Raw genomic sequence first — 55,501 nt, forward strand, 5'->3', positions numbered from 1 at the left:
CGCAGATTAAGTTCGTCACATCCTGTGACAACATCTGCATGACCTGCATCGTGCAGGCCCCTGACTACGCACATCACTGTGCGATTTTTTTAAAACTGAATTAACAGGTACGTTTTGTCTTGTTTAGTTTTCAAAGATCATTATTGCCGCTTAACGAAGCAGCTTTATTAATATAACATTTAGCTCCTTTTAAGTCAACAACTTTTTCCAAAGTGTTTAATGAAGCTTTTATTTGATGTCAGCTGTTTATCAGCGACGTATAATAATGTATCACAGATATTATAAAATGGTCAACACTTAATTTAATCTTTATATTAAAAGCATTTTATCAGTTATATTCAATTGTCCATACTCATAAGATGTAACACAGGAATGATGGACAAGATAAGGAGGCATCATCAGTGAATCACTTCTATGTGTGGCACATTAAAAGAGTGAAACAATTTATTATTATACTTATCGCCGCATTTGCAGCAGCAAGCTTTTTTTATATTCAAAGAGCTGTTCCGCTTCCCGTGTTTTCAACTGACACCGGACCTAAAGCCATTTATAAAGGGGAAGCGGATTCAAAAGACATTGCACTTACATTTGACATCAGCTGGGGGGATGAGAAAGCAGAACCCATTCTTGATACCTTGAAAGCGAACGGGATAAAAAACGCGACATTTTTCCTTTCCGCTTCTTGGGCTGAGCGCCACCCTGACACAGTAGCACGTATTGTGAGTGATGGCCATCAAATTGGGAGCATGGGCTACGCCTATAAAAACTATGCCAATTTAGAGAGCAGCGAAATAAAAAAGGACATTAACCGTGCAAAAACTGCTTTCAACAAGTTAGGGATCAAAGACATACAGCTATTAAGACCCCCTACCGGACAATTTAATAAGAATGTTCTAACGGTCGCAAAGCAATACAATTATACAGTCGTTCATTACAGTGTTAACTCTCAGGATTGGACAAATCCCGGGGTTGAAAAAATCATCGATAATGTGACCAAGCAGGTTTCCGGAGGAGATATTGTTCTTTTACACGCCTCCGACTCGGCAAAACAAACAGATGAAGCATTGCCTGATATCATCCGCCAGCTGCAAGAAAAAGGATTTAAAAATGTAACCGTAGGTGATCTCATCGCAAACTCAGATGCCAAATCCGAAGAGGTAAAGTAATCACTTCGCTGCAAATTTCGGCAGCATCAGCAATTGGAAAGCATTACACGCCATTAAAGGAAAAAGCATCAAATAAAGCCAGTCCTCATTATTTACTCTTAATGCTGGAAACCATTCTAATGCTGTCATCACAACCATTAAAAACAACGATGATACAAAGGTTTTCTTAGAGGACTGCTTTTGCTTTATATAAGCTGTAATCACCCCAAAAATCAATAAAAGTACCGGTAACCACGCATAGCCTGCCAGCGACTCTCCGCTCTCGCCAAAAAACAGAAAGCGGACGTACATTAAATCGAAAGCAACAAACAGGACGAAAAACAACTGAAGCAAATTCCACAAAGACGAGGACCTTAATATTTCAAGCGCAAATCGGTGAACTGTTAAAAACACGAAAAAGCCCATTTGGCTGATCACACTGAAAATCATCCCTACGCCGATAAACCAAAATAAAACAGAAAAAATCTGTCCCGCTTCAAAAGCAAGAAACAACCCTCTATACTCTCCCCATTTTAAAGCAAAACCCACAATACTCGTGATAACCGCTCCGACAGCTAAAATAGAAAAGAAAAAACGAACTAAACCACGGCTTTTCATTTCTTTATTCATCCCCTCAAAAATCGCAAACCGCGATATTTTGTTATGTATAATTCCAAACAGATGAATCATATTAAAAGTAAGACAAGTATGTGAAAGGAGCTTAAGCATGTCAAAAGCCAAAACGCTATTGATGAGCTGTTTTTTGTTTTTATCTGTAACAGCTTGCGCTCCAAAAGACCAAGCAGCGGATATGGACTATGATCAGACCAAAAAAATGGTTGTTGATATATTAAAAACTGATGATGGAAAGAAAGCCATTAAGGAATTATTAAACGATGATGCGATGAATGAGGCGCTGGTGATTGACCAAGATGCAATTAAAGGAACAATAGAAAAAACACTTACCTCTAAAAAAGGTGAAGAATTTTGGAAAAACATCTTTGAAGACACTAATTTCGCTGAAGGCTTTGCCAAAACTCTTCAGACAGAGCATGAAAAAGTGATTAAAAAACTGATGAAGGATCCGGATTACCAAAAGATGCTGATGGGCGTTATGCAGGATCCGGGCATGAATAAAAAGTACAGCGAACTCGCAAAAAGCCAAGAATTCCGCAGTTACTTAGAGGAGGTCATTAACGAAACACTTTCAAGCCCGCTTTACAAAAAACAGTTTGAAGATGAGCTGAAAAAAGCAGCAAAAGAAAGTGAATAAAGGGAAAGCCGGGATCTAAAATCCCGGTTCACCTTTTTATAATTGTTCTGACACCTTTGCAGCTATTTCTTTTGCAATGTCCTGATATATTTCTCCGACAGGGTGATTTTCGTCATAAACAGACGGAGCAAATTGATCCTTATCCCAATCAGGCTGTTTCAACGGGATTCTGCCGAGTAAAGGCACGTGCAGCTCCTCAGCCAGCTTATCTCCCCCGCCTTTACCAAAGACATATTCTTTTTCCCCTGTCTTTATGCTTTCATAATAAGCCATGTTCTCTATGACACCAACAACTTCATGATCAGTTTTAATTGCCATAGAGCCCGCTCTGGCCGCGACAAAAGCAGCTGTTGGATGCGGCGTTGATACGATGATTTCTTTGCAGCTCGGCAGCATTGTATGTACATCAAGAGCAACGTCCCCTGTTCCAGGCGGAAGATCGAGAACGATATAATCTACCTCTCCCCACTCTACTTCGTGAAAAAAGTTATTCAGCATTTTACCAAGCATAGGCCCTCTCCATACGACCGGAGCATTTTCTTCCACGAAGAAGCCCATTGACATCACTTTTACCCCAAAGCGTTCAACAGGAAGCAGTTTCTCTCCTTCAACAGTAGGTCGCACAGTGATACCCATCATATCCGGCACACTGAAGCCATAAATATCCGCATCAATTAAACCGACCTTTTTCCCGAGACGAGCCAGAGAAATAGCAAGGTTTACTGATACAGTTGATTTGCCTACGCCGCCTTTTCCGCTAGCTACAGCAAGAAAAACTGGAGGGTTGTCCATGTTTAATAATGTTTTTTTCTCAGCTGACGGCGCTCGGAATTTAGCAACCGTTTCTGCAGGCAGCTCTTCAAATCGGAGACCGACCGTCTCAGCGCCTGCCTCTTTTAAGGTGTTTACGATCTCTTGCTGAATCTTCATTTGTTCAGCAGTCCCAGTTTTGGCAAGAGCGATTTTTACGCTGACATGCCGTTTTTCAGGCTTTATTTTTATTTCCTTAACAGCATCCAATTCTCCCAAAGGTCTTTGAAGAAAAGGTTCGCGCATTTCACTGACTCGTTTTCTTACCTCATCTTCTCTTATCATCGAACCTCTCCCTTTTGTGTATTCGTTTACAATCAGTATTATATCATACATAAATCGCAGGTGTCTTACGCGTAGAACATACGAAAACCCTCCTTTACTCCGGAGGGTCTCCATTTTCTGTGAAATATCGCAAAATACCTTTATATATGGAAGATGCCACCTTGTCCTGATATTTCGGTTTCCCTAGCAGCACCGCTTCGCTTGGATTGGATAAAAAGCCGACTTCTACAAGTGCCCCCGGTTTGGTAACGTTTTGCATTAAGTAGATCCCATGAATCCGTTTTGCCTTCCGAGTTGTGTTTTCCAAATTTCTTCTCAATTCATCCTGAATGTATTTCGCTACTTTTTCATTTTCTGCATATTTTCCATAATAAAAGCTTTGGGCTCCGCTCCACTTTTGTGATGGAATTGCATTGAGATGAATGCTGATATAGAGTTCAGCCTCTGAATGGTTTATTAATTTGACTCGCTGCCTTAGGTCTTCCGCTTTTCGTCTGCTATAGCCTTTCGTTCCTTCTGGTGCGAGATCCGTATCACGTTCTCTGGTCATAATGACAAGCGCCCCTTGCTCCTGAAGGTAATCCCTGACTCTAAAGGCCACTTCTAACGTTACATCTTTCTCTAACATTTTTCCGCCAACTGCTCCGCCGTCAGGTCCGCCATGACCTGGATCTAAATAGATAATTTTCCCGCTCAAGGGCAGGCTCCACGGCTTCCAAGAATCATTATTGCTGAACTGATACTTAAATAGAAATAGCAGTACAATGAAGCCTAACAAAAAACCGAGCCATTTCAGCTTTTTCCTCATCCCTTCCCCTCCCGCTTGTCCGTTATTACATAACTATGGGACAGGGCTGGGAAATATGATCACCGCATGCGAAGCTTACACTGTTTTTCTCTTTGGACAACCCCGGCTGTCCACCAGTCTTTAATAAATTTGCATGCAGCTTCATACACCGTTTTTTTATCAAATGTCGCGTATTGCTCGTGTATCCAATTATAAAGGTAATCAAAAAACTCCAGACGAAGCTCTTCTTCTTCTCTTGCAGAGCGGGCACTGATGCTCTGCATGGATTCTCCGTAATAGACGAATACTCCAAAACGCCCACCTAACAAATAAGCTTCTATAGCAAAATCAATACAGCCTTCGCTAATGATATCTCGTTCATCATGTAAAAACGGAAATAACGGTTCCAAACAGTTCTTAACAGACTGGATAATTTGTCTGAGAGAGAGTTCTTTGAGCAAGTTCTTTTCTAATTCAAAATCCTTTTGACGTTTCACGTCCATAAAAGACAGCACCTCAGCCATACATATTCACTCTCCTTTTACCGGTTATTTTGAGGTTCGGATGGTAAAACAATGCCCGATTTCGATTGGAAATTCGCCCAAATGAAGGTGATATAAGAAGAGGATTTAGCAGCTTTCCGCGAGTGTAGAACGAATGTTCTGTAAGAGGTTATTAAAAAAGCAGCCCTATGAACAGGTGCTGCTTTTCATACTTTCAAGCTTCTTGTTGCAGAATATGTATGAATATATTGGTCCAATACAAACCCACCTTTATCTTCATAAAAACCAGTGACGACAAAGCCGGCATCAATTTGGCCTTTAATTTGGTCTTCTAGAGAATGGCCGAATTCAAGAGCCTCATGATTCTCAATCATTTTTTTCACTTTATGTTTTGGAAGATCTTCTGAGTCGGCATATGGAATGGAGTGTTTTACTTTTAAAATCCCTTGCTGTTCTAATTCTACATCAAACAGAAATACGACTGGATTGACAAAACCTGAAATGAGAACGCCGTTTCTTTTCAGCACACGGTGCGCTTCCTCCCAAACCGGGAGGACATTCTCAACAAAAACATTGGCAACAGGATGTACAATGACATCAAATGATTCATCCTGAACCTGACTAAGATCATCCATACTCCCTTTGATGGTATGTATGGTGAGACCGTCACGCTCAGCAATCATTCTATCCTGGTTCAGCTGTTTTTCTGAGTTGTCTAATACAGTGACATCCGCTCCTGCCGCTGCCAAAACGGGGCCCTGCTGGCCGCCACCTGATGCTAAGCAGAGTACTTTCAGCCCCTTAATAGGCGGAAACCAGTCTCTTGGTACATCTTTCATCGGTGTGACCCTTATATCCCAACTGCCTGTTTTCGCTTGTTCGATGACATGCTGCTCTACAGCAACAGTCCATTCATTGCCTGTGTCTACTTTTTGATCCCAAGCTTTGCTATTATGGTCTACTAACGCATTCATGAATCGTTCTCCTTACTTTAGTGTATAGAGTATAACAAATATTTCTAGATTGGTATCGCTTTCCCTTTGTATATTTAGAAAAAGTTCATGAAAACGCAAAAAAATCACAAAGGAGATATGTGATTTACATGATCTGATTTACACTTATTTCGTCAAATGTTGTCATTAGCAAAGAGTGAATGTTCCCCCGGCTATGAAACAGATGAAGAATCAGCTGGGGTTAAACAAAGGGGAGATTAGTGGTTAAAATGAGCTGGCCAGATTTAAAGTAATTATGGCTAATGAAAGCTATCATGATTATTACAGCTAGAGCGTTTATTAGCAAGCATTTCGCTTAGCTCTTTCAATGGTTAATGGTTATTAGCTGGATGCGGAGGTGCCAAAAAACAAAAAAAGCTCCCAACACAAGGTTGAGAGCTTTGAAACGTAAAATTAACGTTTTGAGAACTGAGGTGCACGACGAGCGCCTTTAAGACCGTATTTTTTACGTTCTTTCATACGAGCGTCACGAGTCAGAAGACCTGCACGTTTAAGTGTTGCACGGTATTCTGGATCTGCTTCAAGCAAAGCACGAGCGATACCATGACGGATTGCTCCAGCTTGACCAGATAAGCCGCCTCCATGTACGTTTACTAAAACATCATAAGTACCAGCTGTTTCAGTTAAAGTTAATGGTTGTTTGATATCTTCGATTAGAGCTGGAGATGGAATGTGCTCGCTGATTTCACGATTATTAACGACGATACGACCTTCTCCTGGAACTAAGCGCACACGCGCTACAGAACTTTTACGACGGCCAGTACCGTAATATTGAACCTGTGCCAAATTGGTAACCTCCTTTTTAATTAACCGCGAAGTTCGTAAACTTCAGGTTTTTGTGCTTCGTGTGGATGCTCAGAACCACGGTATACGTTCAATTTTTTGAACATTTGACGACCTAGAGAACCTTTTGGAAGCATGCCTTTGATAGCAAGCTCAAGCATTTTCTCAGGGTAGTTTGTACGCATTTCAAGAGCAGTTCTTGATTTTAATCCACCTGGATGTTGAGTGTGACGGTAGTAGATTTTGTCAGTTAACTTCTTACCAGTTAACTCGATTTTTTCAGCGTTGATGATGATCACATGATCTCCAGTATCAACGTGTGGTGTGTAAGTCGGTTTGTGTTTTCCGCGAAGGATAGATGCAACTTCTGTAGAAAGACGTCCTAAAGTCTTGCCAGCCGCATCAACAACTAACCACTTGCGTTCAATAGTACTTGCGTTAGCCATAGGTGTTGTACGCATTGAATTTCCCTCCTAAATGATCTGTCATTTTCAATAAACTTCGATTACGTTCTATTTCACAACACAATAAGTTCCGGGGCTTATCGTGGGGTTGAAATACATACCATATGATATCTTATAACTTTATGCAGACTCTGTCAAGAAAATATTACACACCTGGTTTAGTTGTCATAGAAAACGTTCCATAAATACAGCCCGTGCCCTGGCGCTGTGCGCCCTGCCGCTTCGCGATCCTTCGCATCCAGCATGGATTTCACATCATCAGGAAAAATTTTACCAATACCTGCATCAAGCAAAGTACCCGCAATAATTCTGACCATATTATATAAGAAGCCGCTGCCTATGATCCGCATCTGCAGGCCATCATCTGTCTCAGTCCAATCAAGTTCGTAAATCGTTCTTACCTTGTCCTGCACGTCTGTTTTAACCGCGCAAAAGCTCGTAAAATCATGTGTCCCTATAAGGTGCTTTGCCGCTTCTCTCATGTCCTGCACATTAAGGTGATATGAAAAATGGTAAGCGTAATGCCGTTTAAATACGTCCGGGTATTTCTCCGTGTATACAAAATAGCGATATTCTTTTTTGACTGCGCTAAATCGTGCATGGAACCCATCATCCGCAATTTCTGCTTGTTTGACTGCGATATCGTCCGGAAGCAGTGAGTTTAAAGCATAAGGCCATCTCTCCGCTGGAATTGACAGCGAAGTATCAAAATGAATGACCTGTCCGGCTGCGTGAACCCCGCTGTCTGTTCTTCCTGACGAAACGACCGGGATTCTCTCTTTCGACTTATGCAGGACAGCCAAAGCCTTCTCCAGTTCATCCTGAACCGTTCTTTTGTTCGGCTGTACCTGATATCCATTAAATAAATGTCCGTCATAAGAAATCGTGCATTTCAGTCTCATACTGCACCTCTAAGTCCTTAAGAAAAATAACAAAACAGCCAAAATCATCAAGCTGACAATGACAGAAGTGTCTTTGCCTGTCCATACAAGCTTTCTGTATTTCGTGCGTCCTTCTCCGCCTTGATAGCCCCTTGCTTCCATTGCTACCGCAAGCTCTTCAGCGCGTTTAAATGCACTGACGAAAAGAGGGACAAGGAGCGGGACAATAGCCTTCACTCTGTCTTTAACTGGTCCGCTTGTAAAATCAGCGCCTCTCGCCATCTGAGCCTTCATGATCTTATCAGTCTCCTCCATCAAGGTCGGAATAAACCGCAAAGATATTGACATCATAAGTGCGAGCTCGTGAACGGGAAGCTTTAGTTTTTTCAATGGATTCAGCAGCTTCTCCATCCCATCGGTAATCTCAATCGGTGTTGTCGTCAGCGTTAATAAAGTGGTGATTAAAATTAAATAGACGAATCTGAGAGAGATGAATATCCCTTGAACCAAACCGCCCTCATAAACTTTGAAGACGCCTAGTTGAAAGATAACCGGGCCTTCATGTGTCATAAAAATGTGAAGAAGAAACGTAAAAAGAACGATCCAAATGATAGGCTTTAATCCTTTTATTAAAAAAGAGAAAGGAACTTTTGTTAAAGCAATAACGCCTGCGGTAAATAACCCCAGTAGTGCATATGTCTGCACATTATTAGCTAGGAATACAATGCAGACAAATAAAAAGATGGTGATTAGTTTTGTTCTGGGATCAAGCCGGTGGACAAGTGAAGAGCCCGGTACATACTTGCCGATAATCATGCTGTCCATCATAAGGTTTTCTCCCCTTGAAAAAGAGCACGGATTTCAGCAGCTGCATCTTCTATTGTGAGCATAGGCTCTTTAAACCTGACACCAAGTGCAGCTTCCAGCTGTCTTTGGAATTTTATTGTTTCCGGAAGATCCAGCCCCCAGCCAGCCATCTCTTCACCTTTTAAGAACAAATCACGCGGACTGCCTGATGCTTGGATCGTACCTTTATGCATGACAATCATTTCATCAGCGTAGGCAGCCGCATCTTCCATACTGTGTGTCACAAGAATCGTCGTCAGGTTTCCCCGTTGATGAAGCCCATAAAACATATCCATAATCTCTTTTCGCCCTCTTGGATCCAACCCTGCAGTCGGTTCATCAAGAACAAGCACTTCAGGATTCATTGCAAGCACTCCGGCAATTGCCACTCTGCGCATTTGCCCCCCGCTTAATTCGAAAGGCGATCTGTCCAGAAGCTCTTCTGATAATCCTACAAGCTTTAGCATCTCTCTCGCTTTTTGTTCAGCATCTACTTTTTTTATACCAAAGTTCATCGGTCCGAAAGAAATATCTTTAAGTACTGTTTCTTCAAATAATTGATGCTCAGGAAATTGGAAAACGATTCCGACTTTTTTACGAAGAGATTTCAGATCTTTATTCTTTTTCCCTGCCTGAATGACAGTGCTGCCTAATGATATTTGTCCCTTCGTTGGCTTCAGAAGACCATTTAGGTGCTGTAAAAGAGTGGACTTACCAGAGCCTGTATGCCCGATAACTGCTACGTAGCTGCCTTCTTTAATCGATGCATTGATATCATAGAGTGCAAGGCGCTCAAACGGCGTCTTCATCTGATAGCGATGCTCTACATCTTTGATTGTAATGTCCACAGCTCTTTCACCAGTCCTTCCTGAGTCAAATGATTTTCTTCCAAAGCCAGTCCATTTTCTTTTAAAAGCTGGCTTAGCTGGAATGAGAAAGGCAAATCAAGCCCGATTTGGACAAGTTCTTTATTCAATTTAAAAATATCTTCAGGCAGCCCTTCGGCATACTTTTTGCCGCCATTCATCACGATGATCCTGTCTGCTTTTGCTGCCTCATCCAGATCATGTGTAATAGAAATGACAGTCGCCATGCCCTGTTCCTTTAAATGCCTTACCGTTTCAAGCACTTCTTCTCGCCCGATCGGATCAAGCATGGATGTTGCTTCATCTAAGATAATGATATCAGGACGTGCGGCAATAACCCCCGCAATCGCAACCCTCTGCTTTTGGCCTCCGGAGAGATGGTGCGGCTCTTGATCGAGAAAATCTTGCATATTCACCTGTTTTACTGCCCAGTCTACTCTCTCAATCATTTCTTCCCGCGGTACACCATTGTTTTCTAAACCAAAAGCCACATCATCGCGAACAGTCGTTCCGACAAATTGGTTATCCGGATTTTGAAAGACCATACCTATCTTTTTACGCACTTCCCAAACCGATTCCTCTGTCAATTGAATTCCGGCAACTTTAATGCCGCCTGATTCAGGAAGAATTAAACCATTCAATGCCCGCGCCAGTGTTGATTTCCCTGAACCGTTATGACCTACAATTGCAAGCCACTCACCCTCATACACCTGCAGGGAGACGCTGTCTAGTGCCCGTCTTTCTGCGTCTTTCCGATATCGAAAAACGATATCCTCTACCGATATCAACTGATTTTGATTCATGGAAAACCGGCCTCCTCTCAGCTAATGCTCTGCTTTTCTCTCTATATATAAAAAGTTGCAGTATCTAAAAAAAGGGCATAGATCCAGTTAGAAACTGTCCCGCCCTTCTTTAGATACACAAAAATATGTGATTAAACCAATTCGATAATTGCCATTGGTGCTCCGTCACCACGGCGAGGACCAAGCTTCATAATACGTGTGTATCCACCTTGGCGCTCCTCATAACGAGTTGCAATGTCAGAGAATAATTTTTGAAGTGCATCTTGGTTATTTTCTTCGTTTGCAACCTCGTTGCGGATGTATGCAGCAGCTTGACGGCGAGCATGAAGATCACCGCGTTTGCCAAGCGTGATCATTTTTTCAACTACAGAGCGAAGTTCTTTCGCACGTGTTTCAGTTGTTTCGATTCTTTCGTTGATGATCAAATCAGTTGTAAGATCACGAAGCATAGCTTTACGCTGTGCACTCGTACGTCCTAGTTTTCTGTATGACATATGATGTCCCCTCCTTTATTGGAATGCTGTTTCTGAATTATAAACACACGAAAATCCTAGTTCACAAGGGAAACTAGTCAATCGTCTTTGCGAAGTCCGAGTCCAAGTTCCTCCAGTTTCGCTTTCACTTCTTCAAGTGATTTGCGTCCTAGATTACGAACTTTCATCATATCTTCTTCCGTCTTGTTCGCAAGCTCTTGAACTGTGTTAATACCCGCGCGCTTTAAACAGTTGTAAGAACGAACAGAAAGATCCAATTCTTCTATAGTCATTTCAAGAACTTTCTCTTTTTGATCTTCTTCTTTTTCAACCATGATTTCAGCATGCTGAGCTTCGTCAGTTAAACCAACGAATATATTAAGGTGTTCAGTTAAAATCTTTGAACCAAGCGCAATCGCTTCTTTCGGTCCAGTGCTTCCATCGGTCCAAACATCAAGTGTAAGTTTATCATAGTTTGCAACTTGGCCTACACGAGTGTTCTCCACCTGATAAGATACACGAGAAACTGGCGTATAGATAGAATCGATTGGAATCACGCCGATTGGCTGATCATCACTCTTGTTTGCGTCAGCAGGCGTATACCCACGTCCTCTTTGAGCAGTAAGGCGAACTCGGAAACTCGCATTCTCACCAAGAGTTGCGATATGAAGATCAGGATTTAAGATCTCTACATCACTATCGTGTGTAATATCAGCTGCCGTTACAGTTCCTTCACCCTGTACATCAATTTCTAACGTCTTCTCTTCATCAGAGTAGATTTTCAATGCAAGCTTTTTAATGTGTAAGATAATCGTTGTAACATCTTCCACAACGCCTTCAATTGTCGAGAATTCGTGCAGTACACCATCTATCTGGATTGATGTTACAGCGGCACCAGGAAGTGAGGATAAGAGGATACGACGTAAGGAGTTACCCAGAGTTGTACCATATCCACGCTCAAGTGGCTCTACGACAAACTTACCAAATTTGGCATCGTCGCTGATTTCAACCGTTTCGATTTTTGGTTTTTCAATCTCGATCATTACTTAAAACCCTCCTTCAAAACGTCGAAACCTCGAATAGAATCATATGAGATTCCATCCGAAATTCCCCATTGTTTAGTCCCGTATGTGCTCAGGCAACGAGTCGGTGCATTCGTTTCATAAATAACTGTATCATAACCCATTATTGACAGGGACACAAAATCTATACAAACAAATTACACGCGGCGACGTTTTGGTGGACGGCATCCATTATGAGGAACAGGAGTTACGTCTCTGATAGCAGTGACTTCTAGTCCAGCAGCTTGAAGTGCACGGATTGCAGCTTCACGGCCTGAACCAGGTCCTTTAACAGTAACCTCTAGAGTTTTAAGACCATGTTCGATTGAACCTTTAGCAGCTGTTTCTGCAGCCATTTGCGCAGCAAAAGGAGTAGATTTACGAGAACCTCTGAATCCTAAAGCTCCGGCACTAGACCAAGAAATAGCATTACCATGAGTGTCAGTGATCGTAACGATCGTGTTATTGAAAGTTGAACGAATATGAGCAATTCCAGACTCAATATTCTTTTTCACGCGACGTTTACGCGTGTTAGATTTACGAGCAGCAGCCATTGTTTAAGAACCTCCCTTACTTATTTTTTCTTGTTAGCTACAGTACGACGCGGACCTTTACGAGTACGCGCATTGTTTTTAGAGTTTTGTCCGCGAACAGGTAATCCTCTGCGATGACGGATTCCGCGGTAGCTTCCGATTTCGATCAGACGCTTGATATTAAGAGAAACTTCACGGCGAAGGTCACCTTCTACTTTCAGTTTGTCAATAATATCACGAATTTTACCAAGTTCTTCTTCAGTAAGATCGCGCACACGAGTATCTTCTGAAACTCCAGCTTCTTTTAAAACTTGCTGAGCCGTTGTGCGGCCGATTCCGAAGATGTAAGTTAAAGAAATAACAACACGTTTGTCACGTGGGATATCTATACCAGCAATACGAGCCATTCTCTGGGCACCTCCTTATAAATTATCCTTGTTTTTGTTTATGCTTTGGATTTTCACAGATCACCATTACTTTTCCTTTTCTGCGAATAACTTTACATTTTTCGCAGATTGGTTTAACTGATGGTCTCACTTTCATGTGTTTCCAACCTCCTTCAGTTTCCGGAGTGCTTTATTTGTAACGGTACGTAATCCTGCCACGAGTTAAATCATATGGAGATAATTCTACCGTAACTTTGTCTCCAGGTAAAATGCGAATGAAGTGCATGCGGATTTTACCAGATACGTGAGCCAAAACAGTGTGGCCATTTTCAAGTTCAACTTTGAACATCGCGTTTGGCAGTGTTTCGACTATCGTACCTTCCACTTCAATTACATCGTCTTTCGCCATTCAAGTGTTCTCCCTTCTTCAAATCAGTAACTTGCTTTCTGACAAAATTCAAAAGAAGTTTGTCACACGCCCTGTTTCGTTTATACTGTTCTGAACTTCCGGAGATACGCAATCATAAAGGGTTAAATGATTGATATTCATTTTCTTAGGAGAATGTAATGTACGCTTTCTCCGTCTGCTGTTAGTACATTGATGATATCCAACAATCCAATGACAACGGCAAGATGAATTCAGTCTTGCCAATGTTCATCCAAACTTTCTGCCCTATCAAGCCGGAAAAACATCTGTCTTCGGAATCATTTTCATCATCTAGACTCTCGTCAGTATATCAAAACCCGTTTCCGTAATCGCAATCGTATGTTCAAAATGAGCACACTTTTTCCCATCTACCGTTACAACCGTCCAGTTATCAGCCAATGTTTTCACATAGCGGCTGCCAGCGTTCACCATAGGTTCAATAGCGAGAACCATGCCAGGTTTTAGCCGTGGTCCTTTGTTGGGCGGACCGTAATGAGGAATTTGCGGGTCCTCATGCAAGTCTTGACCAACACCATGTCCGACATACTCCCTAACAACTGAAAACTGCTCATTTTCGACATACGTTTGTATTGCGTGGGAAATATTCGACAAACGTTCACCTGGTTTTGCTTCCTGCAAGCCTTTATATAAAGACTCCTCTGTCACTTCCAGAAGTTTTTTGTCATCATCGCTGATGTTTCCTACCGGATATGTCCATGCAGAGTCACCATGATAACCATTTAATTTAGCACCGATATCAATGCTGATGATGTCACCGTCCTTCAGCACCCTGCTGCCAGGAATACCATGAACGAGTTCTTCATTTACTGATACGCAAATGCTCCCGCGAAACCCATTATACCCCTTAAAAGATGGGATTGCACCCTGCTTCTTAATAAAACGTTCGGCAATTTGATCCAATTCTTTTGTCGAGATACCTGGTTTAATGTGCTTTTTTAACTCTTCGTGAGTTAAAGCCACGATTCGCCCTGCTTCCCTCATGATATTAAGTTCACGTGGGGTTTTACAGATAATCATTTTTTCAATCCTCCAAGAAGATCCTTCACATCTGCATAAACGTCTTGAATGTCCTGTTGGCCATTTACGTTTGCAAGATAACCTTTCTCAGAATAGAAATCGAGTAAAGGCTGAGTTTGCTTCATGTTTACCTCAAGCCGTTTAGAGACGGTTTCCTCATTATCATCTGCCCGTTGATAGAGTTCGCCTCCGTCTTTATCACAAACACCCGGCGTTTTCGGCGGATTAAAGACTAAATGATAGGTTGTGCCGCAAACACTGCAAATTCTGCGTCCAGTCAGACGTTCCATTAGAGCGTCTTTATCGACTTCAATGTTAATGACATAATCAATCGGCTTGCCGTATTCCTCAAGAATTTGTTCAAGAGCTTCGGCTTGAGCGACTGTTCGCGGAAATCCGTCCAGAAGAAAACCTCTTTCACAATCATCTTTGCCAAGTCTTTCTTTTACAATTCCGATTGTGACTTCGTCAGGTACGAGCTCTCCCTTATCAATATAAGATTTTGCTTCGAGACCGAGTGGTGTTTCTTCTTTCATAGCAGCACGGAACATATCTCCTGTTGAGATATGAGGAATCCCATAATCCTCAACAATTCGTTCGCCCTGTGTGCCTTTACCGGCACCAGGAAGCCCCATTAAGACTAAGTTCATTCGGATTTCCCCCGTCCTCTCTTTATTAAGAGGGAATGGATAAATCCATTTCCTCTAGTTTTTCATAAATCCACGGTAGTTTCGTTTCACCAACTGGCTTTCTAGTTGTTTCATTGTCTCCAAGGCTACCCCGACAACAATTAACAAAGATGTTCCACCAATTTGTGCACTTTGAGGCAATCCAGCGAATTGAATGAAAAAGATAGGAAGAATGGAAATCACGGCTAAGAATATAGAACCCACAAACGTAAGTCGATACAAAATGCTCGTAATTCTATCTTGAGTCATTTTCCCTGGACGAACCCCCGGGATATAGCCACCCTGTTTTTTAAGGTTATCAGCCATTTGTTCAGGATTAACCTGTACAAAAGCATAAAAGTACGTAAAGGCAATAATCAACGCAACATATATTGCCATACCCACCGGATGTGTATTATCAAAGTAGTTTTGAATCCACTTTGTCACATCATTTGTTCCAAAGAATGACGCGATTGTCCGCGGCGTTATCAAAAACGCAACCGCAAAAATTACCGGAATAACCCCTGCAGGATTCACTTTCAATGGAAGGTGTGTAGACTGACCACCGCCAGCAGGTGAACGACCTGTGCCTTTAGCATATTGAATCGCAATTTTCCGTACAGCTTGCTGAATAAAAATAACTCCAACAATAACTGCTAAAATCGCAATCACAAGAAGTGCGACTTTCACAATATGAATAAACAGCTGATCGTTGCTGCCAACAAATTGAGTCTCATATATTTGCCCAACCGTTTTTGGAATACTAGCCACAATCCCCGCGAAGATAATGATCGATATTCCGTTGCCTACTCCATGGGACGTAATTTGTTCTCCAAGCCACATTAAAAAGGCAGTTCCGCCAGTAAGTACTAGAGCGATGATAAGATATGTTGATATGCCCGATTTTTCGATCAGCATACCGTTGGCCAGATTGTTGAATCCGTACGACATACCTAACGCTTGGATGAAACCAAGCACAATCGTAAAGTACCTTGTGAACTGAGCTAATTTACGGCGGCCAACTTCACCTTGCTTAGACCACTCGGTAAACTTCGGTACAACATCCATCTGAAGCAGCTGAATGATGATCGAAGCCGTGATATAAGGAGTAATTCCCATTGCGAAAATGGAGAATTGGTAAAGCGCACCGCCGCCAAATGTATTAAGGAGATCAAAAACACCCATTTGAGACTGTGCCTGTAACGCTTTGGCGTTAACATAAGGCACAGGAATAAACGCACCTATGCGAAAGACGATAAGCATGAGTAAAGTGAATATGATTTTATTCCTGATATCACTCACACGCATAAAGTTGGAGATTGTTTTAAACAAGTTAGATCACCTCAGCTGTACCGCCAGCAGCTTCAACAGCTTCTTTCGCAGAAGCAGAGAATTTATTGGCTTTTACAGTTAATTTTTTCTCTAATTTACCGTTGCCAAGAATCTTTACTCCTGCATTAAGTTTGCTAATAACACCAGTCTCAAGAAGAAGTTCAGGAGTGACTTCCGTTCCTTCTGCAAAACCGTTCAATTTGTCTAGGTTGACTACAGCGTAATCCTTACGGTTGATGTTAGTAAAACCGCGTTTAGGAAGACGTTGGAATAAAGGCATTTGTCCCCCCTCGAAACCTGGGCGTACACCGCCGCCAGAACGAGCGTTTTGACCTTTGTGACCTTTACCAGCTGTTTTACCGTTACCAGAACCAATACCACGACCTACGCGATTGCGCGTTTTGCGTGAACCTTCTGAAGGTTTTAATTCATGAAGTTTCATTAGGACACCTCCTTATCCGATCAATTATTTTTATTGTTCTTTAACAGAAACTAAATGAGATACTTTATTAATCATGCCACGAATCGCAGCGTTGTCTTCATGAACAACAGTTTGGTTTGTTTTCTTTAAACCAAGTGTTCTAACAGTAACGCGTTGATCTTCCGGGCGACCGATTACACTTCGTTTGAGGGTAATTTCTAATTTAGCCATTAATGTTCCCTCCTTATCCTAACAGTTCTTCTACAGATTTTCCACGAAGCTTCGCAACGTCTTCCGCACGTTTAAGTTCACTTAAACCTTGAAGTGTTGCACGAATCATGTTGATCGGTGTGTTAGAACCTAAAGACTTAGAAAGGATATCAGCTACACCAGCAAGCTCAAGTACCGCACGTACAGGGCCTCCAGCGATAACTCCAGTACCTTCAGAAGCAGGTTTTAACAAGATGTTACCTGCACCGAAACGTCCGATGATTTCGTGTGGAATTGTAGTTCCAACCATTGGTACTTCAATCAAATTCTTTTTCGCATCTTCAACAGCTTTGCGGATCGCTTCTGGCACTTCTTGTGCTTTACCAGTACCAAATCCTACGTGTCCGTTTTTGTCACCGACAACGACTAGAGCTGCGAAGCGGAAACGACGACCACCTTTAACAACTTTCGCTACGCGGTTAACCGTAACTAAGCGTTCTTCTAACTCTAATTTGCTTGGGTCAATACGACGCATAATCATGTGTCCCTCCTTCTTTTATTAAAATTTAAGTCCAGCTTCACGAGCGGCATCAGCCAAAGCTTTTACACGTCCATGGTATAAGTATCCGCCACGGTCAAACACTACGTCAGAAATGCCTTTTTCAGCAGCACGTTTAGCAACTAATTCTCCAACTTTAGTAGCAGCAGAAGAATCTCCAGTGCTTTCAACGTTCAAGTCTTTATCGAGAGTAGATGCACTAGCAAGTGTAACACCATTTACATCATCGATGATTTGAGCGTAAATGTGCTTGTTAGAACGGAAAACGTTCAGGCGCGGTCTTTCAGCAGTACCGGAAAGTTTAGCGCGAACACGAGCGTGTCTTTTAAGACGAGCAGCATTTTTGCTAGTTTTCGTAATCATCTAGGTCACTCCTTTCTTCACTTTAAGCGATCTTACTTAGCAGATTTACCTTCTTTGCGGCGAACAGCTTCACCTTCGTAGCGGATTCCTTTACCTTTATAAGGCTCTGGAGAACGGACAGCGCGGATGTTAGCAGCGATAGCTCCTACACGTTCTTTGTCTGTACCTTTTACAACTACTTTAGTTTGAGAAGGAACTTCGATTTCGATGCCTTCTTCAGGAACGATCTCAACAGGATGAGAGTATCCAACGTTTAAAACAAGTTTATTTCCAGATTTAGACGCACGGTAACCGACACCGACTAATTCCAAACCTCTTTCAAATCCTTTAGATACGCCTTCAACCATGTTGCCAAGCAGACTGCGAGTCGTACCATGCAGGGCACGGTGCTCTTTTTGATCAGAAGGACGAACGACTGTAAGCACATTGTCCTCTATTTTAATCTCCATATCAGGGTGAAACGTACGAGTTAATTCTCCTTTTGGTCCTTTCACAGCTACAGTGTTGTTATCATTTAACGTTACTGTAACATCAGAAGGAATCTCAAGTAGCTTCTTACCTACACGAGACATACCAAACACCTCCATTCATGTTAAACTTCTTACCAAACGTATGCTAGAACTTCTCCACCAGCTTGTTTTGCACGGGCTTCTTTGTCCGTTAAAACACCTTGTGATGTAGAAATAATCGCGATTCCAAGACCGTTAAGTACGCGAGGTACTTCGTTAGATTTTGCATAAACACGCAAACCAGGCTTGCTGATTCTTTTAAGACCAGTGATAACGCGCTCGTTGTTCTGTCCGTATTTCAAGAAAACGCGGATGATACCTTGTTTACTGTCTTCTACGAACTCAACGTCACGAATGAAACCTTCACGCTTTAAAATTTCAGCAATTTCTCTTTTCAATTTAGAAGCAGGAATTTCAAGCTTCTCATGACGTACCATGTTTGCATTGCGAATACGAGTTAGCATATCTGCAATTGGATCTGTCATAACCATTATATAATTACCTCCTTCCCTTTCTTGGGGATTACCAGCTGGCTTTTTTAACGCCAGGAATTTGTCCTTTATATGCAAGCTCACGGAAACAAATACGGCAAAGTTTAAATTTACGAATGACTGAATGCGGACGTCCGCAGCGTTCACAGCGTGTGTACTCTTGTACTTTAAACTTTGGTGTACGTTGTTGTTTCGCAATCATAGACTTTTTAGCCACGATTTCGCCTCCCTTTCATTGATTATTTCTGGAACGGCATACCTACTTGAGTTAATAGCTCACGAGCTTCTTCGTCAGTATTAGCAGTTGTTACGATAACGATGTCCATTCCGCGAACCTTTGTTACTTTATCGTAGTCAATTTCAGGGAAGATTAACTGTTCTTTGATACCAAGCGTGTAGTTACCGCGACCGTCGAAAGATTTCTTAGAAACTCCGCGGAAGTCACGTACACGTGGCAGTGATACAGAGATAAGTTTATCAAGGAAATCATACATGCGCTCTCCGCGAAGAGTTACTTTCGCACCGATAGGCATTCCTTCACGAAGACGGAATCCAGCAATTGATTTCTTCGCACGAGTAACGACAGGTTTTTGACCTGCGATAAACGTTAATTCTTCAACAGCACTGTCGATTGCTTTCGCGTTTTGAACAGCATCACCAACACCCATGTTGATTACGATTTTTTCGATTTTAGGCACTTGCATGACTGAATCATAGTTGAATTTAGTCATTAAAGCAGGTGAAATTTCTTTATTGTACTTTTCTTTAAGGCGGTTCATGAGATAGACCTCCCTTCCTTTTAATACTATTTATCTAGAACTTGCCCAGATTTTTTTGCAACACGAACTTTTTTGCCATCTTCCACTTTGTATCCTACGCGAGTCACTTCACCTGTTTTAGGATCGAGCGGCATAACGTTTGATACATGAATTGGCGCCTCTTGATTAGAAATACCGCCTTGAGGGTTAGCTTGAGTTGGTTTAGAGTGTTTCTTCACCATGTTCACACCTTCAACTAAAACGCGGTCCTTTTTAGGGAAAGCAGCAAGGATTGTTCCTTGTTTGCCTTTATCTTTACCAGAGATAACCATAACTTTATCGCCTTTTTTTACATGCATCCTGATCGCACCTCCTTGATAAGGCATTTATTTCATTAGATAACTTCTGGAGCTAGAGAAACAATTTTCATAAAGTTGTTTTCACGCAATTCACGAGCAACTGGTCCGAAGATACGAGTTCCGCGTGGGCTCTTGTCGTCACGGATGATAACACATGCATTCTCATCGAAGCTGATGTATGAACCATCACTTCTGCGCGCTCCACTTTTCGTGCGAACGATAACAGCTTTTACGACTTCACCTTTTTTGACAACGCCTCCTGGTGTTGCTTGTTTAACCGTGCAAACAATTACATCACCAATGTTAGCTGTTTTACGTCCAGAACCACCAAGAACTTTAATAGTCAGTACTTCACGCGCGCCAGAGTTGTCAGCTACTTTTAAACGAGTCTCTTGTTGAATCATTATTTGTTACCTCCCTTCGGAAAAAGAATTCCGAACTTTATTAGATAATAACAGCTTCTTCGACAACTTCAACTAGACGGAAACGCTTAGTTGCAGACAATGGACGAGTTTCCATGATCTTTACGATGTCGCCAATTTTAGCTTGGTTATTTTCATCATGTGTCTTGAATTTTTTAGAGTATTTTACGCGTTTACCGTAAAGTGAATGTTTTTTGTAAGTTTCAACAACAACAGTGATCGTTTTATCCATTTTGTCAGAAACAACACGACCTTGGTAAACTTTGCGTTGGTTACGTTCGCTCATGCTCACGACCTCCCCTCAGTGATTATTTATTAGCAGCAATTTCTCTTTCACGAATCACAGTTTTCATGCGCGCGATAGCTTTGCGCACTTCACGAATGCGAGCAGTATTTTCAAGTTGTCCTGTCGCTAATTGAAAGCGAAGATTGAAAAGTTCTTCTTTAAGAGACTTTACTTTTTGTTCAATTTCAGCAGTGGTAAGGTCACGAATTTCATTAGCTTTCATTTGATTCACCACCAATTTCTTCACGTTTTACGAACTTCGTTTTAATTGGCAATTTGTGAGCTGCAAGACGAAGTGCTTCACGAGCAACCTCTTCTGACACACCAGAAATTTCAAATAAAACTTTGCCCGGTTTTACAACAGCTACCCAACCTTCTGGAGCCCCTTTACCGGATCCCATACGTACCTCAAGTGGTTTAGCAGTGTAAGGTTTAGAAGGGAAAATTTTAATCCAAACTTTACCGCCACGTTTCATGTAACGAGTCATCGCAATACGTGCTGCTTCGATCTGACGGTTAGTGATCCATGAAGCTTCAAGAGCTTGGATACCGAACTCACCGAAATGTACTTCAGTACCGCCTTTCGCACGACCACGCATTTTTCCGCGATGCTCTCTGCGATATTTAACGCGTTTAGGTAATAACATATTATTTTCCTCCTTCCTCAGTTTTCTTCTTAGTAGGAAGAACCTCTCCACGATAGATCCAGACTTTCACACCAAGCTTACCGTAAGTAGTATCAGCTTCAGATGTTGCATAGTCAATGTCCGCACGTAATGTGTGCAATGGAACAGTTCCTTCACTGTAGTATTCAGAACGAGCGATATCTGCACCGCCAAGACGACCAGAAACCATTGTTTTCACACCTTGTGCTCCAGCGCGCATAGTACGTTGGATTTGTTGTTTCTGTGCACGGCGGAAAGATACACGGTTTTCTAATTGACGAGCGATGTTGTCAGCAACTAGCTGTGCATCAAGATCTGCTCTTTTGATTTCAAGAATGTTAATGTGTACACGCTTGCCAGTAAGGCTGTTAAGGGCTTTACGAAGTGCTTCAACTTCAGAACCGCCTTTACCGATAACCATACCAGGCTTAGCTGTGTGGATCGTAATGTTAACGCGATTTGCAGCACGCTCAATTTCAACTTTAGAAACAGAAGCGTCAGAAAGGCGTTTGCTAATGTATTCACGAATTTTTAAATCTTCGTGCAGGAAGTCAGCGTAATCTTTACCAGCGTACCACTTAGATTCCCAATCACGAATGACTCCGATACGAAGACCGACTGGATTTACCTTTTGACCCACTACTTATCCCTCCTTCTTTTCTGATACAACGATTGTAATGTGGCTCGTACGTTTGTTGATTTGGCTCGCACGTCCCATAGCACGTGGGCGGAATCTTTTTAACGTAGGGCCTTCGTCAACGAATGCTTGAGAAATAACCAGATTGTTAGCGTCCATTTCATAGTTATGCTCAGCATTTGCAATAGCGGATTTTAATACTTTCTCGATAATTGGAGAAGCAGCTCTTGGTGTAAGGTTCAAGATAGATACTGCCTCACCTACTTGCTTGCCTCGAATCAGGTCCATTACTAGACGTGCTTTACGAGGAGCAATACGGACTGTTCTTGCAACAGCTTTAGCTTGCATTTAAAAGCCTCCTCTCTTAGCGTCTTGTTTTTTTGTCATCACTAGCATGACCTTTGTACGTACGAGTTGGAGCGAATTCACCCAACTTGTGCCCTACCATATCTTCAGAGATGAATACAGGCACGTGTTTACGTCCGTCATAGACTGCGATTGTGTGACCAATAAACTGTGGGAAAATAGTAGAACGACGAGACCAAGTTTTTACCACTTGTTTCTTGTCTGATTCGTTTAATTTCTCGATTTTTGTCATCAAGTGTCCATCGACAAATGGTCCTTTTTTCAAGCTGCGAGCCATTTTGGAACCTCCCTTCGTGATTGCACTACGGTCCGAACTGAACCGTAGACAACCCCGTTATTTATTTTTACGACGACGTACGATAAATTTATCGGATTTGTTCTTTTTCTTACGAGTCTTGAATCCAAGAGTTGGTTTGCCCCATGGAGACATTGGTGATTTACGTCCGATTGGCGCACGTCCTTCACCACCACCGTGTGGGTGATCGTTAGGGTTCATTACAGAACCACGAACTGTAGGACGGATGCCTTTCCAGCGAGAACGTCCGGCTTTACCAACGTTGATAAGTTCGTGCTGTTCGTTACCTACTTGACCGATAGAAGCGCGGCAAGCAGAAAGAATCATGCGAACTTCTCCAGAGTTAAGACGTACAAGAACGTATTTACCTTCTTTACCAAGAACCTGAGCAGATGTACCAGCTGAACGTACAAGCTGTCCGCCTTTACCAGGTTTCAATTCAATGTTATGCACAACTGTACCAACAGGGATGTTGATAAGTGGAAGTGCATTACCTACTTTAATGTCAGCTTCAGGACCTGACATGATTTCAGTACCCACTTGAATTCCTTTAGGAGCAAGGATATAACGTTTTTCTCCGTCTGCATAGTTGATTAGAGCGATGTTAGCTGAACGGTTTGGATCGTATTCAACTGTAGCAACGCGTCCAGGTATACCATCTTTATCGCGTTTGAAGTCGATAACACGGTATTGGCGTTTATGTCCGCCACCTTGGTGACGTACAGTCAATTTACCTTGGTTGTTACGTCCGCCTTTTTTGTGAAGGGGAGCAAGCAAGGATTTTTCCGGCTTGTCAGTCGTGATTTCAGCAAAATCTGAAGTTGTCATGCCACGACGTCCATTAGAGGTCGGTTTATACTTTTTAATCGCCATTTTGAATTTCCCTCCTTCTTTTTACAGATAATTAAGCTTCAAAAATTTCGATTTCTTTGCTGTCTGTAGTAAGTTTCACGATCGCTTTTCTGCGACGGCTAGTCATACCAGTGTAGCGTCCAACACGTTTTGATTTACCTTTGTAGTTCATGATGTTGACTTTGTCAACTTTCACTCCAAAGATGCTTTCAACCGCGTCTTTCACTTCTGTTTTGTTAGCTCTTACATCAACTTCAAAAGTATATTTCTTTTCAGCCATTAAATCAGCAGAACGTTCAGTAATGACGGGGCGCTTTAGAACATCACGAGGATCTTTCATTATGCAAGCACCTCCTCTACTTTTTCAACCGCTGCTTTTGTAATCAGAAGCTTCTCATGGTTGACAACGTCTAAAACGTTGATTCCGTTAGCTTCAACTACAGTAACTTCAGGAATGTTGCGAGCAGATAAAGCTACTGCTTCGTTAGCATCCGCAGTTACGATTAAAGCTTTTTTCTCAACAGATAATCCTTTAAGGATAGCTGCCATTTCTTTTGTTTTAGCCGTGTCAAGAGTAAGATCTTCAAGAACGATGATGTTGTTGTCGTTCACTTTAGAAGACAGTACTGATTTGATTGCCAAGCGGCGAACTTTTTTAGGTAATTTATAAGAATAGCTGCGTGGTGTTGGGCCGAATACGACACCACCTCCGCGCCATTGCGGTGAACGGATAGAACCTTGACGGGCACGTCCTGTACCTTTTTGACGCCATGGTTTACGACCTCCGCCGCGTACTTCAGAACGATTTTTTACTTTGTGAGATCCTTGACGTAAGGAAGCTCTTTGCATAAGAATAGCGTCGAATACAACACTCTCGTTTGGCTCGATACCAAATACAGAAGCGTTTAATTCGATGTCACCAGCAGTAGAACCGTTTTGGTTGTATAATGCTACTTTTGGCATGATCAATTTCCTCCTTTCCTAAGAGAGTTATTTAGATTTAACAGCACTTTTAACAGCGATTAAAGATTTTTTCGCACCAGGTACGTTACCTTTGATCAAAAGAAGATTGCGGTCTGCATCAACTTTTACGATTTCAAGGTTTTGAACAGTGATTTGCTCTCCGCCCATACGTCCAGGCAATAATTTACCTTTGAATACACGGTTAGGATCTACAGGTCCCATTGAACCAGGACGACGGTGGTAGCGTGAACCGTGAGACATAGGTCCGCGAGATTGTCCGTGGCGCTTAATTGCACCTTGGAAACCTTTACCTTTAGATACTCCTGTTACATCTACGATTTCTCCAGCAGAGAAAATTTCAACCTTGACTTCCTGACCAACTTCATACGCATCCATTTCCACTCCGCGTAATTCTTTAACGAAGCGCTTAGGAGCAGTTTCCGCTTTTGCAACGTGTCCTTTTTCAGGTTTGTTAGAAAGCTTTTCGCGCTTGTCGTCAAAACCAAGCTGGATTGCTTCATAACCGTCGTTTTCAGTTGATTTCTTTTGAAGAACAACGTTTGGAGCAGCCTCAATAACAGTTACCGGAATAAGATCACCATTTTCAGCGAACACTTGCGTCATACCAATTTTTCTTCCTAAGATTCCTTTGGTCATTCGTCACACCTCCTATTAAGATCATTCTATATTTTAGAATTAAAGTTTAATTTCGATATCGACACCAGATGGTAAGTCTAATCGCATTAGAGCATCAACAGTTTGTGGTGTTGGGTTCACAATGTCGATTAAACGTTTATGTGTACGCATTTCAAATTGCTCACGAGAATCTTTGTATTTGTGCACCGCACGAAGGATTGTGTAAACTGATTTTTCAGTTGGCAATGGGATCGGACCAGATACGCTGGCACCAGAACGTTTTGCCGTTTCAACAATCTTCTCTGCAGATTGATCAAGGATTCTATGATCATATGCTTTCAAACGAATACGAATTTTTTGTTTTGCCATTATTTTCCCTCCTTTTCGCCTACATCACGTTAGACAGTTCTCCGTGAGAAAAACCTGAACACCTCGCCATGGCAAAGCGGCCGGGTGTGTCAGCAACCTCTCACTTCATCGCAGTCAAAGACCAACATACACCATTATACAGAAAATAGACGTATGTTGCAAGTCTTATTTATAATATGCATGCTTTGCACACTTTTTTTATTATACAGGTGTTTTTCTTATTTATCAAGGCTCTATCATAAGTGGTACAGCGCATGACGACTTAGTGTACTCGCGAATAAAGATGGTTCTTCGATATGCGGAGTGTGAGCAGATTTCTCAAATTGTATCCAGCGCTTTTCAGGTGCCTCAAGCTTCAAATAATATTGTTTCGATATTTCAGCAGGCACAATTAAATCATGTCTCCCTGAAATGAAAAGACACGGTACTTTAATAGAAGGAACTGTTGTAAATGCATTAAATCCAGACAATTCATCATTTAAATATTTTTTGCTGAAGTGTAATCCATTAAGGAACTTGCCCATGTTTCTGATTCCATACTCATGACCAGAAAGCATTTGAAATATAATAGTAAGTAATTGACGATGATGGTATGTGAATCCTCCCCTGCTCACCTCGATACAGAACCGATAGATCAGGTGCTGGATACCCCTCTTCCAAGGCGGAGCACCGATAAAACGTATAAGATGGGATAAGATAATGTTTCTTTTTATAACAGAAATTTCCTGAAGATGTTGATAAGCAGCTGATTCTTCACAGTGGATGTTAACAACCTGACTGATTCCATAATATGCATAAAACAAATCCGGACGCTGCTGCAGTACTTGAAGCGCCAAAAGTGAACCCCACGAATGAGCAGCAAGATATAATTTTGTTTTGGAGAAATAATCTAGGAGCCATTGAGTGACTTGAATTGTATCTTTAATGAGCTGACTGATAGTCATGCTGCAATGAGGAATCTGTTTTGAATAAGAAAGGCCGGAACCTCTTTGATCCCATTGTACTACTGTGAAATATCGTTCTAGTTCTTTTTGGTAACGTCTTATATACCCTATTTGCGGCATCCCCGGACCGCCATGTAAAAAAAGCAGTAATGGATTTTTTATATCAGACCCATTAATCATCAGCGTTTGTTTTGTATGTCCAATGCTCAGTTCTTTCATGATAGCAATGGATCTGTTTTTAGGAATCATATAAAATTAGCCCCTCGAATATGATAAATCCTATTATACAAGAAAAAGACAAGCATACAAAAAAACGAGACCCAAAGTGGGTCTCGTTTATTATCATACGATTACTCAGTGATTGTTGAAACAACGCCTGAACCAACAGTACGTCCGCCTTCACGAATAGAGAAACGAGTTCCTTCTTCGATAGCGATTGTAGAGATAAGTTCAACGATCATTTCAGTGTTATCTCCAGGCATAACCATTTCTACGCCTTCTGGAAGTTGGATGATACCAGTTACGTCAGTTGTACGGAAGTAGAACTGAGGACGGTAGTTAGAGAAGAATGGAGTATGACGTCCACCCTCTTCTTTAGAAAGAACATAAACTTCAGCTTTGAATTTGCTGTGTGGAGTGATTGTACCTGGTTTAGCAAGTACTTGACCACGTTGGATGTCTTCACGCGCTACACCGCGAAGAAGGGCACCGATGTTGTCACCAGCTTCAGCATAATCAAGAAGCTTACGGAACATTTCAACACCTGTAACAGTTGTTTTCTTGTTCTCTTCTTGAAGACCGATGATTTCAACTTCATCACCGACTTTAACTTGTCCGCGTTCTACACGGCCAGTAGCAACTGTACCACGACCAGTGATTGAGAATACGTCCTCAACTGGCATCATGAATGGTTTTTCAGTGTCACGCTCTGGAGTTGGGATGTACTCATCAACCGCATCCATAAGTTCGAAGATTTTCGCTTCGTAATCAGCGTCACCTTCAAGAGCTTTAAGAGCAGAACCTTTGATTACTGGTACATCATCACCAGGGAAGTCGTATTCGCTAAGAAGATCGCGAACTTCCATTTCAACTAGTTCAAGAAGCTCTTCGTCGTCTACCATGTCGCATTTGTTTAAGAATACAACAATGTAAGGTACACCAACGTTTTTAGAAAGAAGGATATGCTCACGAGTTTGTGGCATTGGGCCATCAGCAGCAGATACTACAAGGATAGCTCCGTCCATTTGCGCAGCACCAGTGATCATGTTTTTAACATAGTCAGCGTGTCCTGGGCAGTCAACGTGTGCATAGTGACGAGTATCAGTTTCGTATTCAACGTGCGCAGTAGAGATTGTGATACCGCGTTCGCGTTCTTCTGGTGCACCATCAATTTGATCGTACGCCATAGCTGTACCTTTACCAGATTTCTTATGAAGTACTGTTGTGATAGCAGCAGTTAAAGTTGTTTTACCATGGTCAACGTGTCCAATTGTACCAATATTGGCATGTGATTTGGAACGGTCGAATTTTTCTTTAGCCATTCTAAAATCCTCCTTAAGAGCTTTTAATTAGTAATGTATAGAGTGATAGGAAGTGAAAGAAAGCTTTCACTTCCTCATCTTACAATAGTAGTTATACTTGAGTTAAGCGGCAAAATCAATTATTCGCCTTTATTTTTTTTGATAATTTCTTCTGCGACGCTCTTCGGCACTTCTTCATAGTGATCCATGAACATAGTGAACGTACCGCGACCTTGCGTATTAGAACGAAGTGCAGTAGCGTAACCGAACATTTCAGCAAGAGGTACCATAGCGCGTACAACTTGAGCGTTACCGCGCGCTTCCATACCTTCTACACGTCCGCGTCGTGAAGTGATGTCACCCATGATATCTCCCATGTATTCTTCTGGAATAACCACTTCAACTTTCATAACTGGTTCAAGAAGAACTGGGTTACATTTGCTGACTGCATTTTTCAATGCCATAGAAGCAGCAACTTTAAATGCCATTTCGTTTGAGTCAACATCATGGTATGAGCCATCGAAAAGTTTTGCTTTAATGTCGATAAGCGGGAAGCCTGCTAGTACACCATTTTCAAGTGCATCTTCCAGACCTGCTTGAACAGCTGGGATGTATTCACGTGGAACTACCCCACCGACAATCGCATTTTCAAATTCAAAGCCAGCGCCTTCTTCGTTTGGTTCGAATTCGATCCAAACGTGTCCGAACTGACCGCGTCCACCAGACTGACGTACGAATTTACCCTCAACTTTTGCACCTTGACGGAAAGTCTCACGGTACGCAACCTGAGGAGCACCAACATTGGCTTCTACTTTAAATTCGCGCTTCATACGGTCAACAATGATATCAAGGTGAAGTTCACCCATACCAGAGATGATCGTTTGACCAGTTTCTGGGTTCGTTTGCGTACGGAATGTAGGATCTTCTTCAGCAAGTTTTGCTAAAGCGATACCCATTTTATCTTGGTCAGCTTTTGATTTAGGCTCAATAGCGACGTCGATAACTGGTTCTGGGAATTCCATTGATTCTAGGATAACAAGATCCTTTTCATCACATAGAGTATCTCCAGTTGTTGTATCTTTTAGACCTACAGCAGCTGCGATATCTCCTGAGTATACAGTAGCGATTTCTTCGCGGCTGTTAGCGTGCATTTGAAGGATACGTCCAACGCGCTCACGTTTGCCTTTAGTAGAGTTTTTCACGTATGAACCTGAATCAAGTGTTCCAGAATACACACGGAAGAACGTCAGCTTACCAACGTAAGGGTCAGTCATAACTTTAAATGCTAATGCAGAGAATGGTTCGTCATCAGAAGAATGACGCACAAGCTCTTCATTTGTATCAGGGTGTATACCTTTGATTGCAGCAACATCAGTTGGTGCAGGAAGGTATTCAAGCACAGCATCAAGTACAAGCTGAACACCTTTGTTTTTGAAGGCAGAACCAACAAGAACAGGATAAAATTCAACATTCAATGTACCTTTACGGATACCTGCTTTTAATTCATCAATAGTGATTTCTTCACCCTCAAGGTATTTATCCATAAGCTCTTCATCAAGCTCACAAACAGCTTCAATAAGGCTGTTGCGAAGCTCTTCAGCTTGCTCTTTGTACTCTTCAGGGATTTCTTTCGCTTCAGAACGAGTACCAAGGTCATCTTCATAGAAATACGCAACGTTTTCTACAAGATCAATGATACCTTCGAAGTTATCTTCTGCACCGATCGGCAATTGAATTGCATGAGCGTTTGCTTGAAGACGGTCTCTTAAAGTTCCTACAGAGTAAAGGAAGTCCGCACCGATTTTATCCATTTTGTTAACAAAAACGACACGCGGTACTCCATAAGTTGTCGCCTGACGCCAAACAGTTTCTGTTTGAGGCTCAACGCCTGATTGTGCGTCAAGTACAGCAACAGCACCATCAAGTACACGAAGAGAACGTTCAACTTCAACTGTGAAGTCTACGTGTCCTGGAGTATCGATGATGTTTACGCGGTATCCTTTCCACTGTGCAGTTGTCGCAGCGGAAGTGATTGTGATACCACGTTCTTGTTCCTGCTCCATCCAGTCCATTTGTGAAGCTCCTTCATGAGTTTCACCAATTTTGTGGATACGACCAGTGTAGTACAAGATACGCTCTGTAGTAGTCGTTTTACCAGCATCGATGTGAGCCATGATCCCGATATTACGAGTTTTGTCTAAGGAGAACTCTCTTGCCATTGGGTAATTTCTCCTTCCTTATTCGGAAATTGTGTTTTTTAGTATATGAAACCTACCAACGATAGTGAGCAAATGCTTTGTTTGCTTCAGCCATCTTATGAGTATCTTCACGTTTCTTAACAGCAGCACCAGTGTTGTTAGCTGCGTCAAGGATTTCGTTAGCCAAACGCTCTTCCATCGTTTTTTCTCCGCGAAGACGAGCGTAGTTAACTAACCAACGAAGCCCAAGAGTCGTACGACGTTCAGGACGAACTTCTACAGGAACTTGGTAGTTCGCACCACCTACACGGCGTGCTTTTACTTCAAGTACAGGCATGATGTTTTTCAATGCTTGTTCGAAAACCTCCATTGCATCATTGCCAGTACGTTCTTTAATGATATCGAATGACTTGTATAGGATTGTTTGAGACTTACCTTTTTTACCATCGATCATCATTTTGTTGATTAGACGAGATACAAGCTTAGAGTTGTAAAGCGGATCAGGTAAAACATCTCTTTTTGCTACAGGACCTTTACGTGGCATCTGAATATCCTCCCTTCATCAATTATGAGTATTTTCGTTCATTATTTTGCTTTAGGTTTTTTCGTTCCGTATTTAGAACGGCCTTGCGCACGGTTTTCAACTCCAGCAGTGTCAAGCGCACCACGAACGATGTGGTAACGTACCCCTGGTAAATCCTTTACACGTCCGCCGCGGATAAGTACAACACTGTGCTCTTGCAGGTTGTGACCGATACCAGGAATGTAAGCAGTAACCTCAATTCCGTTAGTTAAACGAACACGAGCATATTTACGAAGTGCTGAGTTCGGTTTTTTCGGTGTCATTGTACCAACACGAGTACATACCCCGCGTTTTTGTGGAGAAGATACATTAGTGTGCTCTTTTTTAAAGCTGTTGTATCCTTTGTTAAGTGCAGGAGACTTTGAGTTTTCTACTTTACTCACGCGTCCTTTGCGAATTAGCTGATTAATTGTAGGCATATCTTTTTCCTCCCTTCATTACGTTTTATAACCCACATACCCAGGTGGTTCATCAAAAGGCAAAAAACAATGTCTTTGCAGAAGAAAGCTTCTTACGCAAAAACAAAAGTACGTTATAAAATGATGGCAACAGCGGCTGCTCCTACCTCAATTCCACAGGCTTTGCCGAGCTTTTTCATGGATTCTACCATTGAAACGGAGATACCTTGATCTTCCGCAAGTGAAACAACACTTGACGTGAGCGTCGGATCTGCGTCTTTTGCAACGACTACTTCCTTTACTGAACCTCGTTTGAGAGCTTTCACTGTTTGCTTCGTACCAATAATAATTGATTTGGCCTGTGATACTTTATCATAAGACATAAACATATCCTCCAAAGTAACAGGTTTATTTCGAGCACCTTGGTTATATTATCATTCTAGGAGACGAATGTCAACAAGGTATGACATTTTTAGTTTTAATCTTCTCATAGAATGATTTTTTATGAAAATATCTGCTGAAAGACTGATTTTCCAGTCTTTCAGCAGCATTTCATCAATTATTCAACCGGTACCATGTCTTCATTCGGCTGAACTTTTGAAACTGGTTTTGCTTGACGGTATTTCATCATACCTGTACCAGCCGGAACAAGCTTACCGATGATAACATTCTCTTTCAAGCCGAGAAGCTCATCACGCTTACCTTTGATCGCTGCGTCTGTAAGGACACGTGTTGTTTCCTGGAAGGATGCAGCAGATAAGAATGAATCAGTTTCAAGAGATGCTTTTGTAATACCAAGTATGACAGGACGGCCAGTAGCAGGACGATTCCCTTCTACTAATACCTTTTTGTTCGCTTCAGTAAATTGGTGAATATCCAGCAATGTACCTGGAAGCACATCAGTGTCACCGGCATCAATAACGCGGACTTTACGAAGCATCTGGCGGACCATTACTTCTACGTGCTTATCACCGATTTCAACACCCTGCATACGGTAAACCTTTTGAACCTCATGGAGAAGATACTCTTGAACAGTCGTCAGGTCAGTTACTTTGAGAAGTTCTTTCGGATCGATTGAACCTTCTGTCAGTACTTGGCCTCGAGTAATTTTATCTCCTTCCGCTACTTTCAGGCGGGAGTTATAAGGTGCCGTATAAGAACGTGTTTCCACTGCGCCTTGGACCACAATTTCCTGTTGCTTATCACGAACTTCATTGATCTCAACGACTGTACCGTCGATTTCTGTAATTGTTGCCTGACCTTTCGGATTACGCGCTTCGAAAAGCTCTTGGATACGCGGAAGACCTTGAGTAATATCGTCTCCGGCAACCCCACCTGTATGGAATGTACGCATTGTTAACTGTGTACCAGGCTCACCGATTGATTGGGCAGCAATGATTCCGACAGCTTCACCGACTTCAACATCGGAGCCAGTTGCAAGATTTCGGCCATAGCATCGTTTACATACACCATGAGGCGTATTACATGTGAAGGCAGAACGAATCCATACTTCTTCAATGCCGGCTTCTACAATCTCCAATGCTTTGTCTTCATCGATCAGTTCGTTTTCATTTATAAGCACTTCACCTGTTTCAGGGTGCTTCACTTGTTTCCGTGCAAAACGGCCGATTAAGCGTTCTTCTAAGCGCTCAATTGTTTCAGTACCTTCTTTAAGAGGCTGAGCAAGGATGCCTCGGTCAGTTCCGCAATCAGTTTCACGGATGATAACATCCTGTGCAACGTCAACGAGACGGCGTGTAAGGTAACCTGAGTCAGCAGTTTTAAGGGCAGTATCGGCAAGACCTTTACGCGCACCGTGAGTGGAGATAAAGTACTCCAATACTGTCAGACCTTCACGGAAACTTGATTTGATTGGCAATTCAATGATACGTCCAGCCGGGTTGGCCATCAGACCGCGCATTCCGGCAAGCTGTGTAAAGTTAGATGCGTTACCACGGGCACCAGAATCACTCATCATGTAGATTGGGTTGATTTCATCGAGTGATTGCATCAGTTTGCCTTGGATAACATCTTTCGCTGAACTCCAGATAGAGATAACTCTCTCATAGCGCTCTTCTTCAGTGATGAGACCACGTCGGAACTGCTTCATAACGTTATCAACTTTGCTTTGCGCTTCCTCAAGGATTTTTTGTTTATCATCGAGTACGACGATATCAGAAACCCCAACTGTAATACCAGCTTTTGTTGAATATCTGAAACCTAGGTTTTTCATGCGGTCAAGCATTTTAGACGTTTCCGTGATATGGAATCGTTTAAAGATTTCCGCGATGATTTTACCCAGAATACCTTTTTTAAACGGTGCATTGATTGGCTGTTGTTCAATGACAGCTTTCACATCCGCACCCTTTTCTAAGAAGAAACGGTCAGGTGTTTTTTCCTCAATGTTGCTCTTCGTCGGTTCATTCATGTAAGGGAATGATTCCGGAAGAATTTCATTGAAGACAAGCTTACCGACAGTTGTAATTAACAATTTTGAGCGCTGTTCTTCAGTGAATGTCACATTTTTAAGGGAGTTAGCTGCAACAGCTACTCTCGTATGAAGGTGAACATATCCGTTTTGATAAGCGAGTATCGCTTCGTCTGTATTCTTGAAGACCATGCCTTCACCGACAGCACCGGCACGCTCAAGTGTCAGATAATAGTTACCTAATACCATATCCTGAGACGGAGTTACAACCGGTTTACCATCTTTAGGGTTCAAGATGTTTTGAGCAGCAAGCATCAAGATGCGTGCTTCAGCTTGAGCTTCCGCAGATAAAGGTACGTGAACCGCCATTTGGTCACCGTCAAAGTCAGCGTTGTAAGCTGTACATACGAGCGGGTGAAGACGGATTGCGCGTCCTTCAACAAGCGTTGGTTCAAACGCTTGGATACCTAATCTGTGAAGTGTAGGGGCACGGTTCAGAAGGACCGGATGCTCCTTGATAACTGATTCTAATACATCCCAAACTTCAGGCTGTACGCGCTCAATTTTACGTTTTGCACTCTTAATGTTGTGAGCAAGACCCTTTTCAACAAGTTCTTTCATAACGAAAGGTTTGAAAAGTTCAAGCGCCATTTCCTTCGGTAATCCGCATTGGTACATTTTCAAATGAGGACCAACAACGATTACAGAACGACCGGAGTAATCGACACGTTTACCAAGAAGGTTTTGACGGAAACGTCCTTGCTTCCCTTTCAACATGTGAGAAAGAGATTTTAACGGTCTGTTACCAGGACCTGTTACTGGACGTCCGCGGCGACCGTTGTCAATTAAGGCATCGACAGCCTCTTGAAGCATACGCTTTTCATTCTGAACAATGATGCTCGGCGCACCAAGATCTAAAAGGCGTTTCAAACGATTGTTGCGGTTGATGACACGACGATATAGGTCGTTCAAATCAGAAGTCGCAAAACGTCCGCCGTCTAGCTGAACCATTGGTCTAAGCTCAGGCGGTATAACAGGAAGCACATCAAGGATCATCCAAGAAGGCGTGTTTCCTGAGTTACGGAAGGCTTCTAAAACTTCAAGGCGTTTGATCGCACGAGTACGACGCTGTCCTTGTGATGTTTTCAGCTCTTCTTTTAACATATCAACTTCTTTTACAAGATCGATATCTTGAAGAAGTTTATGAATCGCTTCTGCACCCATAGATGCTTGGAATTTGTTACCGTATTTATCGAGATATGCACGGTACTCTTTCTCAGACAGAAGCTGTTTCTTTTCAAGCGGTGTGTTTGCCGGATCAGTTACAACGTAAGAAGCAAAGTAAATGACTTCTTCTAAAGCACGAGGTGACATATCCAGCACAAGACCCATACGGCTTGGAATACCTTTGAAATACCAAATGTGGGAAACTGGGGCAGCCAGTTCAATGTGCCCCATTCTCTCACGACGGACTTTAGCCCGTGTTACTTCGACTCCACAGCGGTCACAAACTACGCCTTTATAACGAACTCGCTTGTACTTCCCGCAATGACATTCCCAGTCTTTCGTCGGTCCGAAAATGCGTTCGCAGAAAAGACCGTCCTTTTCAGGTTTTAACGTACGATAGTTTATCGTTTCAGGCTTTTTCACTTCACCAAAAGACCATGAACGGATTTTATCCGGTGAAGCAAGACCGATGTTCATATACTCAAAATTGTTCACATCTAGCAAGGGGCCTACCTCCCTTTTTATCTTCGGATTAACCGATGTCACTTGCCTTTATAACTAGAGACTATTCTTTTGTTACTACATCTCGTTCAACGTCTGCCGATGCTGTTTCTGCCGGCTCTTCATCACCTGATAATGCCAGACCGTCAGCTTGTTTTGCATCTTCTTCGTCTTCTAAATCTCTCATTTCTATTTCTTCTTCATCACCAGAAAGGATTTTTACGTCCATACCTAAGCTTTGAAGTTCTTTGATTAATACTTTAAATGATTCCGGAACACCTGGTTCAGGAACATTGTCGCCTTTAACGATCGCTTCGTATGTTTTCACACGTCCAACCACGTCATCAGACTTCACAGTCAGAATTTCTTGAAGAGTGTAAGCCGCACCGTAAGCTTCAAGTGCCCATACCTCCATCTCACCGAAACGCTGTCCGCCAAATTGTGCTTTACCGCCAAGAGGCTGCTGCGTAACAAGTGAGTAAGGACCTGTAGAGCGTGCATGGAGTTTATCGTCAACCATGTGAGCCAGTTTAATCATATACATGATACCGACGGATACACGGTTATCAAACGGCTCTCCGCTGCGCCCGTCGTAAAGAACTGTTTTAGCGTCACGAGCCATTCCGGCTTCTTCAAGCGTTTCCCAAACATCCTCTTCTCGCGCTCCATCAAATACAGGAGATGCAATGTGAATGCCTAAGTAACGAGCGGCCATACCCATGTGAAGCTCCAATACCTGCCCGATGTTCATACGTGATGGTACGCCCAGCGGGTTAAGCATGATGTCAATTGGTGTGCCGTCAGGAAGGTAAGGCATATCCTCTTCAGGAAGAATCTTAGAGATAACACCTTTGTTACCGTGACGACCGGCCATTTTATCTCCTTCAGAAATCTTACGTTTCTGAACGATATATACGCGCACTAACTGGTTTACACCTGGAGGAAGTTCGTCTCCGTCTTCACGGTTGAAGACTTTAACGTCGTGGATAATTCCGCCGCCGCCGTGAGGCACACGAAGAGAAGTATCACGAACCTCGCGGGCTTTTTCACCAAAAATGGCGTGAAGCAGACGTTCTTCAGCAGTCAGTTCAGTTACACCTTTAGGCGTGACTTTACCAACAAGAAGATCTCCATCTTTTACTTCTGCCCCGATACGGATGATTCCTCGATCATCAAGATTGCGAAGCGCATCTTCACCGACGTTTGGAATATCGCGAGTGATTTCTTCAGGCCCAAGTTTCGTATCACGTGCTTCTGATTCATATTCTTCGATGTGGATAGATGTATAAACATCATCCTTTACAAGACGTTCACTCATGATGATGGCATCTTCATAGTTATAACCATCCCATGTCATGAAGCCGACCATTACGTTACGGCCAAGCGCAAGTTCACCAAGCTCCATAGAAGGTCCGTCAGCAAGGATTTCTCCTTTTACCACTTCATCGCCGACACTTACGATCGGACGCTGATTGTAGCACGTACCTTGGTTGGAACGGACAAATTTCAGCATGCTGTATTTATCCAAGTTTCCTTTTACTTTTTGACCGTCTACTTCTTCATAACGGCGCACCCAAACGTTTTTGGCTTCTACGCGTTCAACGATACCAGGGTGTTTACAAATCACAGCGGCACCAGAGTCTTTACCTGATACGTATTCCATACCAGTTCCAACGAATGGCGCTTCCGGCTGCATCAAAGGCACAGCCTGACGCTGCATGTTCGCTCCCATTAGGGCACGGTTAGAGTCATCGTTTTCCAAGAACGGGATACATGCTGTCGCAGCAGATACAACCTGCTTAGGCGATACATCCATGTAGTCTACGCGGCTTCTGGATACAGCGGTGTTCTCCCCGCGGAAACGGGCAATGATGCTGTCATCGATAAAGGCGCCTTCGTCATCAAGACGAGCGTTCGCTTGTGCGACAACATAGTTATCCTCTTCATCAGCAGTTAAGTAATCGATTCTGCCCGTTACCTTCCCTGTTTCAGGGTCAACGCGTCGATATGGCGTTTCGATAAAGCCAAAACGGTTTACTTTTGCATATGATGAAAGCGAGTTGATCAAACCGATGTTCGGACCCTCAGGCGTCTCAATCGGACACATACGGCCATAGTGAGAGTAGTGAACGTCACGCACTTCCATTCCGGCACGCTCACGTGTCAAACCACCCGGCCCTAATGCTGACAGACGGCGCTTATGCGTTAATTCAGCAAGCGGGTTCGTCTGGTCCATAAATTGTGAAAGCTGAGAGCTTCCAAAGAACTCTTTAATCGACGCAATAACAGGACGAATATTGATCAGCTGCTGAGGTGTAATTGTATTCGTATCTTGAATTGACATTCTCTCACGAACCACACGCTCCATACGGCTTAAACCGATACGGAATTGGTTCTGGAGAAGCTCACCTACAGAACGCAAACGACGGTTTCCAAGATGATCGATATCATCTGTGTCGCCTACTCCGTGCAACAAGTTGAAGAAGTAGCTGATAGAAGAAATAATGTCAGCAGGCGTGATGTTTTTAATCTCTTCTTCGGTGTAAGCATTACCGATTACATTAATAACCTGTTCTCCTTCTTGATCAGTCGGAGCAAAGATTTTAATCGATTGAAGAGTCACTTCATCTTCAACAACGCCGCCATTAGGATACAGCTTTCTGAAACCAATGCCGTTTTCTAAGTATGGCAGTACTTTATCAAGTGTTCTTCTATCAAGAATCTGACCTTTTTCAGCCAGGATTTCTCCTGTTTCAGGGTCAACAAGCGTTTCAGCAAGTCTCTGGTTAAAGAGGCGATTCTTAATATGAAGTTTTTTATTAATTTTATAGCGTCCTACATTGGCAAGATCATATCGTTTCGGATCAAAGAAACGAGAATCAAGCAAGCTTTTCGCATTTTCAACTGTAGGCGGCTCTCCAGGACGGAGACGCTCGTAAATTTCAAGCAGCGCTTTGTCACTGTTTTCTGTATTATCTTTATCAAGCGTATTTCGCAGGTATTCGTTCTCTCCTACGAGATCAAGAATCTCTTGATCGGAACCGAAGCCAAGAGCACGCAAAAGAACCGTAACCGGCAACTTACGTGTGCGATCAATGCGGACATAAACTACATCTTTCGCATCAGTTTCGTATTCTAACCATGCGCCACGGTTTGGAATGACAGTAGCGGTAAAACCTTTTTTACCGTTTTTGTCTACTTTACCACTGAAATATACACTTGGAGACCGAACAAGCTGGGAAACGATAACACGTTCCGCACCATTAATGATAAAAGTACCTGTATCTGTCATAATAGGGAAATCTCCCATGAAGACATCTTGGTCTTTTACCTCTCCAGTTTCTTTGTTAATTAAACGAACCTTCACTCTTAGCGGAGCTGAATAAGTCACATCGCGTTCTTTTGATTCCTCTACAGGATATTTAGGATCACCTAAACTATAATCAATGAACTCAAGAGAGAGGTTACCAGTGAAATCCTCAATTGGTGATATGTCTTGAAACATCTCTCTAAGACCCTCATCAAGAAACCACTGATAAGAAGAGGTTTGAATTTCAATGAGATTTGGTAATTCTAACACTTCGCTAATGCGAGCATAGCTTCTGCGCTGGCGGTGTCGTCCATACTGAACTAGTTGACCTGTCAACTGATTCACCCCTCAAATCATGCGTATTATATGTGTAATAAGCATTTCTTTCTAAGAAAAAATGCTTTTACAAGACAAAAGAAAAAAGGGTTTCTAATTAAGAAAACCACATCCAAAAACAAATACCGATTTTATTAGCATTTCCATACTTGTATAATTTATACATAGATATTGACAATTCATCATATCAAGTAAAATATATACATTGGCATTTTACAATATTAACATATCTGCAATACCGAGTCAAACTTTTTTTGCTTTTATGATATAATAGCCTTTCTTTTTTTGAACGACAGAAACTTCATCGAACAGTTCCTCTAGCTTTTCAATGGCAGAAGGCGCACCTTGTTTTTTCTGTATGACGATCCACAACTCACCTGAAGCTTTTAAGTGTTCAGCGCTTTTCTCAAAGATAGCATGGACAACTTTTTTTCCGGCTCGGATTGGGGGATTTGTAAGAATAGAAGCAAATGTTTGAGCAGAATCAACGTTTGAAAACAAATCACTCTGATAAATCTTAACATTTGTTATCCCGTTTTGTTCCGCATTTTCATTTGATAGCTCTACAGCTCTCTCATTGACGTCAATCATGTGGATAATCCGGTCTTTAAAGTCGCTGGCCAACGATAAACCAATCGGGCCATAGCCGCAGCCTATATCTAGGATACCACCCTCAACTTCAGGCTCTTCAAAAGAATCAATCAGCAGACGGGAGCCAAAATCAACTTCCTTTTTAGAAAAAACTCCGCTGTCGCTGGTAAACTTGAAATCTTTATTACGAAGCCTAAAAGACCAGGTTTGCTTATTGCTTTTTACTGAAGGTTTTTCTGAATAATAGTGCTCACTCATTATTAGAACCTCCTTTTGTCGTGTCTTAAAGAATGGCAAAGAAAAAGCTCGCCTCATAAAAGCGAGCTCCCCCTACAGGTAAGTGAAGATTACTTAACTTCTACAGAAGCGCCAACTTCTTCAAGTTTAGCTTTAAGCTCTTCAGCTTCTTCTTTAGCAATACCTTCTTTAAGTGGTTTTGGAGTGTTGTCAACAAGTTCTTTAGCTTCTTTCAAGCCAAGACCAGTGATTTCACGTACAACTTTGATTACTTTGATTTTTTGAGAACCTGCACCAGCAAGGATAAGGTCGAATTCGCTTTGCTCTTCAGCAGCTCCGCCACCAGCAGCTCCGCCAGCTACAGCTACAGGAGCAGCAGCAGTTACGCCGAATTCTTCTTCGATTGCTTTTACTAGGTCGTTCAATTCAAGTACAGTTGCTTCTTTAACGGAAGCAATGATTTCTTCGATATTTAAAGCCATTTGTAATTCCTCCATTTTGTTTTAATTTATGAAAAACTGATTAGATTAAGCGCCTTGTTCTTCCTTTTGTTCTGCCACAGCTTTTGTAGCAAGAGCAAGATTGCGAACTGGAGCTTGAAGTACGCTAAGCAACATAGAAAGTAAGCCTTCGCGTGATGGAAGTTCAGCAAGAGCTTTCACTTCTTCAACAGTAGAAACTTTACCTTCGATAACGCCAGCTTTGATTTCAAGAGCTTCGTGATTTTTAGCGAACTCATTAAGAACTTTAGCCGGAGCGACAACATCTTCAGTGCTGAATGCGATCGCGTTCGGTCCAGTTAAGAAATCATTCAAACCATTAAGCTCAGCTTGTTCAACCGCACGGCGAGTCATCGTATTTTTGTAAACTTTGAACTCAACGTTAGCTTCGCGAAGCTGTTTACGAAGTTCTGTTACTTCAGAAACGGTAAGTCCGCGATAGTCAACGATGATCGTTGATTTACTTTCTTTCAGTTTAGAAGCAATTTCTTCAACAACAACTTTTTTTGTTTCAATTGCGCTGCTCATGGTTACACCTCCTATAGATTCTTGTGTAACACTTATACCGTTAGGTGATCACGACTGAGACGACGGATTCCATATAAAAAGCCTCCATGAGACATGGAGGCTGTATATACAAGCATACGTAACGTAATAGCTGTGATAATATACACCTCGGTAGGATCATTAAGCTGTTAGGCCCCTACTGTCTACGGTATAAATGATATTCTATTTTACAACATTTTGAATCATATCATAATGTTGATGTCGAGTCAATATTATTTTACGTTGAAAGTTGAAGAGTCTACTTTGACACCAGGTCCCATAGTAGAAGTTACAGCAACGTTTTTCACGTAAACGCCTTTTGCTGCAGCAGGTTTAGCTTTCAGGATTGTGTCGTACATTGTTGTGAAGTTCTCAACAAGTTTTTCATCCTCGAAAGAAACTTTTCCGATAGGAACATGAATGTTTCCAGCTTTATCAACACGGTATTCAACTTTACCAGCTTTAATTTCGCCGATTGCTTTTTCAACTTCGAATGTAACTGTACCAGTTTTAGGGTTTGGCATTAAACCTTTTGGTCCAAGTACACGACCGATTTTACCAACCTCACCCATCATGTCAGGTGTAGCTACGATTACATCGAAATCGAACCAGCCTTGTTGAATTTTGTTAATGTAGTCAGTATCGCCAACGAAATCTGCACCAGCAGCTTCAGCTTCTTTCGCTTTTTCGCCTTTTGCGAAAACGAGAACGCGCTGAGTTTTACCAGTTCCGTTTGGAAGCACAACTGCTCCACGGATTTGCTGATCGTTTTTACGAGGGTCAACCCCTAAACGGAAAGCCACTTCAACTGTAGCGTCGAATTTAGCTGTGTTTGTTTTTTTAACGAGAGCTACTGCTTCAGAAACGTCGTAAGCTTTAGAACGTTCTACAAGCTTAGCAGCTTCAACGTACTTTTTACCTTTTTTAGCCATTTTAAAATTTCCTCCTTATGTGGTTATAGCGGAATAACCTCCCACGAATAAGGGTTGCGAACTTGTTAAAACTCGCAACCCGACAAGAAACAAATTAATCCTCGATTACAATACCCATACTGCGTGCAGTACCTTCAACCATGCGCATTGCCGCTTCAACGTCTGCTGCGTTTAAGTCAGGCATTTTTGTTTCAGCGATTTCGCGTACTTTATCGCGCTTAACGGTTGCCACTTTATTACGGTTTGGTTCACCAGAACCAGACTCAATTCCAGCTGCTTTTTTAAGCAATACTGCAGCAGGCGGAGTTTTTGTAATAAATGTAAATGAACGGTCTTCGTAAACCGAAATTTCAACAGGAATGATTAAACCAGCTTGGTCAGCTGTACGAGCGTTAAACTCCTTACAGAATCCCATGATGTTAACACCGGCTTGACCAAGTGCAGGTCCAACTGGTGGTGCTGGGTTAGCTTTTCCAGCAGGAATTTGCAATTTTACAACTTTTACTACTTTTTTAGCCACGAGACACACCTCCTTAAGTCCGTGATGTGGTAATAGGGTAAACCCTCCCACTCAAGGTTTCATTCTTTATATGAATGATGAAATATCAAGCTAGTTGCCTTGGATAAGTCCAAGACGTACCTTTGCTATATTATCATTTATATATAGCGATTTCAAGTTTTTTCACATTACAATTTATCGATTTGGGTAAATTCCAGCTCAACCGGTGTTTCACGGCCGAACATATTAACGAAAACTTTGACCTTGCTTTTGTCATAATCAATCTCTTCAATTGATCCAGTAAAGTTGGCAAAAGGCCCGTCTATTACTTTCACTGTCTCTTTCAACTCAAAGTCGATATCCGTTTTGCGTTCATCCATGCCCATTCTCTTCAGAATGGTTTCCGCTTCGCCCGGAAGCAGCGCTGTCGGTTTTGAACCAGAACCGGCAGATCCTACGAATCCAGTGACGCCCGGCGTGTTGCGGACAACATACCAAGAGTCATCGGTCATGACGATTTCAACAAGCACATAACCTGGGAATACTTTCTTTTTCACGACTTTCTTCTTGCCATTTTTAATATCCGTTTCTTCTTCTTCAGGTACGACCACACGGAAAATTTTATCCTGCATACCCATTGATTCAACACGTTTTTCCAAGTTGGCTTTTACTTTATTCTCATAACCAGAGTACGTGTGAACAACATACCAATTCTTTTCCATTCTCTTCAGGACTCTCCAGTCCTTCCCTCCCCGCAATTGGTTTTTTGTGAATTACCATAATACTTCAAAAAATAGGCAGAAAACCTATGCTAACTTTCGTTTTAAGCCACAATAAAAAACCCGCTGAACGGGTTTTGGCAAGTGATATTATGATCTATTATAGCACGTATTGCTGATCATTATTCAACTATTAAACGAATTAATTGAGAAATTCCTGTGTCAAGGAGGGCAAAAAAGATAATAAAAAAGATAACTGTTGAAATCACCGTAATGGTATAACGCGTTAACTCTTTTCCTTTAGGCCAGCTTACCTTTTTCATTTCTTTCCCAACGTCTTTAAAGAATTTCATAATACGCATGTAAAAGACCTCCACAATTTAAAAGCGCAAAAACTATTTTGTTTCAAGATGGGCTGTATGTGAATTGCAAGTACTGCAGTATTTCTTTACTTCTAATCGCTCAGCCGCTGATGCAGAGCTCTTCATTGTCGTATAATTACGGTTTCCGCATGTCTTGCATGCTAACGTAATCTTTTTTCTCATGTCATTACACCTTTTTCTAAATAGACATTAGTTCTTATCCCTAGTAACATATCATAGACAGAAAAATACTGTCAATATCACTTTAAATTGCTACTACAAACTGATTTCACGAATTTCCAGGTACTTCTCCAGCTTGCGCTTCACACGCTGAAGAGCATTGTCAATCGATTTCACATGCCGGTTCAGTTCATCGGAAATCTCTTGGTAGCTTCTTCCGTCGAGATATAAAACGAGTACTTTTCTCTCTAAATCACTTAATAATTCTCCCATTTTCATTTCAATATCATCAAATTCTTCCTGGTTGATAATCATTTCTTCAGGATTTAAAGTTTTCGCTCCTGAAATGACATCAAGCAGTGTTCGGTCTGACTCTTCATCAAAAATCGGTTTATCTAATGAGACGTAGGAATTCAAAGGAATGTGTTTCTGGCGAGTAGCTGTCTTTATTGCGGTAATGATTTGGCGGGTAATACATAATTCTGCGAAAGCTTTGAATGAGGTAAGCTTGTCCTCCTTGAAGTCGCGAATAGACTTATAGAGGCCTATCATACCTTCCTGAACAATATCCTCCCTGTCCGCTCCTATTAAAAAGTAGGATCTTGCTTTTGCGCGAACAAAGTTTCGGTACTTTGTAATCAAGAAATCTAACGCATCACTGTCCCCAACATGAACCTTTTCAATGACCTGCTCGTCCTCCAACTGGCAAAACTGCTCTTTGTTGAATTTTCCCTTGTTGTTCTGTAGATTCACTCCGATCCCCCCGGCGCACGTAGATAGAAATATTATACAATATTGGGCAAAAAAGCGTCAACTTAATCTAAGTCTCCTCGTCTCCACTTTTCAAATGTTTTTAATACCTCTTCCGATAAAGCAATTTTACCCGCCGGCTTTTCGGAAGTGATTTTTCTTACCCGTCTCTCTATTCGTCTTTCAATCGCTTCTACCTCTCGCAAAAGCTCCCGGGCCGACTTCCGCAAGGCCCCCTGTCCGAAAATCGCCCACTGCTCAGTATAGTCAGAGGTCGCAACATGAATTTGAGTCGCAATATTATCCAAAGCCTGGGCAAGCTTTTCTATCCGCTCGTCAGCCGTTTCATTTTCTTTTGTAAAAATCACTTCAACTCTGTGGTTGGTCTGCTTTGTCTCAATCCCTTTTACAAGATGCGCGTCAAAAACTACGATCACCCTGTGTCCTGTATACGATTGAAATTCCGCCATTTTCTGAATCAGTACGTCTCTCGCTTCTTCAAAACTGTTCGCTTTTAAATCCTTCAGCTGCGGCCAGGCTCCAATCATGTTGTATCCGTCTACTAACAGGATATCCATGGGTTTTTATTCTCCCAGAGGGTTTCGTTTCCGGTAGACTTCATACATCAAAAGGCCAGCCGCGACAGATGCATTCAGTGAAGTTACCTTCCCAGCCATCGGGAGTTTAATGAGAAAATCACATTTTTCTTTAACGAGGCGGCCCATCCCTTTTCCTTCACTTCCAATGACTAAAGCCAAAGGCATATTGCCGTCCATATTGCGGTAATCCTCACGTGCGGATGCGTCCGTTCCGACAACCCAGATCCCCCGCTCTTTCATTTCTTCTAACGTTCGCGCCAGGTTGGTGACTCTTACGACGGGAATGTGTTCAATAGCCCCTGTTGAAGCTTTTGCCACTGTTGTTGTCAGTCCTACGGCTCTGCGCTTTGGAATCACGATGCCATGGGCGCCGACCGCATCAGCCGTTCTCATAATGGAACCGAGATTATGAGGGTCTTCAAGCTCGTCCAAAATGAGGATGAAAGGCTGTTCATTTCTTTCTTCTGCTGCTTTATATAAATCGTCCAGTTCCGCATATTCATACGCGGCAACCTGCGCCACTACGCCTTGATGCTGTCCTGTCACCATTTGATCGAGTTTTTTTCTTGGGACATACTGAATCGTGATCCCCTGCTTTTTCGCAAGCTCAATCACCTGCTGCGCTTGTCCCTTTACCGTGTTTTCCGCCATCCACAGCTTATACAGCTTACGATCTGATTTTAACGTCTCGATCACTGCATTTTTTCCTATGACGTAATCATGCTGCTCACTCATTTGTTTTCCTCCCTGACGTTCCGAATTGTATAGCTTCGGCAACGAGCTGACTAAGTCGTTCCTCTTTTTTCTCTAGAAAAAGGTAGCCCAGCAACGCTTCAAATGCCGTACTGTAGCGGTACGTCTGAACATCTGTATTTTTAGGTGTCGTTCCTGACTTGGCATTTCTGCCTCTTTTCAGCACCGCTTCCTCTTCTTCTGTAAAAAAGGATTGCTCCTGCAAAAAGAATAGGATCTGAGCCTGTGACTTTGCCGAAACGATTCGGCTTGATTTCTTATGAAGATCATTTGGTTTGGTAAAGCCCTGCTTAAGCAGGTGATGCCTGACATACACTTCAAAAATGGCATCACCTATATAAGCAAGCGCAAGTCCGTTAAGCTGCTTTGAATCTTTTATCTTTTCAAAATCAAGCATCCGCTATTCTCCCCGTTTCCAGCGAGTGCCTTGAGCCGTATCTTCAAGTATGATATTCATGCTTTTCAGCTGGTCGCGGATCTGATCTGATAATGCAAAATCACGATTTCGGCGTGCTTCGTTTCTTTTTTCGATTAGGTCTTCAATTTCTTGATCGAGAAGTTCCTGCTCGCCCAATGAAAAACCAAGGACAGACACAATGCGTTCAAACATTTCGATAAACGACGTAATCACATGATCAGCCGTATTGTCTTTCTGAAGATAATAATTGGCATGCTTTGCTAAGTCGAACAAAACAGAAATGGCATTCGCCGTATTAAAGTCATCATCCATCGCTTCTTCGAATACCTTGCGGTGCTCTTCGATTTTTTCCAGCCACTGATCGTCATCTTCCGTTAAATTTGTACTGCTGTTCAGGCGGTGCTGAAGGTTGCTGTACGCTGTTTTCAAACGGTTAAACGCGCTTTTTGTATTCTCCAGAAGCTCTTCTGAATAATTAATCGGATGACGATAATGAACAGAAAGCATAAAGAATCTCAAAAGCTGCGGATCGTGCTGTTTGATGATGTCATGCACAAGCACAAAGTTGCCAAGTGATTTTGACATTTTTTCATTATCGATATTGATATAGCCATTATGGAGCCAATACTTCGCAAATGTTTTACCTGTCAGCGCCTCAGACTGCGCAATTTCATTTTCATGATGAGGGAAGGTTAAATCCTGTCCGCCCGCATGGATATCAATTTGGTCACCCAGAAACTTTTTCACCATTGCTGAGCATTCAATATGCCAGCCCGGGCGTCCTTTTCCCCAAGGGCTATCCCAAGATATTTCGCCTTCTTTTGCCGCTTTCCACAAGGCAAAATCAAGAGCATCTTCTTTTTTCTCGCCGACTCGGATGCGTGCACCTGATCTCAATTCATCAATTGACTGCTGAGAAAGCTTTCCGTACCCCTCAAATGCTCTTGTTTTGAAATAAACGTCACCTTCTGATTCATAAGCATATCCTTTTTTCACCAGCTGATCGACGAATTCGATAATTGCATCCATGTTTTCCATCACTCGTGGGTGAAGATCAGCTTTTCGGCAGCCGAGCGCACCTACATCTTCAAAGTATGCTTTAATAAAACGCTCTGAAATGGCAGGCACATCCTCACCGAGTTCATTTGCCGCCTTAATCAATTTATCATCCACATCTGTGAAGTTAGAGACATACTGTACATCATAACCTTTATACTCCAAATAGTTTCGAACCGTGTCGTATACGATAGCCGGACGGGCGTTCCCGATGTGAATGTAATTGTAAACCGTAGGTCCGCACACGTACATTTTCACTTTTCCCTCTTCAAGAGGAATGAATGTTTCCTTCTGTCTAGTCAATGTATTGTAAAGTGTGATTGTCATTTTTGATTGATCCTTTCTTTTCTGTCTTCAAGGTCTTCAAGGTCTTCAAGCTCTGCCTTCAGTTCTAAAATCTGCTGTTCCAAAGACTTAAAGCGATCAGCAACCGGATCGGGCAAATCCTGATGATTTAAATCGCGTCTTACTTTCTTTCCATTTTGTATAACGACCCGTCCAGGAATGCCGACAACTGTTGAAAAATCAGGAACATCGTGCAACACGACTGAACCAGCGCCAACCTTTGACCCTTCACCGACAGTAATTGAACCGAGCACTTTAGCACCTGTGGCTATCAATGCGTCATCTTTAATCGTTGGGTGCCTTTTCCCCTTTTCTTTCCCCGTTCCCCCGAGGGTAACCCCCTGAAAAACGGTTACGTTATTGCCGATCTCACATGTCTCCCCAATGACAACTCCCATACCGTGATCAATGAAAAATCTTCTCCCGATTGTAGCGCCGGGGTGGATTTCAATCCCAGTAAAAAATCGGCTTGCCTGAGATATAAGGCGTGCAAGGAAATAAAATTTTCGTTTATATAAAGCATGTGCAATCCGATGCGCCCATATAGCATGTAAACCTGAATAAGTTAAAATCACTTCAAAATAGCTTCTTGCTGCAGGATCTTGATCGAACACTGTATCAATGTCTTCTTTTAGCATTCTAAAAAACACATGCTCCCCCCACTTCTCTATCTGATTTCCTCTTTCCCCAATAAAAAAAGCGCCTCTGCATGACAACATGACAGAGACGCTTTAACCGCGCGGTTCCACTCTGTTTGAAAAGCAGACTTCTGCTCTCCCAACTTCAGCCTGTAACGGCGGCGGCCGCCTTTGAATACTGGTTTCGAAAAATGTTCTTCAAAGGTCTTAAGGGCGCACTTCTAAAACCCAGCTCATGGATCTTTCTCAGCCAATGAAGATCCTTTCTGTAATGGCCTAAAGCTTTATACTCTTCCCTGTCAACAATCATTTATTTAAATATTTTTCAAGCGCTGAATCGCATTCTCTTTACCAATCAATTCAATTGATTGCGGCAGTTCCGGTCCGTGAGTTTGGCCTGTGACAGCAACTCGGATCGGCATAAACAGTTTTTTCCCTTTATGACCTGTTTCTTTTTGCACCGCTTTGATTGAAGCTTTGATGTTATCAGGAGTGAACTCCTCAAGCTCTTCAAGCTTCGCAGCGAATGTGCTGAGCACTTCAGGAACCTGCTCCTCTCCCAGAACAGCTTTTGCTTCTTGATTATACTCGATCTCTTCCGTAAAGAACAAATCAGTCAACTCAACAATTTCCGCACCATAGCTTAATTGCTCATGATACAGGGAAATCAGTTTGCGAACCCACTCTTGTTCTTCAGCAGAAAGCTCAGTGCCGACTTTGCCGGCTTTTTGCAGATGCGGAAGTGTCAGTTCAACAACCTCATCAAGATCCAGCTTCTTCACATATTGATTGTTAACCCATTTTAGCTTATGCATATCAAACAAAGCTGGTGATTTAGATAAACGGTTCACATCAAAAATGTCAATAAACTGTTCTTTTGTAAATAACTCCTCTTCACCAACCGGTGACCAGCCAAGCAGGCCGATAAAGTTGAACAGCGCTTCAGGCAAGTATCCAAGCTCTTTATACTGCTCAATGAATTGAATAATAGACTCATCCCGTTTGCTGAGCTTTTTACGGCTTTCATTTACGATCAGCGTCATATGACCAAACTGAGGAACATCCCAGCCGAATGCTTGATAGATCATAATTTGTTTCGGTGTGTTAGAAATATGATCCTCACCGCGCAACACGTGTGTCATTTTCATTAAATAGTCATCAATCGCTACCGCGAAGTTATAAGTAGGCGTTCCGTCCTTTTTCACAATAACAAAGTCGCCAATGTCATTTGATTCGAAAGTAATGTCACCTTTTACGATATCGTTGAAGGCAATAACTTTTCCTTCCGGCACGCGGAAACGAATACTTGGTTTTCTGCCTTCAGCAACAAACTTTTCCTGTTCTTCCTGAGTCAGATTTCTGTGTTTACCAGAATAACGCGGTGTTTCCCCGCGGGCAATCTGCTCTTCACGCTCTTTTTCAAGCTCTTCTTCCGTGCAGTAACATTTATAAGCAAGCCCTTTTTCAAGAAGCTCTTCATAGTACACTTTATAGATATCGTTACGCTCTGACTGACGGTATGGGCCATATTCACCACCGACATCCACACTCTCATCCCAGTCAATACCAAGCCATTTCAGATAATTCAGCTGGCTTTGTTCTCCGCCCTCAATGTTGCGCTTTTGATCAGTATCCTCCACACGAATAATAAACTTACCGTCTTGATTGCGGGCAAATAAATAATTAAAAAGCGCTGTTCTGGCATTTCCAATATGCAAATGTCCGGTTGGACTTGGTGCATAACGGACGCGTACTTCGTTTCCCATTTTCAAATACTTCCTTTCATGTCATGTATGGCCTCAGGCAAAAATGTATGAATCTATTCTACCACCAAATAGACCCAGCATCAAAGCAAGTTAACCTTTTTGTATCAGTACTGTTGCTTGAGCTGCTATTCCCTCCGCTCGACCTGTAAATCCAAGCTTTTCGGTCGTTGTAGCTTTTACATTGATTTGAGAAACATCAGCCTCAAGGCCTTCAGCGATTCTATTTCTCATATCTTCTATGTAAGGCAGCATTTTTGGCTTTTGTGCAATGATGGTGCAGTCAATGTTTCCAAGCACATAGCCCTTCTTTTTCACGATCTCCCACACATGCTGAAGTAATTTGAAAGAGTCCGCGTCCTTAAATTCCGGATCAGTATCAGGAAAATGCTTGCCGATATCGCCTTCTCCCACTGCTCCCAGACAGGCGTCAGCGATCGTATGCAGCAATACGTCTGCATCAGAGTGGCCGAGCAGCCCTTTCTCATAGGGGATTTCAATTCCGCCAATAATCAGAGGGCGGCCCTCTACTAATTGATGCACATCAAATCCTTGTCCAATTCTAAACATGTGTATTCCCACTCTCCGAATTCATGATAGCTTCAGCTGACGTTAAATCGTCTGGCGTCGTCAGCTTAATATTTGTATAGCTGCCTTCTACAACACGGACCGAAACGCCCTCCATCTGTTCAATAAGACTGGCGTCATCCGTTCCTAAAAACCCCTTATCCTCCGCCTCAGCGTGGGCTTTCATCAATAAAGACAGACGAAAAGCTTGTGGCGTTTGGACAGCCCACAAGCTAGAACGTTCAATCGTCTCACTGACTTGTAAATCTTGAACGCGTTTAATCGTATCTTTTACCGGGACAGCGAGTATTGCCGCTCCTGCCTGTTCCGCTTCAACGATCAGTTGATCAATTTGTTCATGCTTTATAAAAGGGCGGGCGCCGTCGTGAACAAGGACGATCTTTTCATGTTTCACAGCTTTCAGCCCCTTATAAACACTGTACTGTCGCTCATCTCCGCCTGCCACAAGCTCAATAGCGGTTTGAAACGGATAATTGGCCAGCAATGCCTGAAAGTGCTCCCGTTCATGCTCATTAACCACCAAAATGATTTTTTCGCAGAGCTGGTGGCTGTCAAACACTCTTAACGTGTGAATGATCACAGGGTCTCCTTTCAGCTCTATGAACAGTTTATTTCTCCCTGCCTTCATCCGTTTCCCCTGTCCGGCTGCAGGAATCACCACATCATAACTCATTGTTTTTTCTCCCTTTACAGCGCCTTCTCCAACAGCTTGGGCTTAGCAAATATCATTCGTCCCGCTGCTGTTTGCAGCACACTTGTAACGAGTACATCAATATGTTTGCCGATATAATTGCGTCCTTCTTCAACGACAATCATTGTACCGTCATCCAAGTAAGCAACTCCCTGATTATGCTCTTTCCCGTCCTTAATGACCTGAACATTCATTTCCTCGCCAGGAAGCACAACAGGCTTGACCGCATTGGCAAGGTCATTAATGTTTAATACTGCTACCTTTTGAAGCTCGCATACTTTATTTAAATTAAAATCATTTGTCACGACAACCCCGGATGTCAGCTTAGCGAGTTTGACTAGCTTGCTGTCAACCTCCTGAATATCTTCAAAGTCGCCTTCATAAATTTCAACTTCAATGTCTAACTCTTTCTGAATGCGGTTCAGGATATCCAGGCCGCGGCGTCCTCTATTTCGTTTTAATACATCTGAAGAGTCAGCGATATGCTGCAATTCTCCAAGGACAAACTGCGGAATAACGATAATCCCCTCTAAAAACCCAGTCTGACAAATATCTGCTATTCTTCCATCAATAATAACACTTGTATCTAAAATTTTCAGCTTCTTGTCCTGAACCTCAAGTTCTTCATCGGCTGTTCCTTTTTTCTTTTGCATTTTGGTAGAAATGGAAAACAGGCTGATCAATTCATCCTTTTTCTTAAAGCCCACCTGGAAACCGAGATAACCGAGGAAAAATGCTAAAAACACAGGGATGATGGTGCTGAATATGCGATAAGGTATATTGTCTAAAGGAATCACATTAACGATAAGATAAGCAATTATAAGTCCAAAAACCAAGCCAAGGCTTCCAAATAACAAATCTGGAACTGGCGCTTTTAACAATGAATCCTCTATCCATTTCACCCAGTTCACAACGTAATCTGTACCCCATATACTGATGAGAAAAAAGATAATTGCTCCTATGGCCGCAGACGTATATGCGTTTGTTAATAAAGGTATGTCCTGTATATTTAACAGTACAAACAATTCAGGTATTAAAAATATACCAACAACGCCGCCAAAGATAATGAAGAACGCCTGAACTATTCGTTTTAACATACCCCCACCTCCTTTTTTAACATTTTATTTTAATAAAGTTTTATGCATCCCACAAATATCAGAATAAACAAAAACCAACCTTAATATACCCGTATTTATAAGGTTTTAACCGAAATCATAGCTGCCTGTCTAAATAATGCTTCTCTTGCAGGCGTTTCAATCCTTTTTTGATTTTTTGGGCTCGTACTTCACCGATACCCTCAACTTCATCTAATTCTTCTGCACTCGCTTCAATAATCATTGGCAGAACTCCAAATGCTTCTACAACATTTTCAACAATCGGCATAGGAAGACGCGGTATCTTATTTAACAGCCTGTATCCTCTAGGCAATACATAATCATCAAGATTTGTAGAAGCCGGATAACCGAGCAGCTTATAAACAATGGAATCATCCAGTAAATCATAACTGGACATATCCTGCAGCTCTTTCAAGAGAACAAACGGGTCTTTAATCTTTTCTTTCACATAATCCTTAATAAATAAAGCGGCTTCTTCTTCCATATCCGTAATCAATTCAATGACTTGCAGCTTAATCAGATGCCCTTCTGTTCCCAGTTCTCTGATATACATGTTAATTTCATTTTTGATTCTCAATACCATTTCATAACGGTGCATCACCGACAGAACATCGCTGAAGGTAACAAGTTCTTCAAACTCTAAAGCATTCAGTGCATTAATGGTTTTATCCAGAATTGTTTTATATTTTTCGAGAGTTTGAATGGCTTGATTCGCTTTTGTTAAAATAAATCCTATATCTTTTAGCGTATACTTCATGCTTTCCTGATATAACGTGATCACGTTCCTTCTTTCAGAAATGGCGATCACGAGACAGCCTGTCTGCTTAGCTACTCTTTCGGCGGTACGGTGCCGCATTCCTGTTTCTGATGAAGAAATTGTAGCTTCAGGCATCAGTTGTGTATTTGCATATAGGATCTTTTGCCCAGAATCACTTAAAATAATTGCCCCGTCCATTTTAGCCAGCTCATATAAATGCGCCGGAGAAAAAGCAGTGTTAATGTGGAAACCGCCATCTACAACTTCTTTTACTTTATCATTATATCCAACAACAATCAGACCGCCTGTATTTGCTCTCAGTACATTTTCTATTCCAGCTCTGAGCGGAGTACCCGGAGCAACAAACTGCAATATAGATGACAGGTCTAACTCGTGTTTCGCCCCTTTTTTGTCTTTTTCCATCTATTATCCTCCTAATGAAGTACGAAGCGCCTCTGCAACATTTGCTACTCCGACAACCTCAATCCCTTTTGGTTTTGTCCATCCATCCAGATTTGCCGCGGGTATAATCATGCGTTTAAAACCAAGCTTAGCCGCTTCTTTCACACGCTGTTCAATTCTAGAAACCCGCCGGACTTCTCCGGTCAATCCCACTTCTCCTATAAAACAATCTGCGGGATTTGGAGGTGTATCTCTAAAGCTGGACGCGATACTGACCGCAATGGCTAGGTCAATCGCCGGTTCATCCAGCTTAACTCCGCCGGCCACTTTCAAATAAGCATCCTGATTTTGCAGCAGCAGCCCAACTCTTTTTTCTAAAACAGCCATTAACAGAGAAACCCTGTTGTGATCTATTCCTGTTGCCATACGGCGCGGATTGCCAAAACTAGTAGGCGAGATGAGCGCTTGAATTTCAACGAGAATCGGTCTTGTGCCCTCCATAGAAGCAGTGATGCTCGAGCCTGCAGATCCCGCTGAACGCTCTTCTAAGAAGATCTCTGAAGGGTTCAAAACCTCGGTGAGTCCTTCTTCCCGCATTTCAAAAATGCCCATTTCATTTGTAGAACCAAAACGGTTTTTAACAGCCCGTAAAATACGGAAAGTATGGTGGCGTTCCCCTTCAAAATATAAAACAGTGTCAACCATATGCTCTAACAGTCTCGGCCCTGCAATAGACCCTTCTTTCGTTACGTGCCCTACAATAAAAATCGGGATCCCTTTTGTTTTTGCAATTTTCATCAGCTCAGCCGTACATTCTCTAACCTGTGACACACTGCCCGGGGCCGATGTAATATCGCTCTGATAAACCGTTTGAATAGAGTCAACAACGACAAACGATGGATTCATCTCTTGTATAGCAGACGAAATATACTCCATATCGGTTTCAGATAAAACATGCAGGGAAGGATTATTAATACCGAGACGATCTGCTCGAAGTTTCGTTTGTTTGACCGATTCTTCTCCTGAAATGTATAGCACACTGTTTGATGAATCTGATAATTGAGCGGAAACCTGTAGCAATAACGTTGACTTCCCGATACCGGGATCGCCGCCGATTAAAACGAGTGAACCTTTAACAACGCCTCCGCCGAGCACTCTGTTAAACTCGCCAAGCTGGGTTTTAACCCGGGGTTCTTCTGATGTTTCGATTGATGTAATAGGTGAAGGTTTGTGTACAGTTTGAACAGAATGAGAAAATGCCGCTCTCCGATTGGCCGGCGCTTTTTTAATCATTTCTTCCACCATTGTATTCCAAGCGCCGCAGCCCGGACATTTCCCCATCCATTTTGGAGATTCGTAACCGCAGGATTGGCAGATGAATTTCGATTTTGTTTTAGCCATATATAGTGTAAGACCTCTCCCTTGTTCTATTTCTTGATATGAAAGTGAGGCATACACTTACATGCTGTATGCCTCTTTTTCACCTTATATATTAATTCGTTTTAGCAGTCGTTTTTACGACAATTTCGCCGTCTTCTACATCGAGAACAATATGCTGCCCTTTATGAATATTTCCTCTAAGAAGTTCTTCAGACAAACGATCCTCGACATGTTTTTGGATCGCTCTTCTTAGCGGACGGGCACCGTATTCCAAGTCTACTCCCTCTTCCGCGACTTTCGCTTTTGCAGCATCAGTTAATTCGATAGAGAGATCCTGTTCTTTCAGGCGTTTCGTTAATTGATCAGACATTAATGACACGATTTCAGTGAGATGTTTCTTCTCAAGTGAATGGAAGACAATGATTTCATCAATCCGGTTAATAAACTCAGGTCTGAATGCGCGCTTCAATTCACCCATCACTTTATCTTTCATGTCCTTATGATTTTGCGTCTCATCTTGAACATTAAAGCCCACATATTTATTGCGTTTCAGCTCACTTGCACCGACATTTGACGTCATAATCAGAATCGTATTGCGGAAATCAACTGTACGTCCTTTAGAATCAGTCAATCGCCCGTCTTCAAGAACTTGCAGAAGGATATTGAAGACATCAGGGTGCGCTTTCTCAATCTCATC

General features: G+C 42.3%; 72 protein-coding genes, 1 pseudogene and 2 other annotated features (1 of these 75 cut by a window edge). Of the genes and pseudogenes, 2 read left to right on the forward strand and 71 right to left on the reverse strand.

The annotated features are described in order from the left end of the window. Positions 1-401 precede the first annotated feature (401 nt). Positions 402-1,166 (forward strand): polysaccharide deacetylase family sporulation protein PdaB, encoded by a 765-nt coding sequence (pdaB, locus tag BTW01_RS17745; RefSeq protein WP_162104301.1) that lies wholly within the window; start codon positions 402-404, stop codon positions 1,164-1,166. Here pdaB and kbaA read toward each other — a convergent pair whose 3' ends face one another. After that, the gene (gene kbaA / locus BTW01_RS17750) at positions 1,167-1,763 is read right to left on the reverse strand and encodes a KinB-signaling pathway activation protein (RefSeq protein WP_162104302.1); all 597 of its coding nucleotides are present in this window, start codon (positions 1,761-1,763) and stop codon (positions 1,167-1,169) included. A 109-nt stretch (positions 1,764-1,872) separates the two neighbouring features. Between kbaA and gerD the strand changes: the two genes are divergently transcribed. Beyond that, entirely contained in the window at positions 1,873-2,418 is a 546-nt protein-coding gene (gene gerD, locus BTW01_RS17755; RefSeq protein WP_162104303.1) for a spore germination lipoprotein GerD, read from the forward strand. A 36-nt stretch (positions 2,419-2,454) separates the two neighbouring features. On the opposite strand, the gene salA is transcribed toward gerD, so the two are convergent. From salA to clpC, 70 genes and pseudogenes are all read right to left on the reverse strand, one after another. Continuing rightward, a complete protein-coding gene (salA, locus tag BTW01_RS17760; RefSeq protein ID WP_162104304.1) occupies positions 2,455-3,513 on the reverse strand; it encodes an iron-sulfur carrier protein/transcriptional regulator SalA in 1,059 nt (352 codons plus the stop codon). A gap of 94 nt (positions 3,514-3,607) precedes the next feature. After that, on the reverse strand, positions 3,608-4,321 hold the full coding sequence (gene cwlD, locus BTW01_RS17765; RefSeq protein WP_162104305.1) for an N-acetylmuramoyl-L-alanine amidase CwlD: 714 nt from the start codon (positions 4,319-4,321) through the stop codon (positions 3,608-3,610). A gap of 59 nt (positions 4,322-4,380) precedes the next feature. Next, entirely contained in the window at positions 4,381-4,824 is a 444-nt protein-coding gene (locus BTW01_RS17770; protein WP_162104306.1) for a DUF2521 family protein, read from the reverse strand. A 185-nt stretch (positions 4,825-5,009) separates the two neighbouring features. Further along, complete coding sequence (locus BTW01_RS17775) at positions 5,010-5,777, reverse strand: class I SAM-dependent methyltransferase (protein ID WP_162104307.1); 768 nt, start codon at positions 5,775-5,777, stop codon at positions 5,010-5,012. Positions 5,778-6,209: 432 nt separating this feature from the next. Further along, a complete protein-coding gene (gene rpsI / locus BTW01_RS17780; protein WP_003225846.1) occupies positions 6,210-6,602 on the reverse strand; it encodes a 30S ribosomal protein S9 in 393 nt (130 codons plus the stop codon). A gap of 20 nt (positions 6,603-6,622) precedes the next feature. Next, positions 6,623-7,060, reverse strand: a complete 438-nt coding sequence (gene rplM, locus BTW01_RS17785; RefSeq protein WP_003225844.1) for a 50S ribosomal protein L13 — start codon at positions 7,058-7,060, stop codon at positions 6,623-6,625. Positions 7,061-7,221: 161 nt separating this feature from the next. Beyond that, positions 7,222-7,965: a tRNA pseudouridine(38-40) synthase TruA gene (truA, locus tag BTW01_RS17790; RefSeq protein WP_162104308.1), complete on the reverse strand. Its 744-nt coding sequence runs from the start codon at positions 7,963-7,965 to the stop codon at positions 7,222-7,224. A gap of 9 nt (positions 7,966-7,974) precedes the next feature. Continuing rightward, complete coding sequence (locus BTW01_RS17795; RefSeq protein WP_162104309.1) at positions 7,975-8,772, reverse strand: energy-coupling factor transporter transmembrane component T family protein; 798 nt, start codon at positions 8,770-8,772, stop codon at positions 7,975-7,977. After that, positions 8,769-9,638 carry an energy-coupling factor ABC transporter ATP-binding protein gene (locus BTW01_RS17800; RefSeq protein WP_162104310.1) on the reverse strand — a complete coding sequence of 290 codons (870 nt, stop codon included), beginning with the start codon at positions 9,636-9,638 and terminating at the stop codon, positions 8,769-8,771. Before BTW01_RS17800 ends, BTW01_RS17795 begins: the two co-directional genes overlap by 4 nt. Beyond that, positions 9,614-10,459, reverse strand: a complete 846-nt coding sequence (locus BTW01_RS17805) for an energy-coupling factor ABC transporter ATP-binding protein (RefSeq protein WP_162104311.1) — start codon at positions 10,457-10,459, stop codon at positions 9,614-9,616. The genes BTW01_RS17800 and BTW01_RS17805 overlap by 25 nt, the downstream gene beginning before the upstream one ends. Positions 10,460-10,590: 131 nt before the next feature. Continuing rightward, positions 10,591-10,953, reverse strand: a complete 363-nt coding sequence (rplQ, locus tag BTW01_RS17810; RefSeq protein WP_003225836.1) for a 50S ribosomal protein L17 — start codon at positions 10,951-10,953, stop codon at positions 10,591-10,593. Between the two features lie 77 nt (positions 10,954-11,030). Next, the gene (locus BTW01_RS17815; protein ID WP_162104312.1) at positions 11,031-11,975 is read right to left on the reverse strand and encodes a DNA-directed RNA polymerase subunit alpha; all 945 of its coding nucleotides are present in this window, start codon (positions 11,973-11,975) and stop codon (positions 11,031-11,033) included. A gap of 176 nt (positions 11,976-12,151) precedes the next feature. Beyond that, on the reverse strand, positions 12,152-12,547 hold the full coding sequence (gene rpsK, locus BTW01_RS17820) for a 30S ribosomal protein S11 (RefSeq protein ID WP_009966385.1): 396 nt from the start codon (positions 12,545-12,547) through the stop codon (positions 12,152-12,154). A gap of 20 nt (positions 12,548-12,567) precedes the next feature. After that, on the reverse strand, positions 12,568-12,933 hold the full coding sequence (rpsM, locus tag BTW01_RS17825) for a 30S ribosomal protein S13 (protein WP_162104313.1): 366 nt from the start codon (positions 12,931-12,933) through the stop codon (positions 12,568-12,570). Between the two features lie 22 nt (positions 12,934-12,955). Beyond that, a complete protein-coding gene (gene rpmJ / locus BTW01_RS17830; protein WP_003156543.1) occupies positions 12,956-13,069 on the reverse strand; it encodes a 50S ribosomal protein L36 in 114 nt (37 codons plus the stop codon). Between the two features lie 33 nt (positions 13,070-13,102). Further along, positions 13,103-13,321: a translation initiation factor IF-1 gene (gene infA / locus BTW01_RS17835; protein WP_003156508.1), complete on the reverse strand. Its 219-nt coding sequence runs from the start codon at positions 13,319-13,321 to the stop codon at positions 13,103-13,105. Continuing rightward, a pseudogene (locus BTW01_RS18780) lies at positions 13,299-13,542 on the reverse strand (RNA-binding protein); the annotation flags it as partial. The gene infA and the pseudogene BTW01_RS18780, both read right to left, overlap by 23 nt. 88 nt (positions 13,543-13,630) lie before the next feature. After that, positions 13,631-14,377 carry a type I methionyl aminopeptidase gene (gene map / locus BTW01_RS17845; RefSeq protein ID WP_162104314.1) on the reverse strand — a complete coding sequence of 249 codons (747 nt, stop codon included), beginning with the start codon at positions 14,375-14,377 and terminating at the stop codon, positions 13,631-13,633. Next, the gene (locus tag BTW01_RS17850) at positions 14,374-15,027 is read right to left on the reverse strand and encodes an adenylate kinase (RefSeq protein ID WP_162104315.1); all 654 of its coding nucleotides are present in this window, start codon (positions 15,025-15,027) and stop codon (positions 14,374-14,376) included. Before BTW01_RS17850 ends, map begins: the two co-directional genes overlap by 4 nt. Positions 15,028-15,081: 54 nt before the next feature. Continuing rightward, positions 15,082-16,377: a preprotein translocase subunit SecY gene (gene secY / locus BTW01_RS17855; protein ID WP_162104316.1), complete on the reverse strand. Its 1,296-nt coding sequence runs from the start codon at positions 16,375-16,377 to the stop codon at positions 15,082-15,084. Position 16,378: 1 nt separating this feature from the next. Then, positions 16,379-16,819, reverse strand: coding sequence for a 50S ribosomal protein L15 (rplO, locus tag BTW01_RS17860; RefSeq protein ID WP_019713056.1), 441 nt, complete (start codon positions 16,817-16,819; stop codon positions 16,379-16,381). A gap of 30 nt (positions 16,820-16,849) precedes the next feature. Continuing rightward, positions 16,850-17,029, reverse strand: a complete 180-nt coding sequence (gene rpmD, locus BTW01_RS17865) for a 50S ribosomal protein L30 (protein ID WP_003156497.1) — start codon at positions 17,027-17,029, stop codon at positions 16,850-16,852. Positions 17,030-17,042: 13 nt separating this feature from the next. After that, complete coding sequence (gene rpsE / locus BTW01_RS17870) at positions 17,043-17,543, reverse strand: 30S ribosomal protein S5 (RefSeq protein ID WP_003328273.1); 501 nt, start codon at positions 17,541-17,543, stop codon at positions 17,043-17,045. Between the two features lie 24 nt (positions 17,544-17,567). Then, the gene (gene rplR, locus BTW01_RS17875; protein WP_014112347.1) at positions 17,568-17,930 is read right to left on the reverse strand and encodes a 50S ribosomal protein L18; all 363 of its coding nucleotides are present in this window, start codon (positions 17,928-17,930) and stop codon (positions 17,568-17,570) included. Between the two features lie 32 nt (positions 17,931-17,962). Continuing rightward, positions 17,963-18,502, reverse strand: a complete 540-nt coding sequence (rplF, locus tag BTW01_RS17880) for a 50S ribosomal protein L6 (RefSeq protein ID WP_162104317.1) — start codon at positions 18,500-18,502, stop codon at positions 17,963-17,965. 29 nt (positions 18,503-18,531) lie between these two features. Continuing rightward, positions 18,532-18,930, reverse strand: a complete 399-nt coding sequence (rpsH, locus tag BTW01_RS17885) for a 30S ribosomal protein S8 (protein ID WP_003241998.1) — start codon at positions 18,928-18,930, stop codon at positions 18,532-18,534. A 31-nt stretch (positions 18,931-18,961) separates the two neighbouring features. Continuing rightward, the gene (rpsN, locus tag BTW01_RS17890; protein ID WP_003156488.1) at positions 18,962-19,147 is read right to left on the reverse strand and encodes a 30S ribosomal protein S14; all 186 of its coding nucleotides are present in this window, start codon (positions 19,145-19,147) and stop codon (positions 18,962-18,964) included. 22 nt (positions 19,148-19,169) lie between these two features. Continuing rightward, positions 19,170-19,709, reverse strand: a complete 540-nt coding sequence (gene rplE / locus BTW01_RS17895) for a 50S ribosomal protein L5 (RefSeq protein WP_162104318.1) — start codon at positions 19,707-19,709, stop codon at positions 19,170-19,172. Between the two features lie 26 nt (positions 19,710-19,735). After that, positions 19,736-20,047, reverse strand: a complete 312-nt coding sequence (gene rplX / locus BTW01_RS17900) for a 50S ribosomal protein L24 (protein ID WP_003156486.1) — start codon at positions 20,045-20,047, stop codon at positions 19,736-19,738. A gap of 35 nt (positions 20,048-20,082) precedes the next feature. Then, on the reverse strand, positions 20,083-20,451 hold the full coding sequence (gene rplN, locus BTW01_RS17905; protein ID WP_003225805.1) for a 50S ribosomal protein L14: 369 nt from the start codon (positions 20,449-20,451) through the stop codon (positions 20,083-20,085). 40 nt (positions 20,452-20,491) lie between these two features. Beyond that, entirely contained in the window at positions 20,492-20,755 is a 264-nt protein-coding gene (gene rpsQ, locus BTW01_RS17910; RefSeq protein ID WP_162104319.1) for a 30S ribosomal protein S17, read from the reverse strand. 22 nt (positions 20,756-20,777) lie between these two features. Then, positions 20,778-20,978 (reverse strand): 50S ribosomal protein L29, encoded by a 201-nt coding sequence (gene rpmC, locus BTW01_RS17915; RefSeq protein WP_003156482.1) that lies wholly within the window; start codon positions 20,976-20,978, stop codon positions 20,778-20,780. Next, positions 20,968-21,402 carry a 50S ribosomal protein L16 gene (gene rplP, locus BTW01_RS17920; RefSeq protein ID WP_162104320.1) on the reverse strand — a complete coding sequence of 145 codons (435 nt, stop codon included), beginning with the start codon at positions 21,400-21,402 and terminating at the stop codon, positions 20,968-20,970. The genes rpmC and rplP overlap by 11 nt, the downstream gene beginning before the upstream one ends. Before the next feature lies 1 nt (position 21,403). After that, positions 21,404-22,060, reverse strand: coding sequence for a 30S ribosomal protein S3 (rpsC, locus tag BTW01_RS17925; RefSeq protein WP_003242001.1), 657 nt, complete (start codon positions 22,058-22,060; stop codon positions 21,404-21,406). A 3-nt stretch (positions 22,061-22,063) separates the two neighbouring features. Next, complete coding sequence (gene rplV / locus BTW01_RS17930) at positions 22,064-22,405, reverse strand: 50S ribosomal protein L22 (RefSeq protein ID WP_003156475.1); 342 nt, start codon at positions 22,403-22,405, stop codon at positions 22,064-22,066. Between the two features lie 16 nt (positions 22,406-22,421). Beyond that, positions 22,422-22,700, reverse strand: coding sequence for a 30S ribosomal protein S19 (gene rpsS, locus BTW01_RS17935; RefSeq protein WP_039076395.1), 279 nt, complete (start codon positions 22,698-22,700; stop codon positions 22,422-22,424). A gap of 57 nt (positions 22,701-22,757) precedes the next feature. Then, the gene (rplB, locus tag BTW01_RS17940; protein WP_039076394.1) at positions 22,758-23,591 is read right to left on the reverse strand and encodes a 50S ribosomal protein L2; all 834 of its coding nucleotides are present in this window, start codon (positions 23,589-23,591) and stop codon (positions 22,758-22,760) included. Between the two features lie 31 nt (positions 23,592-23,622). Next, positions 23,623-23,910: a 50S ribosomal protein L23 gene (gene rplW / locus BTW01_RS17945; RefSeq protein ID WP_106021661.1), complete on the reverse strand. Its 288-nt coding sequence runs from the start codon at positions 23,908-23,910 to the stop codon at positions 23,623-23,625. Next, positions 23,910-24,533 carry a 50S ribosomal protein L4 gene (rplD, locus tag BTW01_RS17950; RefSeq protein ID WP_162104321.1) on the reverse strand — a complete coding sequence of 208 codons (624 nt, stop codon included), beginning with the start codon at positions 24,531-24,533 and terminating at the stop codon, positions 23,910-23,912. Before rplD ends, rplW begins: the two co-directional genes overlap by 1 nt. Positions 24,534-24,560: 27 nt before the next feature. Beyond that, a complete protein-coding gene (rplC, locus tag BTW01_RS17955) occupies positions 24,561-25,190 on the reverse strand; it encodes a 50S ribosomal protein L3 (RefSeq protein WP_162104322.1) in 630 nt (209 codons plus the stop codon). A 39-nt stretch (positions 25,191-25,229) separates the two neighbouring features. After that, positions 25,230-25,538 (reverse strand): 30S ribosomal protein S10, encoded by a 309-nt coding sequence (gene rpsJ / locus BTW01_RS17960; protein WP_003156464.1) that lies wholly within the window; start codon positions 25,536-25,538, stop codon positions 25,230-25,232. Between the two features lie 236 nt (positions 25,539-25,774). Next, on the reverse strand, positions 25,775-26,731 hold the full coding sequence (locus BTW01_RS17965) for an alpha/beta fold hydrolase (RefSeq protein WP_162104323.1): 957 nt from the start codon (positions 26,729-26,731) through the stop codon (positions 25,775-25,777). Between the two features lie 101 nt (positions 26,732-26,832). Further along, positions 26,833-28,023: an elongation factor Tu gene (tuf, locus tag BTW01_RS17970; protein WP_039076390.1), complete on the reverse strand. Its 1,191-nt coding sequence runs from the start codon at positions 28,021-28,023 to the stop codon at positions 26,833-26,835. 119 nt (positions 28,024-28,142) lie between these two features. Further along, complete coding sequence (gene fusA, locus BTW01_RS17975; protein ID WP_162104324.1) at positions 28,143-30,221, reverse strand: elongation factor G; 2,079 nt, start codon at positions 30,219-30,221, stop codon at positions 28,143-28,145. Positions 30,222-30,273: 52 nt separating this feature from the next. Then, entirely contained in the window at positions 30,274-30,744 is a 471-nt protein-coding gene (gene rpsG / locus BTW01_RS17980; protein WP_003156447.1) for a 30S ribosomal protein S7, read from the reverse strand. Between the two features lie 41 nt (positions 30,745-30,785). Then, complete coding sequence (rpsL, locus tag BTW01_RS17985; protein WP_003225781.1) at positions 30,786-31,202, reverse strand: 30S ribosomal protein S12; 417 nt, start codon at positions 31,200-31,202, stop codon at positions 30,786-30,788. Between the two features lie 113 nt (positions 31,203-31,315). Beyond that, on the reverse strand, positions 31,316-31,564 hold the full coding sequence (locus BTW01_RS17990; RefSeq protein WP_162104325.1) for a 50S ribosomal protein L7ae-like protein: 249 nt from the start codon (positions 31,562-31,564) through the stop codon (positions 31,316-31,318). 176 nt (positions 31,565-31,740) lie between these two features. Beyond that, complete coding sequence (gene rpoC, locus BTW01_RS17995) at positions 31,741-35,340, reverse strand: DNA-directed RNA polymerase subunit beta' (protein WP_162104326.1); 3,600 nt, start codon at positions 35,338-35,340, stop codon at positions 31,741-31,743. Between the two features lie 61 nt (positions 35,341-35,401). After that, positions 35,402-38,983, reverse strand: a complete 3,582-nt coding sequence (rpoB, locus tag BTW01_RS18000) for a DNA-directed RNA polymerase subunit beta (protein ID WP_162104327.1) — start codon at positions 38,981-38,983, stop codon at positions 35,402-35,404. Between the two features lie 243 nt (positions 38,984-39,226). Then, positions 39,227-39,832, reverse strand: a complete 606-nt coding sequence (locus BTW01_RS18005; RefSeq protein ID WP_162104328.1) for a class I SAM-dependent methyltransferase — start codon at positions 39,830-39,832, stop codon at positions 39,227-39,229. Positions 39,833-39,921: 89 nt separating this feature from the next. Continuing rightward, positions 39,922-40,293 (reverse strand): 50S ribosomal protein L7/L12, encoded by a 372-nt coding sequence (rplL, locus tag BTW01_RS18010; RefSeq protein WP_162104329.1) that lies wholly within the window; start codon positions 40,291-40,293, stop codon positions 39,922-39,924. A 45-nt stretch (positions 40,294-40,338) separates the two neighbouring features. Beyond that, the gene (rplJ, locus tag BTW01_RS18015; RefSeq protein WP_162104330.1) at positions 40,339-40,839 is read right to left on the reverse strand and encodes a 50S ribosomal protein L10; all 501 of its coding nucleotides are present in this window, start codon (positions 40,837-40,839) and stop codon (positions 40,339-40,341) included. Between the two features lie 65 nt (positions 40,840-40,904). Next, positions 40,905-41,045: a sequence feature (ribosomal protein L10 leader region), on the reverse strand. 45 nt (positions 41,046-41,090) lie between these two features. After that, a complete protein-coding gene (gene rplA / locus BTW01_RS18020) occupies positions 41,091-41,789 on the reverse strand; it encodes a 50S ribosomal protein L1 (protein ID WP_162104331.1) in 699 nt (232 codons plus the stop codon). A 94-nt stretch (positions 41,790-41,883) separates the two neighbouring features. After that, on the reverse strand, positions 41,884-42,309 hold the full coding sequence (gene rplK / locus BTW01_RS18025) for a 50S ribosomal protein L11 (protein WP_003156430.1): 426 nt from the start codon (positions 42,307-42,309) through the stop codon (positions 41,884-41,886). A gap of 167 nt (positions 42,310-42,476) precedes the next feature. Next, positions 42,477-43,010 (reverse strand): transcription termination/antitermination protein NusG, encoded by a 534-nt coding sequence (nusG, locus tag BTW01_RS18030; protein WP_010332761.1) that lies wholly within the window; start codon positions 43,008-43,010, stop codon positions 42,477-42,479. Between the two features lie 179 nt (positions 43,011-43,189). Beyond that, complete coding sequence (gene secE, locus BTW01_RS18035; RefSeq protein WP_072182892.1) at positions 43,190-43,369, reverse strand: preprotein translocase subunit SecE; 180 nt, start codon at positions 43,367-43,369, stop codon at positions 43,190-43,192. 33 nt (positions 43,370-43,402) lie between these two features. Beyond that, positions 43,403-43,552: a 50S ribosomal protein L33 gene (rpmG, locus tag BTW01_RS18040; RefSeq protein WP_003156421.1), complete on the reverse strand. Its 150-nt coding sequence runs from the start codon at positions 43,550-43,552 to the stop codon at positions 43,403-43,405. Between the two features lie 93 nt (positions 43,553-43,645). Then, the gene (gene sigH / locus BTW01_RS18045; RefSeq protein WP_162104332.1) at positions 43,646-44,302 is read right to left on the reverse strand and encodes an RNA polymerase sporulation sigma factor SigH; all 657 of its coding nucleotides are present in this window, start codon (positions 44,300-44,302) and stop codon (positions 43,646-43,648) included. A gap of 62 nt (positions 44,303-44,364) precedes the next feature. Then, positions 44,365-44,877 carry a ribosome-dependent mRNA decay endonuclease Rae1/YacP gene (gene rae1 / locus BTW01_RS18050; protein WP_162104333.1) on the reverse strand — a complete coding sequence of 171 codons (513 nt, stop codon included), beginning with the start codon at positions 44,875-44,877 and terminating at the stop codon, positions 44,365-44,367. Positions 44,878-44,883: 6 nt separating this feature from the next. After that, positions 44,884-45,633: a 23S rRNA (guanosine(2251)-2'-O)-methyltransferase RlmB gene (rlmB, locus tag BTW01_RS18055; RefSeq protein ID WP_162104334.1), complete on the reverse strand. Its 750-nt coding sequence runs from the start codon at positions 45,631-45,633 to the stop codon at positions 44,884-44,886. Beyond that, positions 45,626-46,048 (reverse strand): mini-ribonuclease 3, encoded by a 423-nt coding sequence (locus BTW01_RS18060; RefSeq protein WP_162104335.1) that lies wholly within the window; start codon positions 46,046-46,048, stop codon positions 45,626-45,628. The genes rlmB and BTW01_RS18060 overlap by 8 nt, the downstream gene beginning before the upstream one ends. Positions 46,049-46,051: 3 nt before the next feature. Next, positions 46,052-47,452, reverse strand: a complete 1,401-nt coding sequence (gene cysS / locus BTW01_RS18065; RefSeq protein ID WP_162104336.1) for a cysteine--tRNA ligase — start codon at positions 47,450-47,452, stop codon at positions 46,052-46,054. Beyond that, positions 47,449-48,120 (reverse strand): serine O-acetyltransferase, encoded by a 672-nt coding sequence (gene cysE, locus BTW01_RS18070; protein WP_162104337.1) that lies wholly within the window; start codon positions 48,118-48,120, stop codon positions 47,449-47,451. Before cysE ends, cysS begins: the two co-directional genes overlap by 4 nt. A gap of 69 nt (positions 48,121-48,189) precedes the next feature. Next, positions 48,190-48,420, reverse strand: a binding site (T-box leader). 2 nt (positions 48,421-48,422) lie between these two features. Beyond that, positions 48,423-49,874: a glutamate--tRNA ligase gene (gene gltX / locus BTW01_RS18075; protein ID WP_162104338.1), complete on the reverse strand. Its 1,452-nt coding sequence runs from the start codon at positions 49,872-49,874 to the stop codon at positions 48,423-48,425. Positions 49,875-49,964: 90 nt separating this feature from the next. Further along, positions 49,965-50,441 carry a 2-C-methyl-D-erythritol 2,4-cyclodiphosphate synthase gene (ispF, locus tag BTW01_RS18080; RefSeq protein WP_162104339.1) on the reverse strand — a complete coding sequence of 159 codons (477 nt, stop codon included), beginning with the start codon at positions 50,439-50,441 and terminating at the stop codon, positions 49,965-49,967. Then, the gene (gene ispD / locus BTW01_RS18085) at positions 50,434-51,132 is read right to left on the reverse strand and encodes a 2-C-methyl-D-erythritol 4-phosphate cytidylyltransferase (protein ID WP_162104340.1); all 699 of its coding nucleotides are present in this window, start codon (positions 51,130-51,132) and stop codon (positions 50,434-50,436) included. Before ispD ends, ispF begins: the two co-directional genes overlap by 8 nt. Positions 51,133-51,146: 14 nt before the next feature. Further along, the gene (locus BTW01_RS18090) at positions 51,147-52,247 is read right to left on the reverse strand and encodes a PIN/TRAM domain-containing protein (protein WP_162104341.1); all 1,101 of its coding nucleotides are present in this window, start codon (positions 52,245-52,247) and stop codon (positions 51,147-51,149) included. Between the two features lie 115 nt (positions 52,248-52,362). Further along, positions 52,363-53,445, reverse strand: a complete 1,083-nt coding sequence (disA, locus tag BTW01_RS18095) for a DNA integrity scanning diadenylate cyclase DisA (RefSeq protein ID WP_162104342.1) — start codon at positions 53,443-53,445, stop codon at positions 52,363-52,365. A gap of 3 nt (positions 53,446-53,448) precedes the next feature. Beyond that, a complete protein-coding gene (gene radA, locus BTW01_RS18100) occupies positions 53,449-54,825 on the reverse strand; it encodes a DNA repair protein RadA (protein WP_162104343.1) in 1,377 nt (458 codons plus the stop codon). Between the two features lie 91 nt (positions 54,826-54,916). Further along, a protein-coding gene (clpC, locus tag BTW01_RS18105) for an ATP-dependent protease ATP-binding subunit ClpC (protein WP_162104344.1) crosses the window boundary here: on the reverse strand, positions 54,917-55,501 show its final stretch. 1,848 nt of this gene lie beyond the right edge of the window; only the last 585 of its 2,433 coding nucleotides appear in the window; its start codon lies beyond the right edge, outside the window — the gene reads right to left on this strand; its stop codon occupies positions 54,917-54,919.

It is taken from the genome of Bacillus sp. SKDU12, from assembly GCF_010093085.1.
Classification (GTDB): Bacteria; Bacillota; Bacilli; order Bacillales; family Bacillaceae; genus Bacillus; species Bacillus mexicanus.

Bases quoted from the DNA above. Each gene is read 5' to 3' on its own strand.
- BTW01_RS18090 (WP_162104341.1), bottom strand. From the start codon at position 52,247: ATGTTAAAACGAATAGTTCAGGCGTTCTTCATTATCTTTGGCGGCGTT.
- fusA (WP_162104324.1), bottom strand. From the start codon at position 30,221: ATGGCAAGAGAGTTCTCCTTAGACAAAACTCGTAATATCGGGATCATG.
- BTW01_RS17805 (WP_162104311.1), bottom strand. From the start codon at position 10,459: ATGAATCAAAATCAGTTGATATCGGTAGAGGATATCGTTTTTCGATAT.
- cwlD (WP_162104305.1), bottom strand. From the start codon at position 4,321: ATGAGGAAAAAGCTGAAATGGCTCGGTTTTTTGTTAGGCTTCATTGTA.
- rpmJ (WP_003156543.1), bottom strand. From the start codon at position 13,069: ATGAAAGTGAGACCATCAGTTAAACCAATCTGCGAAAAATGTAAAGTT.
- rplL (WP_162104329.1), bottom strand. From the start codon at position 40,293: ATGGCTTTAAATATCGAAGAAATCATTGCTTCCGTTAAAGAAGCAACT.
- ispF (WP_162104339.1), bottom strand. From the start codon at position 50,441: ATGTTTAGAATTGGACAAGGATTTGATGTGCATCAATTAGTAGAGGGC.
- rplP (WP_162104320.1), bottom strand. From the start codon at position 21,402: ATGTTATTACCTAAACGCGTTAAATATCGCAGAGAGCATCGCGGAAAA.
- BTW01_RS17990 (WP_162104325.1), bottom strand. From the start codon at position 31,564: ATGTCTTATGATAAAGTATCACAGGCCAAATCAATTATTATTGGTACG.
- rpmG (WP_003156421.1), bottom strand. From the start codon at position 43,552: ATGAGAAAAAAGATTACGTTAGCATGCAAGACATGCGGAAACCGTAAT.
- gerD (WP_162104303.1), top strand. From the start codon at position 1,873: ATGTCAAAAGCCAAAACGCTATTGATGAGCTGTTTTTTGTTTTTATCT.
- rplJ (WP_162104330.1), bottom strand. From the start codon at position 40,839: ATGAGCAGCGCAATTGAAACAAAAAAAGTTGTTGTTGAAGAAATTGCT.
- tuf (WP_039076390.1), bottom strand. From the start codon at position 28,023: ATGGCTAAAGAAAAATTCGACCGTTCCAAATCACATGCCAATATTGGT.
- infA (WP_003156508.1), bottom strand. From the start codon at position 13,321: ATGGCGAAAGACGATGTAATTGAAGTGGAAGGTACGATAGTCGAAACA.
- nusG (WP_010332761.1), bottom strand. From the start codon at position 43,010: ATGGAAAAGAATTGGTATGTTGTTCACACGTACTCTGGTTATGAGAAT.
- rpsL (WP_003225781.1), bottom strand. From the start codon at position 31,202: ATGCCTACAATTAATCAGCTAATTCGCAAAGGACGCGTGAGTAAAGTA.
- rplQ (WP_003225836.1), bottom strand. From the start codon at position 10,953: ATGTCATACAGAAAACTAGGACGTACGAGTGCACAGCGTAAAGCTATG.
- rplC (WP_162104322.1), bottom strand. From the start codon at position 25,190: ATGACCAAAGGAATCTTAGGAAGAAAAATTGGTATGACGCAAGTGTTC.
- rpsG (WP_003156447.1), bottom strand. From the start codon at position 30,744: ATGCCACGTAAAGGTCCTGTAGCAAAAAGAGATGTTTTACCTGATCCG.
- BTW01_RS18005 (WP_162104328.1), bottom strand. From the start codon at position 39,832: ATGAGTGAGCACTATTATTCAGAAAAACCTTCAGTAAAAAGCAATAAG.
- cysS (WP_162104336.1), bottom strand. From the start codon at position 47,452: ATGACAATCACACTTTACAATACATTGACTAGACAGAAGGAAACATTC.
- kbaA (WP_162104302.1), bottom strand. From the start codon at position 1,763: ATGAAAAGCCGTGGTTTAGTTCGTTTTTTCTTTTCTATTTTAGCTGTC.
- rlmB (WP_162104334.1), bottom strand. From the start codon at position 45,633: ATGAGTGAGCAGCATGATTACGTCATAGGAAAAAATGCAGTGATCGAG.
- rpsH (WP_003241998.1), bottom strand. From the start codon at position 18,930: ATGGTTATGACAGATCCAATTGCAGATATGCTAACTCGTATTCGCAAT.
- rpsQ (WP_162104319.1), bottom strand. From the start codon at position 20,755: ATGAGCGAACGTAACCAACGCAAAGTTTACCAAGGTCGTGTTGTTTCT.
- BTW01_RS17850 (WP_162104315.1), bottom strand. From the start codon at position 15,027: ATGAACTTAGTCTTAATGGGGCTTCCTGGTGCCGGTAAAGGCACACAG.
- rplM (WP_003225844.1), bottom strand. From the start codon at position 7,060: ATGCGTACAACACCTATGGCTAACGCAAGTACTATTGAACGCAAGTGG.
- rplA (WP_162104331.1), bottom strand. From the start codon at position 41,789: ATGGCTAAAAAAGGTAAAAAGTACGTTGAAGCTGCTAAGCTTGTAGAA.
- salA (WP_162104304.1), bottom strand. From the start codon at position 3,513: ATGATAAGAGAAGATGAGGTAAGAAAACGAGTCAGTGAAATGCGCGAA.
- rpsK (WP_009966385.1), bottom strand. From the start codon at position 12,547: ATGGCTGCTGCTCGTAAATCTAACACGCGTAAACGTCGCGTGAAAAAG.
- rpmD (WP_003156497.1), bottom strand. From the start codon at position 17,029: ATGGCTAAATTAGAAATTACCCTCAAACGAAGTGTAATCGGTCGCCCG.
- rpsM (WP_162104313.1), bottom strand. From the start codon at position 12,933: ATGGCTCGTATTGCTGGTATAGATATCCCACGTGACAAACGTGTTGTT.
- rpsJ (WP_003156464.1), bottom strand. From the start codon at position 25,538: ATGGCAAAACAAAAAATTCGTATTCGTTTGAAAGCATATGATCATAGA.
- BTW01_RS17815 (WP_162104312.1), bottom strand. From the start codon at position 11,975: ATGATCGAGATTGAAAAACCAAAAATCGAAACGGTTGAAATCAGCGAC.
- BTW01_RS17770 (WP_162104306.1), bottom strand. From the start codon at position 4,824: ATGGCTGAGGTGCTGTCTTTTATGGACGTGAAACGTCAAAAGGATTTT.
- disA (WP_162104342.1), bottom strand. From the start codon at position 53,445: ATGGAAAAAGACAAAAAAGGGGCGAAACACGAGTTAGACCTGTCATCT.
- rplR (WP_014112347.1), bottom strand. From the start codon at position 17,930: ATGATTACGAAAACTAGCAAAAATGCTGCTCGTCTTAAAAGACACGCT.
- rae1 (WP_162104333.1), bottom strand. From the start codon at position 44,877: ATGGATATCCTGTTAGTAGACGGATACAACATGATTGGAGCCTGGCCG.
- rplW (WP_106021661.1), bottom strand. From the start codon at position 23,910: ATGAAAGATCCTCGTGATGTTCTAAAGCGCCCCGTCATTACTGAACGT.
- rplV (WP_003156475.1), bottom strand. From the start codon at position 22,405: ATGCAAGCTAAAGCTGTTGCAAGAACAGTCCGTATTGCTCCTCGTAAA.
- rpsE (WP_003328273.1), bottom strand. From the start codon at position 17,543: ATGCGTCGTATTGACCCAAGCAAATTAGAGTTAGAAGAACGCTTAGTT.
- ispD (WP_162104340.1), bottom strand. From the start codon at position 51,132: ATGAGTTATGATGTGGTGATTCCTGCAGCCGGACAGGGGAAACGGATG.
- BTW01_RS17775 (WP_162104307.1), bottom strand. From the start codon at position 5,777: ATGAATGCGTTAGTAGACCATAATAGCAAAGCTTGGGATCAAAAAGTA.
- rpmC (WP_003156482.1), bottom strand. From the start codon at position 20,978: ATGAAAGCTAATGAAATTCGTGACCTTACCACTGCTGAAATTGAACAA.
- rplF (WP_162104317.1), bottom strand. From the start codon at position 18,502: ATGTCTCGTGTAGGTAAGAAGCTACTTGAGATTCCTTCTGATGTTACA.
- rplO (WP_019713056.1), bottom strand. From the start codon at position 16,819: ATGAAACTTCATGAATTAAAACCTTCAGAAGGTTCACGCAAAACGCGC.
- rplD (WP_162104321.1), bottom strand. From the start codon at position 24,533: ATGCCAAAAGTAGCATTATACAACCAAAACGGTTCTACTGCTGGTGAC.
- rpsS (WP_039076395.1), bottom strand. From the start codon at position 22,700: ATGGCTCGCAGCTTGAAAAAAGGACCATTTGTCGATGGACACTTGATG.
- truA (WP_162104308.1), bottom strand. From the start codon at position 7,965: ATGAGACTGAAATGCACGATTTCTTATGACGGACATTTATTTAATGGA.
- rplN (WP_003225805.1), bottom strand. From the start codon at position 20,451: ATGATTCAACAAGAGACTCGTTTAAAAGTAGCTGACAACTCTGGCGCG.
- map (WP_162104314.1), bottom strand. From the start codon at position 14,377: ATGATTATCTGTAAAACCCCACGTGAACTTAATATCATGAGGGAAGCA.
- BTW01_RS17965 (WP_162104323.1), bottom strand. From the start codon at position 26,731: ATGATTCCTAAAAACAGATCCATTGCTATCATGAAAGAACTGAGCATT.
- rplE (WP_162104318.1), bottom strand. From the start codon at position 19,709: ATGAACCGCCTTAAAGAAAAGTACAATAAAGAAATTTCACCTGCTTTA.
- BTW01_RS18060 (WP_162104335.1), bottom strand. From the start codon at position 46,048: ATGCTTGATTTTGAAAAGATAAAAGATTCAAAGCAGCTTAACGGACTT.
- BTW01_RS17795 (WP_162104309.1), bottom strand. From the start codon at position 8,772: ATGATGGACAGCATGATTATCGGCAAGTATGTACCGGGCTCTTCACTT.
- secE (WP_072182892.1), bottom strand. From the start codon at position 43,369: ATGCGTATTATGAAATTCTTTAAAGACGTTGGGAAAGAAATGAAAAAG.
- gltX (WP_162104338.1), bottom strand. From the start codon at position 49,874: ATGGGAAACGAAGTACGCGTCCGTTATGCACCAAGTCCAACCGGACAT.
- rplX (WP_003156486.1), bottom strand. From the start codon at position 20,047: ATGCATGTAAAAAAAGGCGATAAAGTTATGGTTATCTCTGGTAAAGAT.
- radA (WP_162104343.1), bottom strand. From the start codon at position 54,825: ATGGCTAAAACAAAATCGAAATTCATCTGCCAATCCTGCGGTTACGAA.
- rplB (WP_039076394.1), bottom strand. From the start codon at position 23,591: ATGGCGATTAAAAAGTATAAACCGACCTCTAATGGACGTCGTGGCATG.